64 protein-coding genes (1 of these 64 cut by a window edge) are annotated in these 54922 nt (G+C 66.8%); 33 read left to right on the top strand and 31 right to left on the bottom strand.

All coding sequences use genetic code 11. The features are described from left to right. The 6 genes in view from ggt to KDG50_13635 are tightly spaced (at most 2 nt apart) and all read right to left on the bottom strand, a layout consistent with a single transcriptional unit that may run on beyond the window. Positions 1 to 214, bottom strand: the start of a protein-coding gene (ggt, locus tag KDG50_13660) for a gamma-glutamyltransferase (protein MCB1866460.1). It extends 1472 nt beyond the left edge of the window; 214 of the gene's 1686 nt are visible here — the first part of the coding sequence; the start codon lies at positions 212 to 214; its stop codon lies beyond the left edge, outside the window. Continuing rightward, the gene (locus KDG50_13655) at positions 214 to 474 is read right to left on the bottom strand and encodes a YfhL family 4Fe-4S dicluster ferredoxin (GenBank protein ID MCB1866459.1); all 261 of its coding nucleotides are present in this window, start codon (positions 472 to 474) and stop codon (positions 214 to 216) included. The genes ggt and KDG50_13655 overlap by 1 nt, the downstream gene beginning before the upstream one ends. 2 nt (positions 475 to 476) lie before the next feature. After that, complete coding sequence (coaD, locus tag KDG50_13650; GenBank protein ID MCB1866458.1) at positions 477 to 956, bottom strand: pantetheine-phosphate adenylyltransferase; 480 nt, start codon at positions 954 to 956, stop codon at positions 477 to 479. Then, complete coding sequence (gene rsmD, locus KDG50_13645) at positions 953 to 1540, bottom strand: 16S rRNA (guanine(966)-N(2))-methyltransferase RsmD (GenBank protein ID MCB1866457.1); 588 nt, start codon at positions 1538 to 1540, stop codon at positions 953 to 955. Before rsmD ends, coaD begins: the two co-directional genes overlap by 4 nt. Beyond that, entirely contained in the window at positions 1537 to 2856 is a 1320-nt protein-coding gene (locus tag KDG50_13640; GenBank protein ID MCB1866456.1) for an insulinase family protein, read from the bottom strand. Before KDG50_13640 ends, rsmD begins: the two co-directional genes overlap by 4 nt. Continuing rightward, on the bottom strand, positions 2849 to 4234 hold the full coding sequence (locus KDG50_13635; GenBank protein MCB1866455.1) for an insulinase family protein: 1386 nt from the start codon (positions 4232 to 4234) through the stop codon (positions 2849 to 2851). The genes KDG50_13640 and KDG50_13635 overlap by 8 nt, the downstream gene beginning before the upstream one ends. Before the next feature lie 73 nt (positions 4235 to 4307). Here KDG50_13635 and ftsY point away from each other — a divergent pair, with 73 nt between their 5' ends. From ftsY to rpoH, 4 genes are all read left to right on the top strand, one after another. Further along, the gene (gene ftsY / locus KDG50_13630) at positions 4308 to 5297 is read left to right on the top strand and encodes a signal recognition particle-docking protein FtsY (GenBank protein MCB1866454.1); all 990 of its coding nucleotides are present in this window, start codon (positions 4308 to 4310) and stop codon (positions 5295 to 5297) included. An 8-nt stretch (positions 5298 to 5305) separates the two neighbouring features. After that, on the top strand, positions 5306 to 5968 hold the full coding sequence (gene ftsE, locus KDG50_13625) for a cell division ATP-binding protein FtsE (GenBank protein MCB1866453.1): 663 nt from the start codon (positions 5306 to 5308) through the stop codon (positions 5966 to 5968). After that, positions 5965 to 6915: a permease-like cell division protein FtsX gene (gene ftsX, locus KDG50_13620; protein ID MCB1866452.1), complete on the top strand. Its 951-nt coding sequence runs from the start codon at positions 5965 to 5967 to the stop codon at positions 6913 to 6915. The genes ftsE and ftsX overlap by 4 nt, the downstream gene beginning before the upstream one ends. Positions 6916 to 7013: 98 nt before the next feature. Further along, positions 7014 to 7871 carry an RNA polymerase sigma factor RpoH gene (gene rpoH, locus KDG50_13615; GenBank protein MCB1866451.1) on the top strand — a complete coding sequence of 286 codons (858 nt, stop codon included), beginning with the start codon at positions 7014 to 7016 and terminating at the stop codon, positions 7869 to 7871. 84 nt (positions 7872 to 7955) lie between these two features. Here rpoH and KDG50_13610 read toward each other — a convergent pair whose 3' ends face one another. Next, entirely contained in the window at positions 7956 to 9302 is a 1347-nt protein-coding gene (locus KDG50_13610; protein MCB1866450.1) for a DUF1501 domain-containing protein, read from the bottom strand. Positions 9303 to 9325: 23 nt separating this feature from the next. Then, complete coding sequence (locus KDG50_13605) at positions 9326 to 11611, bottom strand: DUF1800 domain-containing protein (protein MCB1866449.1); 2286 nt, start codon at positions 11609 to 11611, stop codon at positions 9326 to 9328. A 56-nt stretch (positions 11612 to 11667) separates the two neighbouring features. Between KDG50_13605 and KDG50_13600 the strand changes: the two genes are divergently transcribed. Beyond that, positions 11668 to 11991, top strand: a complete 324-nt coding sequence (locus tag KDG50_13600) for a hypothetical protein (GenBank protein MCB1866448.1) — start codon at positions 11668 to 11670, stop codon at positions 11989 to 11991. 56 nt (positions 11992 to 12047) lie between these two features. Here KDG50_13600 and KDG50_13595 read toward each other — a convergent pair whose 3' ends face one another. Genes KDG50_13595 through KDG50_13580 form a run of 4 tightly spaced genes read right to left on the bottom strand, consistent with a single transcriptional unit; the run spans position 12048 to position 15201 of the window. Further along, positions 12048 to 12941, bottom strand: a complete 894-nt coding sequence (locus tag KDG50_13595; protein MCB1866447.1) for a heme o synthase — start codon at positions 12939 to 12941, stop codon at positions 12048 to 12050. Next, complete coding sequence (locus KDG50_13590; protein ID MCB1866446.1) at positions 12922 to 13893, bottom strand: COX15/CtaA family protein; 972 nt, start codon at positions 13891 to 13893, stop codon at positions 12922 to 12924. Before KDG50_13590 ends, KDG50_13595 begins: the two co-directional genes overlap by 20 nt. 19 nt (positions 13894 to 13912) lie before the next feature. Further along, positions 13913 to 14527, bottom strand: coding sequence for a hypothetical protein (locus tag KDG50_13585; GenBank protein ID MCB1866445.1), 615 nt, complete (start codon positions 14525 to 14527; stop codon positions 13913 to 13915). Further along, on the bottom strand, positions 14524 to 15201 hold the full coding sequence (locus KDG50_13580; GenBank protein ID MCB1866444.1) for an SURF1 family protein: 678 nt from the start codon (positions 15199 to 15201) through the stop codon (positions 14524 to 14526). Before KDG50_13580 ends, KDG50_13585 begins: the two co-directional genes overlap by 4 nt. A 99-nt stretch (positions 15202 to 15300) precedes the next feature. Here KDG50_13580 and KDG50_13575 point away from each other — a divergent pair, with 99 nt between their 5' ends. Continuing rightward, positions 15301 to 15513: a twin transmembrane helix small protein gene (locus KDG50_13575; protein ID MCB1866443.1), complete on the top strand. Its 213-nt coding sequence runs from the start codon at positions 15301 to 15303 to the stop codon at positions 15511 to 15513. Between the two features lie 152 nt (positions 15514 to 15665). Here KDG50_13575 and KDG50_13570 read toward each other — a convergent pair whose 3' ends face one another. The 12 genes from KDG50_13570 to KDG50_13515 form a co-directional block, all read right to left on the bottom strand. Then, on the bottom strand, positions 15666 to 16529 hold the full coding sequence (locus KDG50_13570) for a cytochrome c oxidase subunit 3 (protein MCB1866442.1): 864 nt from the start codon (positions 16527 to 16529) through the stop codon (positions 15666 to 15668). Positions 16530 to 16576: 47 nt separating this feature from the next. Beyond that, positions 16577 to 17131, bottom strand: coding sequence for a cytochrome c oxidase assembly protein (locus tag KDG50_13565; GenBank protein MCB1866441.1), 555 nt, complete (start codon positions 17129 to 17131; stop codon positions 16577 to 16579). Further along, positions 17128 to 17244 carry a cytochrome oxidase small assembly protein gene (locus KDG50_13560; GenBank protein MCB1866440.1) on the bottom strand — a complete coding sequence of 39 codons (117 nt, stop codon included), beginning with the start codon at positions 17242 to 17244 and terminating at the stop codon, positions 17128 to 17130. Before KDG50_13560 ends, KDG50_13565 begins: the two co-directional genes overlap by 4 nt. Before the next feature lie 68 nt (positions 17245 to 17312). Beyond that, positions 17313 to 18896 carry a cytochrome c oxidase subunit I gene (gene ctaD, locus KDG50_13555; GenBank protein ID MCB1866439.1) on the bottom strand — a complete coding sequence of 528 codons (1584 nt, stop codon included), beginning with the start codon at positions 18894 to 18896 and terminating at the stop codon, positions 17313 to 17315. Between the two features lie 23 nt (positions 18897 to 18919). Then, positions 18920 to 19705 (bottom strand): cytochrome c oxidase subunit II, encoded by a 786-nt coding sequence (gene coxB / locus KDG50_13550; protein MCB1866438.1) that lies wholly within the window; start codon positions 19703 to 19705, stop codon positions 18920 to 18922. A gap of 75 nt (positions 19706 to 19780) precedes the next feature. Continuing rightward, a complete protein-coding gene (locus KDG50_13545) occupies positions 19781 to 20287 on the bottom strand; it encodes a DUF2244 domain-containing protein (protein ID MCB1866437.1) in 507 nt (168 codons plus the stop codon). A 137-nt stretch (positions 20288 to 20424) separates the two neighbouring features. Next, positions 20425 to 20862 carry a prepilin-type N-terminal cleavage/methylation domain-containing protein gene (locus KDG50_13540; protein MCB1866436.1) on the bottom strand — a complete coding sequence of 146 codons (438 nt, stop codon included), beginning with the start codon at positions 20860 to 20862 and terminating at the stop codon, positions 20425 to 20427. Next, the gene (locus KDG50_13535) at positions 20837 to 21295 is read right to left on the bottom strand and encodes a GspH/FimT family protein (GenBank protein ID MCB1866435.1); all 459 of its coding nucleotides are present in this window, start codon (positions 21293 to 21295) and stop codon (positions 20837 to 20839) included. The genes KDG50_13540 and KDG50_13535 overlap by 26 nt, the downstream gene beginning before the upstream one ends. Positions 21296 to 21302: 7 nt before the next feature. After that, complete coding sequence (gene gspG, locus KDG50_13530; protein ID MCB1866434.1) at positions 21303 to 21740, bottom strand: type II secretion system major pseudopilin GspG; 438 nt, start codon at positions 21738 to 21740, stop codon at positions 21303 to 21305. A 34-nt stretch (positions 21741 to 21774) separates the two neighbouring features. Beyond that, on the bottom strand, positions 21775 to 23001 hold the full coding sequence (gene gspF, locus KDG50_13525) for a type II secretion system inner membrane protein GspF (protein MCB1866433.1): 1227 nt from the start codon (positions 22999 to 23001) through the stop codon (positions 21775 to 21777). Positions 23002 to 23023: 22 nt separating this feature from the next. Beyond that, positions 23024 to 24865: a type II secretion system ATPase GspE gene (gspE, locus tag KDG50_13520; GenBank protein ID MCB1866432.1), complete on the bottom strand. Its 1842-nt coding sequence runs from the start codon at positions 24863 to 24865 to the stop codon at positions 23024 to 23026. Further along, positions 24780 to 25973: a tyrosine--tRNA ligase gene (locus tag KDG50_13515; protein MCB1866431.1), complete on the bottom strand. Its 1194-nt coding sequence runs from the start codon at positions 25971 to 25973 to the stop codon at positions 24780 to 24782. The genes gspE and KDG50_13515 overlap by 86 nt, the downstream gene beginning before the upstream one ends. 158 nt (positions 25974 to 26131) lie before the next feature. Between KDG50_13515 and KDG50_13510 the strand changes: the two genes are divergently transcribed. Continuing rightward, positions 26132 to 27466, top strand: a complete 1335-nt coding sequence (locus KDG50_13510) for a peptidoglycan DD-metalloendopeptidase family protein (protein MCB1866430.1) — start codon at positions 26132 to 26134, stop codon at positions 27464 to 27466. Positions 27467 to 27514: 48 nt separating this feature from the next. Beyond that, positions 27515 to 28624, top strand: a complete 1110-nt coding sequence (locus KDG50_13505; protein MCB1866429.1) for an anhydro-N-acetylmuramic acid kinase — start codon at positions 27515 to 27517, stop codon at positions 28622 to 28624. 5 nt (positions 28625 to 28629) lie between these two features. Here the strand turns inward: KDG50_13505 and KDG50_13500 are convergent, their stop codons facing one another. Beyond that, complete coding sequence (locus KDG50_13500) at positions 28630 to 28830, bottom strand: hypothetical protein (GenBank protein MCB1866428.1); 201 nt, start codon at positions 28828 to 28830, stop codon at positions 28630 to 28632. A 59-nt stretch (positions 28831 to 28889) separates the two neighbouring features. Here KDG50_13500 and ubiG point away from each other — a divergent pair, with 59 nt between their 5' ends. The 10 genes from ubiG to KDG50_13450 all read left to right on the top strand — a co-directional run bounded on the left by ubiG (position 28890) and on the right by KDG50_13450 (position 37857). Continuing rightward, the gene (gene ubiG / locus KDG50_13495; GenBank protein MCB1866427.1) at positions 28890 to 29603 is read left to right on the top strand and encodes a bifunctional 2-polyprenyl-6-hydroxyphenol methylase/3-demethylubiquinol 3-O-methyltransferase UbiG; all 714 of its coding nucleotides are present in this window, start codon (positions 28890 to 28892) and stop codon (positions 29601 to 29603) included. 26 nt (positions 29604 to 29629) lie between these two features. Then, on the top strand, positions 29630 to 30265 hold the full coding sequence (locus KDG50_13490; protein MCB1866426.1) for an HAD-IA family hydrolase: 636 nt from the start codon (positions 29630 to 29632) through the stop codon (positions 30263 to 30265). Continuing rightward, positions 30256 to 31602, top strand: coding sequence for a DNA recombination protein RmuC (gene rmuC / locus KDG50_13485; protein MCB1866425.1), 1347 nt, complete (start codon positions 30256 to 30258; stop codon positions 31600 to 31602). Before KDG50_13490 ends, rmuC begins: the two co-directional genes overlap by 10 nt. Next, positions 31599 to 32345: an SDR family NAD(P)-dependent oxidoreductase gene (locus tag KDG50_13480; GenBank protein ID MCB1866424.1), complete on the top strand. Its 747-nt coding sequence runs from the start codon at positions 31599 to 31601 to the stop codon at positions 32343 to 32345. Before rmuC ends, KDG50_13480 begins: the two co-directional genes overlap by 4 nt. A gap of 19 nt (positions 32346 to 32364) precedes the next feature. Continuing rightward, the gene (locus KDG50_13475; protein MCB1866423.1) at positions 32365 to 32895 is read left to right on the top strand and encodes a metallophosphoesterase family protein; all 531 of its coding nucleotides are present in this window, start codon (positions 32365 to 32367) and stop codon (positions 32893 to 32895) included. After that, a complete protein-coding gene (locus KDG50_13470) occupies positions 32892 to 33824 on the top strand; it encodes a hypothetical protein (GenBank protein ID MCB1866422.1) in 933 nt (310 codons plus the stop codon). Before KDG50_13475 ends, KDG50_13470 begins: the two co-directional genes overlap by 4 nt. Before the next feature lie 145 nt (positions 33825 to 33969). Next, entirely contained in the window at positions 33970 to 35592 is a 1623-nt protein-coding gene (locus tag KDG50_13465; protein ID MCB1866421.1) for a hypothetical protein, read from the top strand. Next, complete coding sequence (locus KDG50_13460) at positions 35592 to 36323, top strand: hypothetical protein (protein MCB1866420.1); 732 nt, start codon at positions 35592 to 35594, stop codon at positions 36321 to 36323. The genes KDG50_13465 and KDG50_13460 overlap by 1 nt, the downstream gene beginning before the upstream one ends. A 114-nt stretch (positions 36324 to 36437) precedes the next feature. Further along, positions 36438 to 36842, top strand: coding sequence for a large-conductance mechanosensitive channel protein MscL (gene mscL / locus KDG50_13455; GenBank protein ID MCB1866419.1), 405 nt, complete (start codon positions 36438 to 36440; stop codon positions 36840 to 36842). Positions 36843 to 37125: 283 nt separating this feature from the next. Next, positions 37126 to 37857: a class I SAM-dependent methyltransferase gene (locus tag KDG50_13450; GenBank protein MCB1866418.1), complete on the top strand. Its 732-nt coding sequence runs from the start codon at positions 37126 to 37128 to the stop codon at positions 37855 to 37857. Positions 37858 to 37911: 54 nt separating this feature from the next. On the opposite strand, the gene KDG50_13445 is transcribed toward KDG50_13450, so the two are convergent. Beyond that, positions 37912 to 39624, bottom strand: coding sequence for a LysM peptidoglycan-binding domain-containing protein (locus tag KDG50_13445; protein MCB1866417.1), 1713 nt, complete (start codon positions 39622 to 39624; stop codon positions 37912 to 37914). A gap of 45 nt (positions 39625 to 39669) precedes the next feature. Between KDG50_13445 and KDG50_13440 the strand changes: the two genes are divergently transcribed. From KDG50_13440 to KDG50_13390, 11 genes are all read left to right on the top strand, one after another. Further along, the gene (locus KDG50_13440) at positions 39670 to 40440 is read left to right on the top strand and encodes a methyltransferase domain-containing protein (GenBank protein MCB1866416.1); all 771 of its coding nucleotides are present in this window, start codon (positions 39670 to 39672) and stop codon (positions 40438 to 40440) included. Then, positions 40437 to 40904 (top strand): ribonuclease HI, encoded by a 468-nt coding sequence (gene rnhA / locus KDG50_13435; protein ID MCB1866415.1) that lies wholly within the window; start codon positions 40437 to 40439, stop codon positions 40902 to 40904. Before KDG50_13440 ends, rnhA begins: the two co-directional genes overlap by 4 nt. Next, positions 40901 to 41710: an aminodeoxychorismate lyase gene (pabC, locus tag KDG50_13430; GenBank protein MCB1866414.1), complete on the top strand. Its 810-nt coding sequence runs from the start codon at positions 40901 to 40903 to the stop codon at positions 41708 to 41710. The genes rnhA and pabC overlap by 4 nt, the downstream gene beginning before the upstream one ends. After that, positions 41707 to 41862 carry a hypothetical protein gene (locus KDG50_13425; GenBank protein MCB1866413.1) on the top strand — a complete coding sequence of 52 codons (156 nt, stop codon included), beginning with the start codon at positions 41707 to 41709 and terminating at the stop codon, positions 41860 to 41862. The genes pabC and KDG50_13425 overlap by 4 nt, the downstream gene beginning before the upstream one ends. Next, on the top strand, positions 41862 to 42869 hold the full coding sequence (gene mltG / locus KDG50_13420; GenBank protein MCB1866412.1) for an endolytic transglycosylase MltG: 1008 nt from the start codon (positions 41862 to 41864) through the stop codon (positions 42867 to 42869). Before KDG50_13425 ends, mltG begins: the two co-directional genes overlap by 1 nt. Then, entirely contained in the window at positions 42869 to 43498 is a 630-nt protein-coding gene (locus KDG50_13415) for a dTMP kinase (GenBank protein ID MCB1866411.1), read from the top strand. The genes mltG and KDG50_13415 overlap by 1 nt, the downstream gene beginning before the upstream one ends. Beyond that, the gene (gene holB / locus KDG50_13410) at positions 43495 to 44496 is read left to right on the top strand and encodes a DNA polymerase III subunit delta' (GenBank protein MCB1866410.1); all 1002 of its coding nucleotides are present in this window, start codon (positions 43495 to 43497) and stop codon (positions 44494 to 44496) included. Before KDG50_13415 ends, holB begins: the two co-directional genes overlap by 4 nt. 9 nt (positions 44497 to 44505) lie before the next feature. Then, a complete protein-coding gene (locus tag KDG50_13405; GenBank protein ID MCB1866409.1) occupies positions 44506 to 44871 on the top strand; it encodes a PilZ domain-containing protein in 366 nt (121 codons plus the stop codon). A gap of 31 nt (positions 44872 to 44902) precedes the next feature. Further along, positions 44903 to 45688: a TatD family hydrolase gene (locus KDG50_13400; protein ID MCB1866408.1), complete on the top strand. Its 786-nt coding sequence runs from the start codon at positions 44903 to 44905 to the stop codon at positions 45686 to 45688. Then, a complete protein-coding gene (locus KDG50_13395) occupies positions 45685 to 46386 on the top strand; it encodes a DUF599 family protein (protein ID MCB1866407.1) in 702 nt (233 codons plus the stop codon). The genes KDG50_13400 and KDG50_13395 overlap by 4 nt, the downstream gene beginning before the upstream one ends. Before the next feature lie 218 nt (positions 46387 to 46604). Further along, the gene (locus tag KDG50_13390) at positions 46605 to 47921 is read left to right on the top strand and encodes a TRZ/ATZ family hydrolase (protein MCB1866406.1); all 1317 of its coding nucleotides are present in this window, start codon (positions 46605 to 46607) and stop codon (positions 47919 to 47921) included. Positions 47922 to 48008: 87 nt separating this feature from the next. On the opposite strand, the gene KDG50_13385 is transcribed toward KDG50_13390, so the two are convergent. Then, the gene (locus KDG50_13385) at positions 48009 to 48233 is read right to left on the bottom strand and encodes a hypothetical protein (protein ID MCB1866405.1); all 225 of its coding nucleotides are present in this window, start codon (positions 48231 to 48233) and stop codon (positions 48009 to 48011) included. Positions 48234 to 48707: 474 nt separating this feature from the next. Continuing rightward, entirely contained in the window at positions 48708 to 49859 is a 1152-nt protein-coding gene (rnd, locus tag KDG50_13380; GenBank protein ID MCB1866404.1) for a ribonuclease D, read from the bottom strand. Between the two features lie 42 nt (positions 49860 to 49901). Between rnd and KDG50_13375 the strand changes: the two genes are divergently transcribed. Beyond that, positions 49902 to 50264, top strand: coding sequence for a hypothetical protein (locus tag KDG50_13375; GenBank protein ID MCB1866403.1), 363 nt, complete (start codon positions 49902 to 49904; stop codon positions 50262 to 50264). 15 nt (positions 50265 to 50279) lie between these two features. Here KDG50_13375 and parC read toward each other — a convergent pair whose 3' ends face one another. Beyond that, positions 50280 to 52532: a DNA topoisomerase IV subunit A gene (gene parC, locus KDG50_13370; protein MCB1866402.1), complete on the bottom strand. Its 2253-nt coding sequence runs from the start codon at positions 52530 to 52532 to the stop codon at positions 50280 to 50282. 123 nt (positions 52533 to 52655) lie between these two features. On the opposite strand from parC, the gene KDG50_13365 reads away from it, so the two are divergent. After that, entirely contained in the window at positions 52656 to 53096 is a 441-nt protein-coding gene (locus KDG50_13365; protein MCB1866401.1) for a hypothetical protein, read from the top strand. Between the two features lie 148 nt (positions 53097 to 53244). Beyond that, a complete protein-coding gene (locus KDG50_13360; GenBank protein MCB1866400.1) occupies positions 53245 to 53700 on the top strand; it encodes a hemerythrin family protein in 456 nt (151 codons plus the stop codon). Between the two features lie 43 nt (positions 53701 to 53743). Here the strand turns inward: KDG50_13360 and fur are convergent, their stop codons facing one another. Then, the gene (fur, locus tag KDG50_13355) at positions 53744 to 54166 is read right to left on the bottom strand and encodes a ferric iron uptake transcriptional regulator (protein ID MCB1866399.1); all 423 of its coding nucleotides are present in this window, start codon (positions 54164 to 54166) and stop codon (positions 53744 to 53746) included. 110 nt (positions 54167 to 54276) lie between these two features. Between fur and KDG50_13350 the strand changes: the two genes are divergently transcribed. Continuing rightward, positions 54277 to 54747, top strand: coding sequence for an outer membrane protein assembly factor BamE (locus KDG50_13350; GenBank protein ID MCB1866398.1), 471 nt, complete (start codon positions 54277 to 54279; stop codon positions 54745 to 54747). An 81-nt stretch (positions 54748 to 54828) separates the two neighbouring features. On the opposite strand, the gene KDG50_13345 is transcribed toward KDG50_13350, so the two are convergent. Next, a partial coding sequence (locus tag KDG50_13345) for an IS3 family transposase (protein ID MCB1866397.1) occupies positions 54829 to 54922 on the bottom strand: 94 nt, incomplete at its 5' end.

Below are 54922 nucleotides of genomic sequence, written 5' to 3'. Positions count from 1 at the left end.
CAAGGCCGCTGGAATACGGTTCAACCACCGCCAGAACCGCGGCGATCGTGACCGCCGCATCGAACGCATTGCCGCCCCGTTCGAGTACGGCGCGCCCGGCGGCCGTGGCGGCCGGATGGGCCGTGGCGATGCCGGCCTCGCGCGGACCCGCTGCCTGACCAACGGCAAGCCAGCCGAACGCCAGCAGAAAAACGATCGCGCGCAACCCGGCCATCAGCCGGCCGATTCGTTGCCCGTCAGGCGCCGGTAGCGCTCGAGCAGCACCTCGGGGGACTCCTCGTGCGCGGGGTCCGGCACGATGCAGTCGACGGGACAGATTTCGACGCACTGCGGTTCGTCGTGATGGCCGACACATTCGGTACACAGGGCCGGATCGATCTCGTAGATCTCCGCCCCCATCGTGATCGCCGTGTTTGGACAGACCGGCTCGCAGACATCGCAGTTGATGCATTCCGGTTCAATCAGCAGTGCCATGTTCAGCTCGCACGCAGACGGCGCAAGGCCTCGTTGACTCTCGGGTGCACGAATTCGGCGACATCGCCGCCGAGTGCCGCGACCTCGCGCACCAGCGACGAGGACAGGAACGCATAGCGTTCCGCCGGGGCCAGAAACAGGGTCTCGATCGTCGGTTCGAGCTTGCGGTTCATCGCCGCAAGCTGGAACTCGAATTCGAAATCCGCGACTGCGCGCAGCCCGCGCAGGATTGCACTGGCGCCGACCGAACGCGCGAACTCCACGAGCAGGGTGCTGAATGAATGCACCTCCACATTCGCGATTCCAGCAAGCGCGGTGCGCGCGAGCTGCACGCGCTCGGCCAGCTCGAACCGTGGCCGCTTGCCGGGGTTTTCGGACACCGCGACGATGACCCGGTCGAAGAAGCGCGCCGCGCGCGCAACGAGATCGGTATGGCCGTTGGTGATCGGATCAAAGGTGCCGGGATAAACCGCGGTTTTCATGCCGGATCGCCGGGCGGGGTGATCCACAGATCATACGCGACGTCGCCGGCGTGCTGCGAACGATGGCGTCGCCAGCCGGCCGGACAATCCGGCGCGGGGCCGGTTAGCGGATATTCGATATAGACATGCGCGCCGGGCGCAAGCACGCAGGTACTGGCGAGCCGCTCCACGGTCCGCGCATGCAGCCGATCGGCAAACGGCGGATCGACGAAGGCGATGTCGATCGATCCCGGCGCGGCCGCATCGAGCCACGCGAGCGCGTCGGCATGGACGACGCGCAGACGATCGACATCGAACTGCGCACAGGTTGCGGTCAGCGCGCCGGCGCGCCGGCGGTCGGATTCAATCAGCAGCGAGCTTGAGGCGCCGCGCGAGACCGCTTCGATGCCAAGCGCGCCGGTGCCCGCGTAGAGGTCAACACAGCGCGCCCCGGTGACGACCGGCACGAGCCAGTTGAACAGGGTTTCGCGCACTCGATCGGGAGTCGGCCGCAGCCCCGGTCCCGGCTCGAACGGAACGCGCCGGCTGCGAAAGCGCCCGCCGACGATACGGACCGACGATGCCGGTGCGCGGGGCTGGCTCAACCGCCGCCCGCCGCCCCGCCGACCACGACGGTCGCGAACCGGTCGGGATCCACACGGCGGCGGAAGGCATCGCGAATCTGTTCGGCCGTCACCGCGTCCACGCGCTCGTTGAACCGGTCGAGCCAATCGAGCGGTAGCCGGTAGAAGCCGATCATCGCGAGGTACTGGACCTTCTTGGCATTGCTGTCGATGCGCAACGGAAATCCGCCCGTGATGTTTTTCTTCGAACGCTCCAGCATCGCGGCGGACGGCCCGTTCGCAATGAACGCGCGGATGGTTTCGCGCGCGACCTGCTCGGCCTCGCCGATCTGCTCGTTCTTGGTCTGCAACACGGTCTCGAACGGCCCTTCGACCTGCATCGGCGAAAAATCGCTCGACACGCTGTAGGAAAGTCCGCGCTTTTCACGCACTTCCTCGGCGAGCAATGACACGAGCCCACTGCCGCCAAGCACATGGTTACCGACGAACAGCGCGAAATAGTCGGGATCGCCGCGACGCATACCGGTCTGCCCGAGATACAGGTGGCTCTGGGTGGACGGATGCGAGATCTCGGTGCGCCCTGCCGCCGCAGCAGGCACCGGCGCGATCTCCGGCGCGGGTTCGCCCGCCGGAAGACCGGCAATCATGCGCTCGGCGAGTGCCTCGGCCTGGCTGCGGTCGAGCGCACCGACGATGGCGATCACGGCATTGCGGGCCACGTAGTAGCGACTGTGGAAGTCCTTGATGTCATCACGGGTGATGGCCGCGAGCGACTGCTCGGTGCCGTTCGACGGCGAACCGTAGGGATGGTCGCCGTAGACCACGTGATAGAACGCCTTTTCGGCGATCTTCCCCGGCGACTGCGCCTCGGATTTCAGCACGCTGAGCATGCGATTGCGATCGCGCTCGACCGCCGCTGCCTCAAAACGCGGCGCGCTCAGTACCGCTGAGACATTCTCGACGGCCACGTCGAGATAGCGCGGCTCGGCCAGCGAACGAATCGACACCCAGGCCATGTCGCGCAGTGAACCGCTGGAGAACTGCGCACCGACGCGATCGAGGCGTTCCGCCAGTTCATCGGCGCTCCAGGAAGCCGCGCCCTCGCTCAGCAGACCGTTGGTCAGCGCCGCGAGGCCGGCCAGCGTACTGTCGCGCGAACTGCCGGCAGAGAACACCACGCGGGCATCGATCATCGGGAGGTCCGGCGCCGGACTGAACAGCACGCGTGCGCCATTGACGGTCGTCCACGACTCGATCGGAGTGCCCGCGTGCGCAAGCCCGGCAATCAGCAGAACCAGCGCGCCGGCCGGCGCACGCAGGGTGGCGAGATCAAACATCATTGCGCGCCCCCTTCAGGTTCAGCGGCTTGCGCGTCTGGGCGGCATCGATCGGTAGCGGGTCTAGCACGCCGACGGTCAGCCGATCATCGACCAGATACTTGCGCGCGACGGCCTGCACCTGCTCGGGGGTCACCGCGCGCAGCCGGTCCGGGAGCTCATCGAGCACGCGCCAGTCCACACCGACGACATCGGCCGAACCCACGCGCATGGCCTGATAGAACACCGAGTCGCGTTCGAAGATGTTCGCGGCCACGGCGCGGGCAACGACGCGATCCAGTTCGTCCCGGGTGACCGGTTCGTCGCGCAGCTGACGCACCTGCTCGCGCAGGGCGGCTTCGAGGATGGCGACATCGCTGCCGGGCGCCGGTACGCCGTCGAGCAGGAACAGCCCCGGCAGGCGATCCATGTAGTCGTAATCGGCATCCACGGAGGCCGCGATCTCGCGCCCGCGCACGAGATCACGCTGTAGCCGCGAACCCGAAGTGCCACCGAGCACCTCGGCGGCGACCATCAGGGCGTACGGCTCCCAGTCGGCTTCCGCCGTTCCCAGAATCGGCGCCTTGTAGCCCATGAGCAGGTACGGCAGCTTGGCCGGCGCCTTGACGACGACCCGCCGTTCGCCCGCCTGGGCAATCTCCGCGCGCGGCTTGGGCGGCGTAATCTCAGCGCGCGGCAGCACCCCGTAGTAATTGCGCGCGAGCGCGAGAATTTCCTGCGGGTCGACATCCCCGGCGACCACGAGTGTGGCGTTGTTCGGTGCGTACCAGCGCGCGTACCAGTCGCGCAGATCATCGACCGTCATGTGATCGAGGTCGTCCATCCAGCCGATCACCGGCGTGCGGTACGGGCTGGAGAGAAACGCCACGGCGTTGAAGCGTTCATAGGTCAGCGACGTGGGCCGGTCCTCGGTGCGCAGGCGCCGCTCTTCCTTGACGACTTCGAGTTCCTTGGCGAACTCCTCCGGCGGCAGGGTCAGGTTGCGCATGCGGTCGGATTCGAGCCGGAACGCGGTTTCCAGGCGATCGGCCGAAAGCGTCTGAAAATAGGCCGTGTAGTCACGGCTCGTGAACGCGTTCTCGGTGCCGCCGTTCTCCGAGATGATGCGCGAGAACTCGCCGGGCGGAACCGACTCGGTGCCCTTGAACATCATGTGCTCGAGCGCGTGCGACACGCCGGTCACGCCATCGATTTCGTAGGAGGAACCCACGCGGTACCAGACCTGCGCGGTCGCAACGGGCGCCCGGTGGTCTTCGACGACAACGACCTTCATTCCGTTGTCGAGCATGAATTCACTGGTGCGGGCATGTGCGGTGACCCCGCAGCCCAGCGTGACGGCGGCCACGAGCGCCAGCGCGCCCGAGTCAGTTGATCGCATCGGGAAGTTCCTTACCGTGATTGCAATTGGGAGGTGCTAGGATGCGCCGTACCCTGAACGGCCATGCTATAGCATGTTTGGATTTGGCAAAAAGACGCCGGTTTCTGACCCGGCGGACAGCGCATCGGTTCCCGAAGATGCGCCGCGCGGCTGGTTTGCGCGGCTGCGCACCGGCCTCGGCAAGACCCGCGCGCGGCTCGGCGACGGGCTCGCGGCGCTGTTCGCGGGTCGACGCGAACTCGACGCGGCGTTGCTCGACGAGATCGAAACCGTGCTGCTCGGCGCCGATGTCGGCGTCGAGGCCAGCGAACGCATCATCGGGACGCTGAAGGCACGCGTCGCGCGGCAACGCCCGGGCGAACCCGAACAGCTATGGAATGCGCTGCGCGAGGCGATGATCGAGTTGCTTGAACCGGTCAGCGCGCCTCTGGAAATCGACCCGGCCCGACGCCCCTATGTGATTCTGACCGTCGGCGTGAACGGCGCCGGCAAGACCACCACGATCGGCAAGCTCGCCGCGCGTTTCCGGCACGCGGGTCACTCGGTACTGCTCGCCGCCGGTGACACCTTCCGCGCCGCCGCGATCGACCAGCTGCAACGCTGGGGCGAGCGTGTCGGCGCCGCGGTCGTCGCGCAGGCACACGGTGCGGACTCGGCTGCGGTGATCTACGACGCCCTGGAGCGCGCCCGGGCGCGTGACGTCGACGTGCTGATCGCCGACACGGCCGGACGGCTGCACACCCAGTCGAACCTCATCGACGAACTCAAGAAGGTCCGGCGCGTGCTCACCAAGCTCGACCCGGAGGCACCCCACGAGGTGCTGCTGGTCATCGACGCCGGCACCGGACAGAACGCCATCGCCCAGGCCGAGCAGTTCCGCGCGGCGGTCGGCGTCACGGGCCTTGCGCTGACCAAGCTCGACGGCACGGCGCGCGGCGGTGTGGCGTTCGCGATCGCCGGGCGACTCGGGCTGCCGATCCGCCTGATCGGTGTCGGCGAGGGCGAGGACGACCTGCGCGACTTCGACGCCGCGGCGTTTGTCGACGCACTGCTGGGACGCTAGCGCCGCCCGTGATCCACTTCGAGGGCGTTTCCAAACGCTACCCGGGCCCGCACGACGCGCTGGTCGACATTGACCTGCATGTCGATCCCGGCGAGATGTGTTTTCTGACCGGGCACTCCGGCGCCGGCAAGAGCACCCTGCTGAAACTGTTGGCGTTGATCGAACGCCCGACCCGTGGTCAGCTGCATGTCAACGGCCGGCACCTGAACCGCACGCCCTACCGGCGCATCGCCGACCACCGCCGGCAGCTCGGCATCGTGTTTCAGGACCATCACCTGCTGTTCGACCGCACAGTGTTCGACAACGTCGCGCTGCCGCTCGTGGTACGCGGCATTGCGCATCGCGACATTCTCAAACGCACGCATGCGGCGCTCGACAAGGTCGGCCTGCTGAGCCACCGCGAACGCTTCCCGATCGAGCTGTCCGGCGGCGAACAGCAGCGCGTCGGCATCGCACGAGCAATCGTGCATCGTCCGGCGCTGGTGCTCGCCGACGAGCCCACCGGAAACCTGGACCCGGAACTCTCCGCCGAGATCATGCGGCTGTTCGAACTGTTCAACCACGTCGGCGTGACGGTGCTGATCGCGACCCACGATCTGGCGCTGGTCGAGCGCATGGGGCATCGGCGCCTGACGCTGCGCGGCGGACGGCTGGTCGGGGACTCCGGATGAGCCCGCGAACGGGCGCGCGCCGCGCGCGATCCCGCGGCTGGCGCATCAGCGCTTGGGCCACACGGCATGGCGAGGCGGCGGTCTCGAGCCTCGGCCGGCTGCTGCGCGCGCCACTCGCCAGCGTGTTGACGATGGGGGTGATTGCCGTCGCGCTGGCTCTGCCGGCCGCGCTGGTGGAACTCGCCAGCGGCGCGCAGGCCGTCACCGCGAAGGCCTATACGGAGGCGGATATCTCGCTGTTTTTGGCCGCGGCCGTCGACGACACCGCCGGCCAGGCACTCGCCACGGAACTGGCCACGCGCCCGGAAATCAGTTCCGCGCACTACGTCGACAAGGCGGCGGCAACCGCCGAGTTCCGCGAGTACAGCGGGCTCGGCGATGCGCTCGACCTGCTCGAGGTTTCGCCGCTGCCGGCGACGATCCTGCTGACCCTGCCGGCCAGTGTCGACGCCCCCGCGCTCGCGGCGACCCTGCGGACCGACGCGCGGGTGGACGCGCTGAGCCTCGATCGTGGCTGGATCGAGCGCGCCGACGCCCTGCTCGCCGCCGGACGGCGCGGGGCCATCGTGATCGGGGTGCTGCTGGCGTTGGCCGTGGTGATGATCGTCGGCAACACCATCCGGCTGGAGATCCAGCACCGCCGGCGGGAAATCGAGGTCGAAAAGCTCATCGGCGCGGACGATGCGTTCATTCGCCGGCCGTTTCTCTACGCCGGGCTCTGGTACGGCCTGCTCGGTGCCCTGCTCGGCTGGATTTTGTGCAGCGCCGCATTGCTGGCCCTGGCCGGCCCGGTGCAACGTCTGGCGACCCTGTACGAGGGCAGTGTCACAGTCGGCTTTCCGGGGCTCCAGACCACGGCCGCGGTACTCGGCGTCGGCGTGGCACTGGGACTGGGCGGGGCCTGGCTGTCGGTCGCCCGGCATCTGCGGCGCATCCAGCCGGCCTGAGCCGAAATTTCCGACCGTGGCAGTTGAGAATATCGTTGAACTCTTATACGCTTTGGCACTCCAACTGACCGAGTGCTAATCCACGAGGGGTCAACCAAATGCGTACCGATCTCATGCTCGCGCCCGTTCGGCTGCCGGTCGGCAGCCTGGATGCCTACATCCACGCCGTGAACGAAGTGCCGATGCTGACCGAGGAAGAGGAGCGCGATCTCGCGCTGCGTCTGCGCGACGACGATGATCTCGCGGCGGCGCAGCGGCTCGTGCTCTCGCATCTGCGCTTCGTCGTGAAGGTCGCGCGGGGCTATCTGGGCTACGGCCTGGCGTTCGCCGACCTCATTCAGGAAGGCAACATCGGCTTGATGAAGGCCGTGCGCCGCTTCGATCCGGAGGTCGGCGTACGGCTGGTGTCGTTCGCCGTGCACTGGGTCAAGGCCGAGATCCACGAATTCATCCTGCGCAACTGGCGCATCGTCAAGGTCGCCACGACCAAGGCGCAGCGCAAGCTGTTCTTCAACCTGCGGCGCTCGAAAAAGCGCCTGGGATGGTTCACGGATCAAGAGATCAGCGAGGTCGCCGACGAACTCGGCGTCAAGCGCGAGACCGTGCTGGAGATGGAAAAACGCATGTCCGGCTACGACATGGCGTTCGATCCGCCGGCCGACGCCGATGACGACGAACTGTTCTCGCCGGCTGCGTATCTGAGCGACAACCGCCCAGATCCTTCCATGCTGATCGAGCGTGACGACAGCGAGCAATATCAGGAAGAACGACTCGCCGATGCGCTCGAGGCACTGGACGATCGTTCGCGCGACATCGTGCGTTCACGCTGGCTCGACGACAACAAACGCACGCTGCAGGACCTCGCCGATCAGTACGGCGTGTCCGCCGAGCGCATTCGGCAGATCGAGGCCGCTGCGATGAAGAAAATGCGCACCGCGATCGCCGAAGCCGCCTGATCGAACCGGAATCAGACCTCAACAAGAAGGGGCCGGCAGGCCCCTTTCTTTTCGGCAATCCCCGCACGCGTTCGCCGGCCTCTCCTATCCCATGAATCCGACATCAGTACCGTAGGTGCTGGCATGGAACGCTGACAGATTCGGAAACACCGATTCCAGAGCCAGATCGCTGGCGCCGAACCAGCGGCCCAGCGTCGCACCGTACTGCGCGGTGCCGATCGTCGGTATCCATACGCCGCGGTTGTTGGCATCGTCCGGGCCACCCAGCGCGAAGGTCGGCATCTGGCCGTAGATTCCGCCCTGTACCGCATCACCGACCACGAAATGATGGCTGCCCCAGCCGTGATCACAGCCCGATCCGCTGGGCTGCAGGGTGCGACCGAACTCCGATTGCGTAAACAGTACGACCTGGTCGGACAGCCCCGCCTCCACCGTTGATTCATGGAAGGCCGCAACCGCCTGTGACAGCTGCGAAAGCAGCGACCAGTGCTGCCAGTCCTGCCCGCCATGGGTATCGAAACCTTCCAAGGTACAGTAGAACACTTGGCGGCCCGGCCCGGCCGCCGAGCGCGAGCGGATCAGCCGCAGAACCTCCTTCAGCTGATTACCGATCGACGTTGCCGGCAAGTCCGTCGACAGGGCCGGCAGCGCAGCGCCTGAGGTCAGGGTATCGGAAAGCGCAACGCCGTCTGCCAGCGTTGCGTTCGCGCGCGCCACGATGGGGTCAGACGAGCCCATCGAGGCGATCTGTTCGAGCGCGCTGCGTCGTGCCGCGGCCGCGGACTGCGGCCACAAGCCCATGCCCCAGATGCCAAGGTCCGAACCGGGCGGCACGATGTTCGGGGCGATATTGGCCCCCTGCAACAGCAGGCTGGGCGAGGAGACCGAGACCGCCGCGAGACTGTCGCCGACCGCAAACAGGTCCAGCAGCCTACCGCCCCAGCCCCTGCCGTCGGGGACCGGCGTGCCGGTCTGGATCTGCACGGTCTGATCGGAGTGCGAGAACAGGTTGCTTGGCGAATTCTGTCCCGCGAGATACTGGGCGCGCGTCAGCGGCCCGTGCAGCATTCCGGTATTCAGGACAAACGCCACGCGGCCGCTCTCGTAGAGATCGTGGATTTCGGTCAGCCCGTAGTGCAGCGCATATGGATTGCCGAGCGCGTCGGCAATCGGATCGAGCAACTCGCTGCCCGACAGCGTCAATCCGCCGCGCATCGCCTGATACGCACTGTATCGACCGGAGTCCACCGGCACGATGACGTTGTTGCCGTCATTGCCGCCGAGCAGCTGCACGCACACGAGTGCCTTGTAGTCACTCACGGCGGCGCGGGCCGCGCGCGGAAACCCACCCCATCCGAATCCCGCCGCGGCGGCGCCGAGACCCGCGCAGCGGGACAGGAACATCCGACGTGAGCGATTGGTCTTGCGCATGGCTGACTTCCTCCCTTGACCGCTCATTGCTGCACCTGATATTCGCCGGAAACGGCCGTCAGATAGAGCGCGCCGATCACGCGCTGGGTGTCGTCGTATGCGGCGTTCGTCGCCGTCTCGATGATGGTCCGCAACTCGGTCGACATCCGGCCCTGCAACAGATCCGCGTTGATCTTGTCGAGCAGATCCGACACGTTCCCGCCCAGGGCGAGATAGGGTGAAAGGTCTACTTGCAGCGCGGAGCCGAACTGATTGGTCAGCAGTTGATAGACCAGGTTCGCGCGCTGAATCGCAAGCGAGGGCGGATAGATCTGGAACTCCGGGCCAAACTGCTGGGCATCACCGGGCAACGTCGCCATCAGTGAGTAGAAGCTGAAAACCGACGGCGGCGTCAGCAGATGCTCGGACAGATTCGCGAAGACGTACTGATAGCCGGATGGATCATTGAAGGTCGCGGACAGTGCCCGAGCCAGACCGATGAAGTACACGATCGGGTCCTTGAGTCGCGCACGTCCGGCAACCTCCGCATCGGTGGCCTCGACGTCGGTCAGCACCGCGCGAATAACCGCCTTCAGATCTCCGCGCACGCCAGTTCCGTTGTCATCGAACGCATCCGCGACGCGCGCGATGTACTCCGGCGAGGGGTTGCTCGTAACCAGCAGGCGGATCAGGCGCGTGGCGACGAACGGCGCGACGTTCTGATGATGGAACAGAAAGTCGAGGACACTGTCGAGATCCTGATCCGGCGTCTGCCCGGCGGGAATCACGTAGCCGCCCGGCAGGGTCTTGGCCCCCGCGTCATGATTGGCGACCCGCGGTTCCATATCACCGACGAAATACTCCCAGTTGGTATTGCCCGGCTGCGCCCCCGGTGCGGTCGGATAGGTCCATCCGGTCAGGGCCCGGGCGACTTCGCGCAGCTCGTTCTGGGTATAGGTCGGGATCGGCTGATCTGTGCCGTCCAGCTCCTGGCTGCCGTCCTGCTTCAGCTGCCACAGCCCGATGCTGAACAGCTGCATGAGCTCGCGCGGGTAGTTCTCGTTTGGCGCCGTCGTGGCCGAGGCCTTGCGGCTGTTGGCGTGATCAAGGTACTTGCCCATTGATGGGCTGATCGACACCTGACGCAGCAGGGTTCGGTAGTTCCCGAAGGCGTTGTCCGACAGCAACTGCACCCATGGCGCCATCTCGTAGGCGTTGACGTTCTTGTTAGCGGACACGACGAGAATCTGCCCCAGCGCGAAGATCACGCGCTGGCGCAGCTGACCCTCACCGGTCGCCATGTTCGCGAAGACCTGCGCGCGCAAGCCGTTCATGTCACCGGTGTTCGGGATCAGGCTCGCCGGCATGGCGAACTGCGCATCCAGCCACGCGTCTGCACCCAGATCGACAAAATCATTGAGTGATTCGGGGTCGGGCCCGAAGCTTGCGTATGACAGCATCCGCGCCGCCTCGGCATACCCGGTCGGGCTGGGCTCATAGTCGCTGCCGGGCGAACCGCCGGCATCACCGCCACCGCTGCCGCTGTCTGCGCCACCGTCGCCAATCGTGGGTTCGGAGCCGCCGGGTGATGGAGTGCCACCGCCATCGTCGACCGGCAGATCGGGCGGCAGACCTTCGGACGCCTTGTACACCGTGTAACGGCCGACCTCGGTCCAGTTCGAGTAGACGACGATGCTCAGTTTGGGGTGGCCGTCGCAGACCCATGCGCTGACGGTGCTGCCGCTCGTGGTGGGATTGCCCTGCACCTGGAGTTGATGCTGCGGATTGGCGAGCGTCGCCTTGACCTGCACCGAACAGCTCGGAGGGTCCGGCATCGTGTAGTGGTGCGTCGCGCCGGAGAATGCCGGGCTCAGGCCGGCAACGACAAGGGAAGCCAGTGCGCCACCGCTGCCCGCGGCGGTCTCCTCCGGCTCGTCCGGCGGCGTTGGTTCGGGGGGTGGCGTTACCGGCAGCGACGCGGTATCACCCTTGGTGATGCTGAGACGCTCGACCTCGCTCCAGTTCCTGTAGACAACGACCGACAGCGTGCTGTGGCTCCCGCAGACCCACGCGTTGGCGGTCGCGCCGCTCACCGTCGGATTGCTCTGCACGTAAAGACTGAGCGAGAGATCGTTCAGCGTGGCCGTGACGGGGATCGAGCATGTTCCGTCGTCCGGAATGGTGTAGCTGGTGACGCCGGGGGCGTATGCCGGCACCATCCCGGGGATCTGCAGCGACAGCAGCCCGCCGGAGGCGGCAAGTACCTGTCCCGATGCGAACAGCCCGACCGCACCGAAGCAGACGATTATGCGTCCAATGCCTCGCCCCAACCGCGCGCCCAGCGCGCACAAACCCCCTTGACTGACATCCATCGTCGCCCGCCCCCATGACCGAGTGGTTGATTGCCTTTGCCGTTCGCCACGCCCGCCAGGCGTTGCGCACGCCCGGAACCGGAATCACACTTTGCATCCAGCAAACCGCCATGGACCCGTCGGCGGCATTGTTTTTCGATGGGCGAAAAATATCAGCGGGACTGATCAACCGTCCGAGAACGTCGTCAAACAAGCTCGCGCAAAAGCCTACCGCGGGCCGCCGCGCGTCCGCCGAGTCCGACCAACTCAACACCAATGCCAGTCGCGCATTCCATCGATCAGGCACGCCACGACCGGCGTCGGACCAGCGTCCGACGCGTCAGATCACCCGATATTGATTGGATCGATCGAAGCGCGACCCGGCCGAAAGCTTCGGCTACGGATCAAGTCCCGGCTAGTGGGCCAAGTAGTGATCGATCAGCAGGTATGCAAAAAGGGCCGTGAGATAGATGATCGAGTAGCCGAAGGTCTGCATCGGCAGTTTCGGATCGGAATCGAACTTGAGCTTCCAGGCGTAGTAGAGGAAACCGGCATTGAGCGCCAGCGCACCGCCGAGATAGAACCCGCCGGACATGCCGGTCGCAAACGGCAGCAGGGTCGCGGCCAGCAGCAGCAGCGTATAGAGCAGCACGTGCGTGCGGGTGAACGCGTCACCATGGGTGACGGGGAGCATCGGCACGCGCGCGTTCGCATAGTCGTCCTTCCGGGCGATGGCCAGCGCCCAGAAATGCGGTGGCGTCCAGATGAAGATGATCAGGAACAGCATCAGGGCGCCCGGATCGACCGAGCCGGTTGCTGCCGTCCAGCCGAGCAGCGGCGGCGCGGCGCCCGCGGCACCGCCGATCACAATGTTCTGTGGCGTCGCATGCTTGAGGTACATCGTGTAGATGACCGCGTAGCCGATCAGCGACACGAAAGTCAGCACCGCGGTCAGCACGTTGATGAACACCACCAGCACGAGCATCGACGCGGCCGACAGCCCGAACGCAAACATCAGGGCGTCGCGCGACTCGATCTGCCCGGTCGGCACCGGCCGAGCATGGGTACGCGCCATGACGGCATCGATCCGCCGGTCGACCACATGGTTGATCGCCGCGGCCCCGGCGGCGGCGAGCGCAATGCCCAGGTTGCCGTAGAACAGCACGCGAAACGGCACGGCGCCGGGAACGGCCAGCAGCATCCCGACCAGGGCCGTGAACACGAGCAGCGCGACGACCCGGGGCTTGGTCAGCTCCAGATACTCGCGCCACAGGGGCGTTTCGCCGGTGTCACTCAGGTGCGCGGACATAGACGTAGTTTAGCCAGATCAGCGACAGCAGCAACGCGGCTGCAACGGCATTGTGGGCGACGGCGACACTGAGCGGCAGATCGAGCAGGACGTTGCCGATGCCAAGCGCAATCTGCGCGCCCAGCGCGACTCCCACCAGCACGCCCAGACCGCGCACCGCGGCACTGCGTGCGCGCAGCGCGCCGACCGCGGCGAGTCCGGCGAACAGCAGGGTGACGAGCGCGCCGATCCGGTGGGTCATCTGCACGGCGACGCGCGCGTCGTTGCCGAGCACCCCGCCCTCGTAGTCGATCCCCAGCCCGCGCCAGATATGAAAGGCGTCGGCGAAGTCCATCGGCGGCCACCACCGGCCCTGACAGGTCGGGAAGTCATCACAGATGATCGCCGCATAGTTCGTGCTGACCCAGCCGCCGAGCGTGATCTGCGCGATGACAACGACCAGTGCGGCGCGCGCCAGCCAGCGCGTGCCGGCACTCACTTCCAACCGCGCTGGGCGACCGACCCGCAGCGCCAGCCACGCGAGCAGCCCGAGTGTCGCCATGCCGCCGATCAGGTGGGCGGTCACAACGGCCGGTTTCAGCAGCCAGGTCACGGTCCACATGCCGAGCGCGGCCTGAAAGATGACAAGCAGGAGCAGAAACACCGGCAGTGCGACCGGCTGATCCGGCAGCCGGCGCCGAACGATCGCCACGATCGCGGCGACGAGGATCAGCAGTCCCAGCGCCCCAGCGAAGTAGCGATGGATCATTTCCTTCCACGCCTTCGCGGCCTCGACCGGGCGTTCGGGATAGGCGAGATTCGCCTGTTCGATGTGATGGGCCGCTTCCGGAACACCAATCTGTCCATAACAGCCCGGCCAGTCCGGACAGCCCAGCCCCGCGTCGGACAGACGCACATACGCACCGAGCGGTACGACGATGGCCGCGAGCGCCAGCGCCGCAAACACGATCAGCGCAAACCGGCGTCCCCCGTCAGCCAACGGTCGAGACCTTCAGCAGGCGAGCCAGATCCTTGCGCATGGCGCTTGGATCACGGTCGACGTAATACATCATGAAGTTGCCGATTGGGTCGACCAGGAACATGCGCGCACCGGTCGCCGACTCGAACTGTCCACGGAAGGCGACCGCATCGCCCGAAAGCGACACGATCATGAGATCGGGATGCGCCGCGAGCAGCTGCGAGCGCAGGCCCGCAACCGCACTGCCGGACGCAACCAGGACCCTGCGCACGCGCTGTATATCCTTGCCGGTGGTCAGGCGCACTTGGCGCGTGGCGACGAGGTCATTCGCGCAGTCGTCGTCGCAGCCGCCATCGACGAAATGCACATAGGTCCAGTGTCCGCGCAGAAATTCGATGCCGTGCGGCTTGCCATCGGCATCGACGATCTTCTCAACGGAAAGCGGCCGGGCCGGCGACACCAGCGTGCCGTGGTTGATGGTCGAACGCGGTATCCAGTCCGGAAAAAAATAGAACAGCAGGTACGCGCCGACGACCGGCGCCGCGCCGAGCAGAAACACGAGCACGAGCGTACGCCGCCCGCTCCCGGACGCGGCGGGGCGCTGTGAAGCAGATTGCGATGTGTTCATTTGCCTTCTCCACGACGTGCACAGCGCGCGAGCGTGAATACGATGACGTACACGACCGCGAGCAGGGCCCACTGAACAGAGTACGCGCGATGCTTGTCCGGACCGAATGGGTCCGCACTGACCCGCCTGCGCTCGAATGCGCCCGGTGCGTCCGCATCGAGTTCCAGCACCAGCGGCAGCAGCGGCCTTCCAAGTCGCGCCGAAACGGCATCGATATCCAGGTACTGCACGATGCCGGGAACGGCCATTTCCGCCGCGCTACCCAGTCGCAGACCGACATCCGGCGCATCGACGAGCCGGCCGCGTATCCGGCTGGATGCACCCGGGCCATCCAGCCCGTCCGCGACTCCCGCCGCATCGGCCGGAATCCAGCCCCGATCGACGATCAGTGCAAGTTCGCTGTCGCTGGTCCGAAACAGGCTCAGCACCGAGTAGCCGAGCCGTCCGTCGCGCACCTGATTGTCGATCAACCAGTTCGCCCCGGCGAGATACCGTCCGTCCGCATCGAACTGCCAGTACCGGAATCGGCCCGGATCAGCGCGAATCGACTCCGGGGTGGCGAACTGTCCATGCGCCTCGGCGGCCACACGTTCATCGATCAGCCGCTGCTTCTCGCCGGAGCGCGACCATTGCCACAGGCTCAGCCCCGCGAGGACTGCGGTACCGCAAAGCAACAGTACAACGGCCGCGGGCGACCACCGACAGCGCCCGGGGCTCAACGGGACAACCCCCGGGCGATGCTACAATTCCTGCCCGCTTCAAGGCCCGCGAACATGAATTTCACGAAGATTGTCATCGTCATCGTGCTGATCGCCATCGTCGCGAGCCTGGCCTCGGCGATGCGCTTCATGCTGACCGACCGCGGCCAGGGCAACCGCACCGTAAGGGCACTGACCGTGCGGATCGGGCTGTCCGTAGCGCTGTTCCTGCTTTTGTTCGTGGCCTGGGGACTGGGCTGGATTCAGCCGCACGGACTGCGCCAGTAATGCCCGCTACCGACTGAGCCCAGTCGGCGGGCGCCGGTTCGGTGGCGGCAGATCCATCCGGACAGTGCCCCCGCGCACGCGCAACACCCCCGAATCAATACGCGAACCGGGGCATGCACCGCTCGGCGCATGCCCCGGTTCGTTGGTCTGTGTTACAGCCAGTAAACGAAGATGAACAGACCGAGCCAGACGACGTCGACGAAGTGCCAGTACCACGCCGCGGCTTCGAACGCGAAGTGCCGATCCGGCGTGAAATGGCCGCGCATCGCGCGCAGCAGCACGACCGTCAGGATGATCGCGCCGATGGTCACATGCATGCCGTGGAAACCGGTCAGCATGAAGAACGTCGAACCGTAGATACCGCTGCCCAGCGTCAGGCCGAGTTCGCTGTAGGCGTGGTGGTATTCAAACGCCTGCAAGGCAACGAACAGGAAGCCCAGCGCAACCGTGGCCAGCAGACCCAGCACGAGCTGACCGCGCTTGTCGGCCTTCAGCGCATGATGCGCCCAAGTCACGGTAACGCCAGAGGTCAACAGGATCAGCGTGTTGAGCGCCGGAAGGCCCCACGCCCCCATCGGCTCGAAGGTGCCGCCGATGTTCGCCGGACCGTTGGTCGGCCACATGGCCTGGAAGGCGCCCCACAGGGTCTGATGGGTGACTGCATCATCGCCGCCCAGCCACGGCACAGACAATACGCGCGCGTAAAACAGCGCGCCGAAAAATGCCGCGAAGAACATGACTTCGGAGAAAATGAACCAGCCCATGCCCATGCGGAACGAACGGTCCACGTGCATGTTGTAGATGCCGCCTTCGCTTTCGCGGATCACCGTGCCGAACCAGCCAAACAGCATGATCAGTACGATGACGGCGCCAACGCCCAGCACAACCGGGCCACTGCCATAGCCATTCATCAGGATGGCCGCGCCCGAAACAAGCGCGGTCAGTCCAATTGAGCCCAGGATCGGCCAGTGACTGCCGTGGGGCACGTAATAGTGTCCGGTATCGTGATGTGCCATCTCTCAGATCCTCACCTGAAAATCAGTTTGTCATGTAGTCGACCCACTCAGCCTTTCGTGGCCTTGTCGGTCATGTCGAAAAATGTGTAATGCAGGGTCAGTCGCTTGACGTTCTTCGGCAGCCGCGGGTCGATCACAAAGCGCAGCGGCATGGTCTTTTCCTCGCCGGCCGCGAGCGGCTGGTTCGTGAAGCAGAAACACTCCGTCTTCACGAAATAGGTCGCGGCCTCGGAAGGCGCCACGCTCGGCGTCGCCTGACCGACCATCGCGCGGTCCGTGCGATTGCGCGCGATGAACGCGGCGTCGTAGATCTCGCCCGGATGCACCTGCATGGTCGTGTGCGTCGGGCGGAACTCCCACGGCATGTACTCGTTCAGCGAGCCGGCGAATTCGACCGTGATCGTGCGGCTCGGGTCCGGCTCGAAGCTCGGTGGCAGCTGCGCGGCCTGCAGGGTCGCCGACTTGCCGTTCAGTCCCGTGACTTCGCAGATCACGTCGTAGAGCGGAATCAGCGCGAATCCGAACGCGAAACTCAGCACGACCACCGCCCAGCTGCGGGTGACCAGCCGACGGTTACGACGCTTGAGCTCGTTGTCGCTCACGCCGTCCCCGTGTACGCGATGAAGCCGACAAACACCACAAGCGCGACCGCAGCCAGAATGATGGCGAGCCGCACATTGGATCGACGCAGTGCCGGATCGGCTGGGTCTTTCATCGTCAGTTGCATGTCGCTTTAGCTAACCGCGCCGCACGCCCCGGAAAGGGGCGTACGGGCCGAACGGGTTACTTGACCTCGGGGGCTTCCGTGAAGCTGTGGTAGGGCGGCGGCGACGGGAGCGTCCACTCCAGACCATGCGCCCCATCCCAGACCTGGCCGGTCGCTTTCGTACCGCCGCGGATCGCCTTGATGACGATCCAAAGGAACAGCAGCTGGCTGAGACCGAAGGCGAAACCACCGATCGACGAGATCACGTTCCACTCGGTGAACTGCACGGCATAGTCCGGAATGCGGCGCGGCATGCCGGCGAGACCAAGGAAGTGCTGCGGGAAGAACAGCACGTTCATTGAAATCATCGACAACCAGAAGTGGATCTTGCCGAGCTTTTCGTCGTACATGTTGCCGGTCCACTTCGGCAGCCAGTAATACGTCGCGGCGATGAGAGAGAAGATGGCGCCGGACACCAGCACATAGTGGAAGTGAGCCACGACGAAATAGGTGTCGTGGTACTGGAAGTCCACCGGCGCCACGCCGAGCATGAGCCCGGAGAAACCGCCGATCGTGAACAGCACCACGAAACCGAGCGCGAACAGCATCGGGGTCTCGAAGGTCATCGCGCCTTTCCACATGGTCGCGACCCAGTTGAACACCTTCACACCGGTCGGCACGGCGATCAGCACCGTCGCATACATGAAGAACAGCTCGCCGATCAGCGGCATGCCGACCGTGAACATGTGGTGCGCCCAGACGATGAACGACAGGAACGCGATCGATGCCATGGCGTAGACCATGGAGCTGTAGCCGAACAGCGTCTTGCGCGCGAACGTCGGGATGATCTGCGAGACCACGCCGAACGCCGGCAGAATCAGGATGTAGACCTCGGGATGCCCGAAGAACCAGAAGATGTGCTGGAACATCACCGGGTCACCGCCACCGCCGGCCGTGAAGAAGCTGGTCTCGAAGAAGCGGTCGGTCAGGAGCATCGTCACGGCACCGGCCAGTACCGGCATCACCGCGATCAGCAGGTAGGCGGTAATCAGCCAGGCCCAGACGAAAAGCGGCATCTTCATCAGCGACATGCCGGGCGCGCGCATGTTCAGGATCGTGACGATGATGTTGATCGCACCCATAATCGACGACATGCCGGCCAGGTGAATCGCGAACACCATGAAGGGGAATCCGTCACCACCCTGCAGCACCAGCGGCGGGTACATAGTCCAGCCGGCAGCCGGCCCACCGCCATTCATGAACAGCGTCAGCAGCAGCAGGCTGAACGCAAACGGCAGCAGCCAGAAGCTCCAGTTGTTCATGCGCGGCAGCGCCATGTCCGGCGCGCCGATCATCATCGGAATCTGCCAGTTGGCAAGCCCGGTGAAACCCGGCATGACCACGCCGAAGATCATGACCAGCGCATGCAGCGTGGTCATCTGGTTGAAGAAATGCGGATCGACGACCTGCAGTCCGGGCTGGAACAGCTCGGCGCGGATCACCATCGCCATCGCGCCACCGATGAAGAACATCACCATGGCGAAGATCAGGTACAGCGTACCGATGTCCTTGTGGTTGGTCGTCGTGACCCAGCGCCACAGCCCCGAGGCCGGGCCGTGATCATGATGCGCGTCGTCGTGCGTTGCAGTCGCAGTGCTCATCGTTCGGTTCTCCAGTCTCGTAATCAGTTGGCAACGGCGACGCGGGTGTTCGCGCCCTCGCCCTGCTGGGCGGCCAGCCAAGTGTGGTATTCAGCCTCGGGTTTGACCTCCACGACGACCGGCATGAAGCCGTGATCCTTGCCGCAGAGTTCAGCGCACTGGCCGCGATAGGTGCCGGGCTGGTCGACCTTCGTCCACATCTCGTTGACGAAGCCTGGAACCGCGTCGATCTTCCAGCCGATCGCAGGCACCCACCAGGCGTGGATCACGTCATTCGCGGTGACCAGGAAACGCACTTTCTTGCCGGCCGGGATGACCAGCGGCTTGTCGACATTCAGCAGGTAGTTTTCAACCGTTTTCGGGTCGATGCCCGAACCCAGCTGGCGTGCGGCATTGCTCGCGCTGTCGAGCTGGCTGTAGAAGGCCACGTTGCCATCGAGGTATTCGTAATGCCACTTCCACTGGTAGCCGGTGACCTTGATGGTCATGTCGGCGTCATCGCTGTTGTAGAGGTTGACCAGGGTCTTGGTCGCGGGGATGGCAATCGCAATCAGGATCACGAACGGGATCACGGTCCAGGCCACCTCGACCGCCGTGCTCTCGTGGAAGTGCGCCGGAACCACGCCCTTGGACTTGCGGTGCTTGGCAATGCTGTAAAACATCACGCCGAACACGCCGATGCCGATCACCACACAGATCCACATCACGATCATGTGCAGGTCGTAGACCTCGTGGCTGATCTGCGTCACGCCTTTCGGCAGATTCAGCGCCCATTCGGCACGCGCCGTGCCGACCATGGTCAGCGCCATGGCGACCAGCGTGCGCAATACGATTTTGCTCGAAATCACGGCCTTGGGTCTCCCAATTTCAGGAATCATTCGTCTTTATGTTCGTTGCGCGCCATCACGCAGTGCCGGTCGCAACATCGCAGTTCGCAGCACGCCGGCAAGTTCCTCACGCTCGGCGTTGGTCAGAAACGCGCCGAGTTCGGTGCTGCGTCCCGACGCCCGCAGCAGCAGGCGATGCGAGCGCGACGCATTGACCCGCGGCTCGAGTTCCAGCCGGGTCCAGGCCCGCGGAAATTCCAGGTGCACCCGTGGCGCCGTGCGCCCGCGCTCGACGACGATGCTCTGCGGCCCGACGCTGACGACCTCGCACTCGTGGGTGCGACAGGCCACCCAGTACAGCGCCACACCGAGCGCCAGCAGTTCCGCGCCGGCGAACGGCAGGATCATCCATATCCCCTGGACCGCGAAGACCAGCGCGATGCCGATCGACACCACGCACATCCACGCGTAGAACCGCATGGTCTGACGCCAGTTCAGCGAACAGTTCGGGCGCGAAATGACCCGGGCAAAGCCGTCGCCGGCCTCTGGATCGCTGAGCACCATCGACGCGTTCGCCCAGACACAACGAAACCGGGAATATTACGGAAAGCTGAAATACCACGCAAGCCGGTCGCTGCTGCCTGCGGACCAGCGTACCCGCGGCCCTTTCGGCACGGACCGGATCGGTCTGAACACCGGCGCTACGGCTCGACGTTCGCGAGCCGGAGTGTCTCGAGCCGCACCTCGCGCGGTTTGCCGCCGGCCTCCCAGCGGGCGGTCACTACGACGCGATACATCTGCTGCAGCTCCACGCCGGCGAGTCCGTCGGGTTCCTCGATCTCGACCGCCTCGATACTCCGCTCCAGCCGAAAGGCCTCATCGGGAGACTCCAGCTCCAGATCGCCCTCGACGAGCGGCTCCTCGATGCCCGTCTGCGCCAGTGCGGCCTCGGCCAGCATGGCGGCGCGGGTGTACTCTTCGGCCATCGCGGTGGCGCGCAGCCCGCTGGCGTAGATCTGGTAGATGATGCCGATCGAAAGGGCCGCGACCGCGAACGCGACGACCACCTCGAGCAGCGTGAATCCGCCCTCGCGCGCGCCGCGCAGCGAGCGCTCAGGACTCGTCGAGGATCCGCACACGGCCGCCCATCCAGTCCACGTCCACATGACGCTTGCGCTCGCCGACGACGAGTGACACCCGTCCGCCGGTCGAACTGCCGTCGGGAAAGAAGCGGATCGCGCCGCCGACCTCGCCGTCGCGTTCGGATTCGACGGTGACGAGTTCCATATCCAGATTCTCCGGAACACCGTGGCGCCGATCCGAACCGGGCAGACGGAACCAGCGGTCCTCGAGGTTCAGATAGAAGACCGCCTCGTCGTGCTCGGACACGGCGTGGCTGCGGGTGTATTTGAGCCCCGCGAGCAGCTCGCGGGCCGTGGAATCGAGCGCCGCGGCCTGGATGCCGCGGGCGAAGCGCGGTGCCGCGAGCGCCACGACCAGAGCCAGCACGGCCAGCACGACCACGAGTTCGAGGATTGTGAACCCGCCCGCCGGCGTCCGGCGCCCGGCCATGGCGGCGCTACTCCCAGCTGCGGATATCGCGCGCGTCGCCGTCGCCGCCTTCGTTGCCGTCCGAACCGAGCGAGACGATCTCGTAGTCGCCGTGGTCGCTCGGCGAGCGGTACTGATACTCACGACCCCAGGGATCGTTCGGCACCTTCTGTTTGCGCAGGTACGGCCCGTTCCAGTTCGGCGCATCGCCCGGCGCCTCGATCAGCGCGCCCAGACCCTGCGCGGTCGTCGGATAACGCCCGTTCTCCAGTCGGTACAGATCCAGCGAGGCGGCCAGATCCTCGATCTGCAGGCGCGCCGCATCGGATTCGGCCTTGCCGAGCTTCTTCATGACGGCCGGACCGACCAGCCCGGCGAGCAGCGCGAGGATGGCAATGACCACCATCAACTCGATGAGCGTGAAACCGCGCGCCCGGCGTGGCGCATTGCAGGATCGATGTTGCATGACAGATCTCCGGTTCGTTCCGCCGCTACGCGGTTCAAAAAGCCAAGTCGTTGATGCTCAGGATCGCCACCATGATCGAGACGATGATGCCGAGCACCAGCAGTCCGAGCACGATGATGATCACGGGCTCGAGCAGCGCAACGGCCCGCGTTACGGCGTTGCGAACCTCGACATCATACGTTTCGGCGACCTGTTCGAGCATGCCTTCCATCTGCCCGGTCTCCTCGCCGACCTTCAGCATCTGGATCGCCAGCGGCGGAAACAGTCCGGTCGCAAGCAGCGGATCGGCGATGCGCTGGCCTTCGCGCAACCCCTTGGTGATGTCGGCGATTGCGACGACCAGCACGCGGTTGCCGATGGTCTCGCGCACGATCTCAAGCGCAGACAGCAAAGGCACGCCGTTGTTCAGCAGCGTTGCGAGCGTCCTGGCGAAGCGCGCGGTCTCGACCTTGCGGATGAGGTCGCCAATCACCCAGCGCCTGAGCCAGAACGCGTCCCAACTGCGCCGGAATTCCGGATTTGCGAGCTGCGTGCGCAACGCCGCCCAGCCCAGTACGATCGCGAGCAGCAGCGCCCACCACCATTCCCGCAGGATCCGGCCCGCGGCGATCACAATCTCGGTCGCAAACGGCAGGGCCTTGCCCGCGTCCTGAAACAGCTGTTCGAACTTCGGCACGACGAAGGTCAGCAGAAACACGACCGACAGCCCCGCGACGACCGCAAGAATCGTCGGGTAGATCAGCGCATTGGTCACCGTCGCGCGCAGCTCGCGGGCGCGTTCGAGATATTTCGACAGCCGGTCGAGAATGGTCTCCAGCGCACCGCCGGCCTCGCCGGCGCGCACCATGCTCACATAGAGCCGCGAAAACACGCCGCTCTGTGCCTCGAGGGCATCGGCGAGTCCAGTGCCGCCGCGCACCTGTTTCTGAATGCGCTGGAGCAGTTCGACGACACGCGGCGTGTCGCTGATCTCGATGAGGATCGTCAGCGCACGATCCAGCGGCAGACCGGCGCGCAACAGCGTTGCGAGTTCGCTGGTGATGAGCGTGATTTCCTTCGCCGACACCCGCCGACCACCCTCGCCGAGCCGCAGCGACAGCAGACGTCCGCTGGTGGACTGCGCGCGGACTTCGTCGATACGGATCGGGATGTAGCCCTGCGACTGCAACTGTGCGACCGCACGCGCACGCGAGTCGGCATCGATCTCGCCGTCTACGGTTTCACCACCCGCGGTCGCGGCCTTGTAGCGGAAGTTCGGCACGAACTGCTGCTGGCGCGGCCGCTCAGCCCGTGGCCTGCGTCACGCGCAGGACTTCTTCGACGGTGGTCAGTCCGTCGAGGGCCTTGAGCAGACCGTCTTCATACATCGTCAGCATGCCTTCACTGCGTGCCTGCCCTTCGATGTCGCCGGCGCCGGCGCGCTGAATGACCAGCCGCCGGATCGCGTCACTCATGGGCAGGAATTCCATGATCGCGCTGCGGCCCTGATAGCCGATCTGGTTGCAGGCATCGCAACCGCGCGCGTGGTAGAGCACCGGATCGTGGACATCCGGCGCAACACGATGAATGCCCATCTCCTTGAGCACTTCGGGCAGCGGCCGATACGGTTCACGACATTGCATGCACAGGCGCCGCACCAGGCGTTGTGCCAGCATGCCTGTGATGGTCGAGGTCAGCAGGTAGTCTTCGACCCCCATGTCGAGCAGGCGCGTGATGCCGCTTGCGGCGTCATTCGTATGCAGGGTCGACAGCACGAGGTGGCCGGTCAGTGCCGACTGCACGGCAATGCCCGCGGTCTCCCGGTCGCGCATCTCGCCGATCATGATCACGTCCGGGTCCTGGCGAACGATGGACCGCAGCGCGTTTGCAAACGTGAGGTTGATCTGCGGTTTGACCTGAATCTGGTTGATCCCTTCGAGCTGATATTCGACCGGGTCTTCGACGGTCAGAATCTTGCGGTCCGGCGTATTGAGCGTTTGCAGTGCCGTATACAGTGTCGTGGTCTTGCCCGAACCGGTCGGTCCGGTCGCGATGATGATGCCGTGGGGCAGATTCAGCGCCGCGCGAAAGCGTTTTTCGGTCAGCGGACGAAAGCCGGCCGAAGCGAAATCCAGCACCACGCTGCCGCGGTCGAGGATGCGCATCACGACGCTTTCGCCGTACAGCGTCGGTACGGTCGAGACACGCAGGTCGATCTCCTTGCCCTGCACACGCACCTGAATGCGGCCGTCCTGCGGCAGACGCCGCTCGGCAATGTTGAGTTTCGCCATGAGTTTCACACGCGAGATCACGGCCGACGCAAGTCGGACCGGCGGCGACTCGACCTCGCGCATCACGCCATCGATGCGATAGCGCACGCGCAGCCGGTTTTCGAACGGTTCGATGTGAATGTCGGACGCGCGCGAGTCCACGGCCCGCGTCAGCGTCAGGTTCACGAGCCGGATGACCGGCGCCTCGCTCGCCATGTCGCGCAGATGCGCGATGTCATCGTCGCCGTCGCCGTCTTCGCCGCTGCCGATCGACTCGACGATCTGGCCCATCGCGCTGCGGCCGCCGCCATACAGCCGCTCGAAGGCGGATTCGATGTCCGAGGCCAGCCCCACGCGCAGGGCAACGGGTCGCCCGAGCGCGAGTTCCAGTGCGCGGACCGTGTAATGGTCCGAGGGATCCGCGAGCGCCACGACCAGTGCGTTGTCGGTTTCGCCGATCGGCAGCGCACGGGCCTCGCGCAGAAAGGCCGGCGATACTTCGATATCGTCCAGCGGCTCGGCCGGGTAGTCCGCCGCGCGCAGTACTGGGGAGCCGATTTCGGCCGCGGCCGCCTCGGCGAGATCGCGCTCGGCGACCAGGCCGAGCTTCTGCAGAATGCGCGAGAGCGCCTCGCCGGTCTCGGCATGCAACCGCTCGGCCTTGCCCAGATCCGACGACGACAGCTTGCCGGCCTCGACCAGTCGCGCGCAGATCGGGCGCCGCAGTTCGCCTGTTTCGAGTACGGGTTCCGTTCTCACACGCCCTCCGACCTCGGCCTCGTTCTGACGTTCAGCGTAGCGCAACGCGCGCGAAACGGCGCTTGCCGACCTGATAGACGTGCTCGCTGCCGCGCGCGAGCCTGAGCTGAGGGTCATCGACGCGCTCGCCGTCGATGCGCACCGCCCCCTGGCGAATCATGCGCAGCGCCTCCGAGGTGCTCGCGACAAGCCCCGCGCGCTGCAGCAGATTCGCGATCGGCAGATCGGATTCGTTGAACTCCATGCGCTCGATGTCGTCGGGCATCGCGCCCTCGCGAAAGCGTGCAATGAATGCATCGCGTGCCGCGTTGCCGGCACCGGCACCGTGAAAGCGGTCGACGAGTTCGACGCCGAGTTCGAACTTCACGTCGCGCGGGTTGCGCCCTTCGGCAATGCCCTGGCGCAGACCGGCGATCTCGCCGAGCGGACGGAAGCTCAGCAGCTCGAAATAACGCCACATCAACTCGTCGGAGATTGACATCAGCTTGCCGAACATCTCCTCGGCCGGATCGCTGATGCCGATGTAGTTGCCCAGCGATTTGGACATCTTCTGCACGCCGTCCAGGCCCTCGAGGATCGGCATCGTCAGGATGATCTGCGGCGGCTGACCGGCGGCCTCCTGCAGATGTCGGCCCATCAAAAGATTGAACTTCTGGTCGGTGCCGCCGAGTTCGACATCCGCGCGCATCGCGACCGAGTCATAGCCCTGCACGAGCGGATAAAGGAACTCGTGAATCGCGATCGGCTGCTCGGCGCGATAGCGCTTGGAGAAGTCGTCGCGCTCGAGCATGCGGGCAACGGTGTACTTGCCGGCCAGCTGGATCAGGCCCGCCGCGCCGAGTTCGTCGAGCCAGCTCGAATTGAACAGGACCTCGGTACGCGCGGGGTCGAGAATCCTGAACACCTGCGCCTTGTAGGTCTCGGCGTTCTGCGCGACCTCCCCGCGGGTCAGCGGCCTGCGCGTCACGTTCTTGCCGGTCGGGTCGCCGATCATGCCGGTGAAGTCGCCGATCAGGAACAGCACCTCGTGACCGAGATCCTGGAACTGGCGCAGCTTGTTGATCAGCACGGTGTGGCCGAGATGCAGATCCGGCGCGGTCGGGTCGAAACCCGCCTTGATGCGCAGCGGCCGACCCGCCTTCAGGCGTTCGACGAGGTCCGACTCGGGCAGAATTTCGTCCGCGCCACGGCGGATCGCTTCAAGCTGGGTTTCGATTGTGGACATGGATCGCCGGGGTCGTGCGCGGGCGCAGCGACTCTACCGCAACGCGGCCACGCCGTCATGCCGCTTGCGGGTGCGCGGGCGAATCAGGTACCGTGCCCGCCCAGAACGGCCGCGGTCGTAAAAACCTTTTTCGTCCAGCAGCTTGCGACGATCTGATCATGCGAGACTACAGCGCCCGACTGGACCCGACACCCCCCAAGCGCTCACGCGGCGGCCTGATCGCCGCGCTGGTTGTGGTCGTGGCCCTCGGTGCGGCCGGCTGGTATCTGATCGGCGGCGACGACTCCGGCACAACGGCCCCGGCAACCGGGCGCATCGTCATCCCGCTGCAACTGCCGCCGGCCACCAGCAGCGCCGCGCCCGGCGATCCCGCCCCGGTTGCCGATGCCCGGCAATGGACCGAATTCACGGTCGCCAGCGGTGACAACCTTGCCGCATTGTTCCAGCGCGCCGGGGTCAGCGCCCGGACCCTGCACGAGATCATGGAACTGGGCCGCGAAACCCGCGAGATGGCCAATCTGCACCCGGGCCAGACCGTGCGGCTGGGGACGGTCGAGGACGGCCGGCTGGAGCGTCTGGAAGTCCTCCCGGATCCGATCATCACGCTCGCCGCCCAGCGTGCCGACGACGGCTGGCGCTTCGAGCGCATCGAGCAGGACGTGGAGCGCCGCCGGACCTGGGTGTCCGAGACCATCGACTCCTCGCTGTTCGACGCCGGCCAGCGCGCGGGACTCAGCGACGGCCTGATCATGCAGCTCGCCGATGTGTTCGGCTGGGATATCGACTTCGCGCAGGAGCTGCGCGCCGGCGACACCTTCACGGTCGTCTACGACGAACTCTACATGGACGGCGAACGGCTGCGCGAAGGCGACCTGATCGCCGCGGAGTTCGTCAATCAGGGCCGCGTCCTGCGCGCCCTGCGCTTTACCGACTCACGCGGACGCAGCAGCTACTACCAGCCCGACGGCAAGCGCATGCAGAAGGCCTTCCTGCGCAACCCGATCGACATCGTGCGCATCACCTCGGGCTTCAGCCTCGGGCGCAAGCATCCGATCCTCAACAAGATCCGTGCGCACAAGGGCGTCGACTACGCGGCCGCAACCGGCACCCCGGTGCGCGCCGCGGGCGATGGCACGATCGAGTTCCGCGGCACCAAGGGCGGTTACGGTCGCACGGTCGAGATCAAGCATGCGAACGGCCGCTCGACGCTGTATGCGCACCTGTCGCGTTACGGCAAGGGTTCAGCTAAAGGCGAGCGGGTCCGCCAGGGTCAGATCATCGGCCATGTCGGCCAATCCGGGCTCGCCACCGGGCCACACCTGCATTACGAGTTCCGCGTCAACGGCAGTCACGTCAATCCGCAGCGCGTGAAACTGCCGAGCGCCGAGCCGATCGCGCCGGAATACCGCGAGGCGTTCGAGGCCGAGTCCGCACCGCTGCTGGCCCAGCTCGATCTGCTCGGCCGCACCCTGTTCGCGAGCGCCGCGCCCTAGTCCGTCTGCGCGCCGCCCGGGGTACTGCTCCGCTACTCGCGCCACCCCATGTCCGACCTCTTCCTCGGCCTGATCACCGGCACCAGCGTCGACGCGATCGACTGCGCGCTGCTCGACTGCGCCGGCACTCGGCCCGCGCTGGTCGGGACCCACAGCCATGCGCTGCCGCCCGAATTGCAGGCCGACATCCGTCGGCTGCAACAGCCAGGCGAGGACGGACTCGACCTGCTCGGCGCGACCGATCACTGGCTCGGCGAGGAACTCGCCGCGGCCGCGCTGGGGCTGCTCGCAGCGCTGCGAATCGAACCGCGCCGGATTGCCGCCATCGGCAGCCACGGCCAGACCGTTCGCCACCGCCCGGACGGCGCGCGACCATTCACGCTCCAGATCGGCGATCCGCATCGCCTCGCGCAGCGCACCGGCATCACGGTGGTCGCCGACTTCCGTCGCCGCGACATGGCCGCCGGCGGCCAGGGCGCGCCGTTCGCGCCGGCCTTCCACCAGCGCATGTTCGCGCACCGCTCGCAGTCACGCGCCATCGTGAATCTGGGCGGCATCGCGAACGTCACGCTGCTGCCGATCGGCGAAAACACCCTGCCGACGGGTTCGGACTGCGGCCCCGCCAACACGCTGCTGGACCTCTGGTTTCGCGCCCACCACGCCGGGCTCGCCTATGACGACCAGGGCGCGTGGGCGGCCAGCGGCCGGCTCAGCGAGGAACTGCTGGCACGGCTGCTCGACGAGCCCTACTTCGCGCGGCGCGCGCCGAAAAGCACGGGTCCGGAACTGTTCAGTCGCGGCTGGCTCAATGCACGCACGGCCGGGCTGGAACTGCCGCCGGCCGACATCCAGCGCACGCTGGCGGAACTGACCGCCATTACGGTCGCGCGTGCCTGCGCGCCGGCGCAGACGATCCATGCCTGTGGCGGCGGTGCGCACAACCGCTTCGTGCTCGAACGCATCGCGAGCCGTTCAGGATGCGCCGTGGACACGACCTTGGCGCTCGGCATCGGGCCGGACTGGGTCGAGGCTGCGGCATTCGCGTGGTTCGCCCGCGAGCGCCTGGCCGGACGACCGCTGGCGCTGGCATCGATCACGGGCGCGAGCGAAAACACCATCAGCGGAGCGATCTATCCGGGCCGGCTTCTGGAACTCTGATCGCGTCACCGGCCACGGCGCACCCACCAGGCCGCGATGATCAACAGCGGCCACAGGTACATCCGGATCAGGATGTCGATCGGCGCCGGCGGCGGACCAACCAGTTCGCAACCATGCCGTCGCCGGTAGAACTGATTGACCAGGGCGGTCACGACAACGCCCGCCAGTGGCCAGAGCGCAAAGGCGGCGACCCAGCCGGCATTCATCTCGCGGCGTTCCCACGTGGCCGGTACACTGACATGCAGACATGGGGCAGCAAACGAACATGACCGCGACGCCATTGAACGCCGACGCCGCCGAACTCGCCAAATTCGAGGCGCTCGCCAGTCGCTGGTGGGACCCGGACTCCGAATTCAAACCCCTGCATGACATCAACCCGCTGCGGCTGAACTTCATCGACGCACGCGTCGATCTCGACGGCCTGCGGGTCGTCGACATCGGCTGCGGCGGAGGCATTCTCGCCGAATCCATGGCCGCGCGTGGCGCCAGCGTCGTCGGCATTGATCTGGGCGAGGCGCCGCTGTCCGTTGCGCGCCTGCATGCAATCGAATCCGGCACCCGCGTCGACTATCGGCACACCAGCGCCGAGACCCTCGCGGCCGCGGAGCCGGCGGGATTCGACGTGGTGACCTGTCTGGAGATGCTCGAACACGTGCCGGACCCGGCCTCGGTCGTGCGCGCCTGCGCGACGCTCGTGCGTCCCGGCGGATCGGTGTTCTTCTCGACCATCAACCGCACGCCGAAGGCATGGCTGATGGCGATCGTCGGCGCCGAGTATGTCCTGAAGCTCCTGCCCCGCGGCACGCACGACTACGCGAAACTCCTGCGCCCGTCCGAACTCGATCAGGCGTCCCGCACGGCCGGCCTCACGCTGCGCGAAATCACCGGCATGCACTACAACCCGCTGACACGAAACTATCGGCTCGGACCCGGCGTCGACGTGAACTACCTCGCGTGGTATCGGCGCGAGGACGCGTGAGCGGCCCAAATGGACCCATCGGGCTGGTGTTGTTCGACCTCGACGGCACGCTGGTCGACACCGCACCGGACCTGCTGCGCGCCGTGAACCGGCTGCGCGCCGACCGCGACGAGCCGGCCCTGTCGCTCGCCGCGCTGCGACCGCACGTCTCGCACGGTGCCGGCGCAATGATCGAACATGGTCTCGGGGTCGGTCGCGACGACCCCGCCTTCGATGCCCTGCGCCTGCAACTGCTGGATCTGTACCGCGCGGACATCACATCCGAATCGACGCTGTTCGAAGGCATGCCCGAATTGCTGGAAACATTGGAACGGCGTGGCACCGGCTGGGGCGTGGTCACCAACAAGCCCGGCCGGCTGACCGATCCGCTGCTCGTGGCACTGGGCCTGCACACGCGCGCCTGCTGCGCGATCAGTGGCGACACCCTGCCGCGGGCCAAGCCGCATCCGGACCCGATCCTCGCCGCCTGCGCCCGGGCCGGCTGTGCGCCGCACACGAGCCTGTATGTGGGCGATGCCGAGCGCGACATCGAGGCCGGCCGGCGCGCCGGCGCGCGCACGCTGGTCGCGCGCTTCGGCTACATCGGCCCCGACGACCGGCCCGAGACCTGGGGTGCGGACGGCATCATCGATCACCCGCACGAGGTGCTGGCATGGGTGTAGAGACCTGGCAGCCCGATCTGCTGAGCTTCTGGATGGCCGTGGTCATCGCGCTTCTGGTCGGCGCGCTGGCCGTGTTCATCTTCGAGCAGCGGCGCATCGAACGCATGTCGCGCGAGCTGCGTGCGCTGGGCGAGGAAAAGCGCGCGCTCGAGGCGCGACTCGCCGCCGAGGAACAGGCCGAGCAGCAGAAAATGGCGCTGTTGCGCGGTACCCGCGAGGATCTGGCGCGCGCCTTTGCGCAGCTCTCCTCCAGTGCGCTGAAGGTCAACAACGAACTGTTCCTGCAACTGGCCGGCGAGCGCTTCGAACAGATCCAGGCCCGTGCGAAGTCCGACTTCGAGCGTCGTGACCAGGCCCTGCAGGGACTGGTGAAGCCGGTCGCCGAGGCGCTCTCGAAGACCGAGCGCGAACTCGCGCGCATCGAGAACGCCCGCCAGCAGGCCTACGGCGCGGTGACGCAGCACTTGAGCGCGATGGCCGAAACCCAGCGCGAGCTGCAGAGCGAGACCCGCAATCTCGTGCAGGCACTGCGCCGGCCGGAGGTGCGCGGGCGCTGGGGCGAGCTGACGCTCAAACGCCTAGTCGAGCTCGCTGGCATGGTGCAGCACTGTGACTTCGTGGAACAGGAAACTGCCAACGTCGACGGCCGACAGTCCCGTCCGGACATGATCGTCCGGCTACCGAACCGACGCGAAGTCATCGTCGACGCGAAAACGCCGCTGGACGCGTATCTGAGTGCGATCGAGTCGCCGCCGGAAGAGACGGCCCAGCACCTTACCCGGCATGCCCGCGGCATGCGCGCGCGGGTGCGCGAACTGGCCGCCAAGAGTTACTGGGCGCAGTTCGAGCGCTCGCCGGAATTCGTCGTGCTGTTCGTGCCCGGCGACCAGTTCCTGAGCGCAGCGCTGGATCATGACGCGAGCCTGCTCGAGGACGCGATGGCGCAGCGCGTCGTGCTCGCCACACCGACCAGCCTGATCGGGCTGCTGCGCGCGATCGCCTACGGCTGGCAGCAGCAGGCCATCAGTGAAAACGCCGAACAGATCCGCGATCTGGGCCAGGAACTCTACAAGCGCGTGGCGACCCTGACCGAACATCTCGGTCGTCTCGGCAAGAGCCTCAACGGCTCGGTCGAACAGTTCAACCGTGCGGTCGGTTCGCTGAACCGGCAGGTATTGCCGAGCCTGCGGCGCTTTCCGGAGATGGGCATCCAGGCGACGCGCGAACTCGAGGAACCCGAGCCGATCGATGCGCGCACGCGCACCCTGGATCCGGGTGGGGAAACCGCTGCCGATGCCCCGCTGCCCGCCGACGGTTCCGAGGCCGACGGCGAATGAACACCAACGATTCGCAGCCACGGGCCGATGTGCTGACCGGCCAGACGATTCTGGTCACCGGCGCCGGTGACGGCCTCGGCCGCGCCGTGGCACTGGCCTGCGCCGCGCATGGCGCCACCGTGGTCCTGGTCGGGCGGGTGCTGCGCAAGCTCGAAGACACCTACGACGCAATCACGGCTGGCAACGGCGCCGAACCGGCATTGCTGCCGCTGGATCTGGCCACCGCCACCGAAGCGGATTTCGAACGTGCCGCCGCCGTCGTGCGCGAGCAGATCGGCCGCCTCGACGGGCTGGTGCTGTGTGCCGCCCAACTCGGCATGCTCTCGCCAGTGCGGCATTTCGATGCGGGCGTGTGGGAACGCACCGTTCAGCTGAATCTGACCGCGGAATTTCTGCTCGTGCGTGCCTGCCTGCCACTGCTGCTCGAACGCGATACGGCCACGATCGTGTTCACCGAGGACGAGCCGGCGCGCACGCACCGCGCGTACTGGGGCGCCTACGCCGCAGCGAACGCCGGTCGCATCGCCCTGCGCGAGGTGCTGACCGATGAAATGAACGACACGCCGGTGCGCGTGGCGGCCGTCGTGCCGCCGCCGATGCGCACGCGCCTGCGCCTGCAGGCGTTCCCGGCCGAGCCAGCCGACGCGACGACCGACCCCGCCATGATCGCACCGGCGTTCATCCAGCTGCTGGAACCGGCCACGGCGAGTCATGGTCTGCGGCTCGCCCCGTCCGCTGGCTGAACCACACGCAGGCACCCCCATGCCGCCCGTTCGCGTGGCGATCGTTTCCGACACCCACGCCATGCTCGACCCGCGCATCGCGGCGCTGGTCGCTGACTGCGACATTGCGGTCCACGCCGGCGACATCGGCGCGCTCGAGGTGCTGCGCGAACTCCGTCCGCGCAGCGGAAACGTCATCGCGGTGCGCGGCAACAATGACGAACCGCGCGGCTGGCCCGCAATCGATCACACGGCGCTTGCGACCCTGCCATGGGAAACCGACATCGAGCTGCCGGGCGGGCGACTCGCCGTTGAACACGGCCACCGTGCCGGCACGGTCGCGCAGCGTCACGCAAGACTGCGCGACAAGCACGCGGGCGCACGTGCCGTGGTCTACGGACACAGCCACCGGCTGGTCATCGACCGCGATGCACGGCCGTGGATTCTGAACCCGGGCGCGGCCGGTCGCGCGCGGACCCATGGCGGGCCATCCTGTCTGGTGCTCACGGCATCCGCCCGCGCCTGGCGGATCGAGGCGAAGCGATTCGAGCCACTGCGAGCGCGGGCGTGATCCCGTACCTCTACATCAGCGCCTCCTCATATTCGGGCTCGACGCTGCTCGCGTTCCTGCTGAATACCCACCCGCGGATCGCAACGATCAGCGAGGCGGAGGGCTGGTCATGGAACGACGGCGAGGACTATCGCTGCTCGTGCGGGGCGCGCGTGCCGGACTGCGTGTTTTTTCGTGAACTCGCCGCGGCGTTCGCGGTGGCGAAGCTGCCATTTGACTTCCGCAACTTCGGCACCCGCTTTGCGCTCAGTGCCGACGGCCGGCGCAATCGCCTGCTGACCGGGCCGCTGCCGGGGGCACTGGGCAAGGTCGAACCGCTGCGTGACGCCCTGCTGTGGCGCCTGCCCGGAACCAGTGGAGAGCTGCGCCGTGCGCTGGCCGCAAACCGCGTGCTGGTCGACACGGCCCTGGCCCATTTCGGCGCCCAGGCATTTGTCGATGCCGCCAAGTCGCCGCATCGACTGAATCACCTGGCGCGCGACCCGCGTCTGCAGCTGACGGCCGTGCATCTCGTGCGCGACCCGCGCGCGTTCGCGGCATCGGTGCGGCGCAAATGGGGCATGCCGCTGGAGGCGTCCGTCGCCCGCTGGGCGCGCGAACAGGCGCAGATCGAGCGCGTACTCCGTCGTTTCGAGCGGCGCTCGGTGCTGCACTACGAAACGCTCTGCAGCCAGCCACAAACGGCCGTTGACCGGCTCACCGATGCGCTGGGACTCGAGCGTCACACGCTGCCCGCCGATTTTCGCGGTGTGGAACACCACATCCTCGGCAATGCCATGCGGCTGGGCGGCGCGGGTGATGTGCGCTGCGACGAACGCTGGCGCGACGAACTCGATGACCAAGCGCGCGAGCGCATCGACGGAGCGATCATGCGCAGTGCATCCAGGTATCGCCTGCCGGTCGAGCTTCTGCCCGCGGACGCGTTCTGACCCACCCCGGCCGGCACGGCGTTGCCTTGGCCATGCACTCTCGCGCCGTGCTGCTAAAATCGCCGGACAGCCCGTCAGAAGCAGCGGGCCACGGTCGGCACCCCCGTGACGGCCATCGTGACGCATAACAACCCGGAACCCGCGTATGACCCCCAGCGAAGAAGTCGCTGCCATCCAGGCACGCGAACGCACCAGGCTGAACCTGCTGTGGTTCGCATTCGTCGTGCTGGTCGTCGTGAGCGTGCTCTGGGCGATCCCGCGCGAACAGCGCGATCTCAACGAGCGCACCAGCGCGGCCCTCGACCATGCGGGTCTGCGCGAACTCGTCGATGAGATCACTTTCGACGGCCGTGACGGCACCCTGCGCGGCCCGTCGCTGTCGCCGGACCGCCGCTGGACGATCGAGCAGGTCGCCGAGGCTGTCGACGGCGTGCGCGTCGCGCGATTCATCGCATCGCGCCCGGCCGACGCGCCGGTGATCGCAACGCCGGCCCCGACTGCCGCACCGCCCGCGGCAGCGCCCGTGCCGGTTGCGCCAGCACCCGTGGCTGCCGCGAAACCCGAGCCCGCCCCTGCGACCGTCAAACCGACCCCGGCTCCGGCTCCGGCTCCGGCAGTCAGCACCGAGACCACGAGGCCTGCAGCACAGTCGCCCGCACCGCCGGCAAAGGCCGGGACACAGAACACCGACTCGACGACGCTGCCCGCCGACGCTGCGCTCGCGATGCGCTGGGACGGCGACCGCCTGGCCCTGCGTGCGACTTTGGCGCACCCGGCGCTGGCCAACCGCGTGCTGAGCCCCGCGCGCGCGATCTTCGGCACGGACGCCGTGGACCCGAGCATCAGCGTGTCGGACTCCGCCGCGAGCGGCTGGGAGGGCGCGATTTCCGTGCTGCTCCGCGCGCTGCGCGAACTGCATACCGGTTCGCTGGTACTGCGCGGCGATACGGTCGAGCTGCGTGGCCGTGCAGCGGAAACGGCCGCCCGCGAGGCCGCGCTGGCGCGCCTCGGCCGACTGGCCCGCGGCTTTCTGATCACGACCGACATCTCGGTCAAACCACTGCTGCCCGCGCAGATCGCAGCGACCGTCGCAGGCGGACAACTCACGCTGAACGGCACGGTCGGCAGCCAGCGTGATCGACAGGTGACCGAAACCGTCGCGCGTGCCGTGCTGGGCGCCACAAGGGTGCAGTCGCAGGTCGATGTCGATCGCGACATCGCGGCGCTGGACGCCAACGTGCGGTTCGCCGCCGCGCTGTCACGTTTGCAGTTCCTGTCGGACTTCGCGCTGTACATGATCGGCGATGAGACCCTCGTCGAAGGCAGCGTGGACACGCTGGCGGAGGCCGACTCGCTGAGCCGCCTGCTGACCCAGGTGCTCGCGCCGGGGACCACGCGCGTCGACCTGAAGCCGCGCGCTCGTAGTGCCGAAGAGGTGCAGAGCCTGATCGACGAACGCATCGGCTCGGTGCTGCTGTTCCCCGAGTACTCGACCGAGATCGGCGCCGGCATGGGCCATCAGATCGAGTGGATCACCGACATCCTCGCGAGCTACCCGGGCCTGACGGTGACGCTGGAATACATCGACGCACCGAGCGCCGACGGCGCCCGGCGCGCGCGCGCCCGCGCCGAGGCCGTGCAGACGGCACTGACCGCGACCGGGATCGACGGCACGCGCATCGGCCTCAGGGCCACGGCCGCGCCCGAACCGGTCGCCGCGCGCCACGCCGAACGTTACGTACAACTGCTGGTATCGGAGACGCCCTGATGCTCTACGCCATCACCGAGATCGTCGTATTCCTGCTGATCGCACTGGCCATCGGCATCGGCATTGGCTGGTTCAGCCGCGGCCGCGGCGTGCGCAGCGCGCTGGTCGCCGAATGGGGGCCGCGGTTCGAGGATGAACGCGACCGCAACGAGGCCCTGCGCAAAGGCCTGGCCGATGAAACCGCCCAAGCGAACACGGCCCGCGCCGCACTCGCGAAGGCCGAGAAGGACAGCGCGAAGCTCCGCGCGGATCACACTGCCGCGACCGCCGCGCTGCAGGCCGCCGAACAACGCGCGGACGACTGCGAAGCAAGAGCCGGGGATCTGGACAAGCAGCTGAAAGCGGCCCGGTCCGCGGCCGCGAATCCCGCCCCGAAACCAAAGCGTGCCGCCCCGCGTCCAAAGGCCGCCGCGAAACCCGCCGCAGCCCCGGCATCAAAACCACCGGCGTCCGCCGCGGAGGCGCGCAAGCGCGTTGCGGAAATCGCCACACGCACGGCCGGCGACGCGCCGACCAGCAACGACGACCTGAAACTCATCAACGGCATCGGGCCCAAGATCGAGGCCATGCTCAAGGAGATGGGCATCACGAGCTACCGGCAGATCGCGGCGTTCACCGCCGATGATCTCGACACGGTTGCCGCCGCGCTCAAGGCCTTTCCGGATCGCATGCAGCGCGACGACTGGAAGGGCCAGGCCGGCAGGCTGCAGAAAGAAAAACACAAAGACTGATCAGGGCTGTCGCGCAGTCTCGAACTGCCGGAACAATGATCACTTCATGGGGCTGACTGGAAACGGTGGAGACTTCTCCACTTCCACGGTATTGAATCATTCACTGGAGGCAGCATGAGTCTGATCAAGGAATTCCGCGAGTTCGCGGTCAAGGGCAACATGGTCGACATGGCGGTCGGCATCATCATCGGTGCGGCGTTCGGCAAGATCGTCTCGTCGCTGGTCGGCGACGTGATCATGCCGCCGCTCGGCATCCTGATCGGCGGCGTGGACTTCTCGGACCTCGCCGTGACGCTGAAGGCCGCGGCCGACGGCCAGGCCGCCGTCACGCTGGGCTACGGCAAGTTCGTACAGACCGTCATCGACTTCACGATCATCGCGTTCGCGATCTTCATGGTCATCAAGTTCATGAACCGCCTGAAACAGAAGGAAGAAGCCGCTCCACCGCCAGCGCCGCCGAAACCCTCGCGCGAAGAGGAACTGCTCGCCGAAATCCGCGACCTGCTGAAAAATCGCTGAGCCGGTCACCCGCGCGCCTGCATTTTCGTGCACGCGGGTGCCCTTCGAATGATCGCGGCTTCCACCGCATGTTGCGGCTGCCTTAACAGGCTGTTGAAATTCTCATTTCAACAGCCTGATAACGCGAGACAGGGACGTATCGCCCGAAAATCGAACACACAAGTGCTTGATTTTCGTGAGCAACCGAAAACCGCGCTTTTCGGTTGCGACGTTGAAAATGGCCATGGATGGGCCTTTTTCAACAACCTGTCAAGCGCGGCGCGATGAATGAATCGACGGATCGATGAACCCGAATAGCGACGCCCCCGATTCCGGCGAGTATTTCGGGCGCGATCTGGAGGCCATGTCGTTCGCGGTGAATTATCACCACTGGATCATGGACCGGTTCAGACCTTACGTCGGACGACACCTGCTCGAAATCGGTGCGGGCACCGGCAATTTTTCAGAGTTTCTGTTGCAGTCGCAGCCGCAGAGCCTTACGGCGCTGGAGCCCTCCAGCAACATGTTCCCATTGCTACACGACCGGCTCGCGTCCCACCCGGGCGCCGTCGCGATCAATGATTTTTTTGGCGCTCGGCATAGCGACCTCCCCACGACCCCGGACACGGTGTTTTACGTCAATGTGCTCGAACACATAGAAGACGATGCCGCAGAGCTTGCATACGTGCACGAAAGCCTTCGCACGGGAGGGCACCTTTGCATCTTCGTGCCGGCGCTGCCATGGTTGTACGGCACGGCCGACGCCGCCGTCGGACACTTCCGTCGCTATCGACGCGGCGAGCTTCTGAACCGCGTGCAGGATGCCGGATTCGAAGTGCTTCATTGCCGGTACTTCGACATTGCGGGCGTTCTACCGTGGTGGCTGTTGTTCCGCGTGCTCCGGCGTGAGGCCGTGAGCGCTGGTCAGGTGGACCTCTACGACCGCTGGATCGTACCCGTGATGCGGCGCATAGAGGGCTGGATTCCACCGCCGATCGGGAAGAATCTGATTCTCGTAGCCCGTAAGAACGACTGAACACCCAAAACCGGGAGCTCAGAGTTCCCTCTGTTACCGTTCCCGTTAGCCGGACTACAGTGCCGCGGTCACGTCCACATAGACGTGCAGGCTCTGGCCTGGTCGTAGCACGCCGTCGCCCAGACCGTTCCAGCTTTGGAGTTCCGCAACCCGCACGTTGAAGCGCCGCGCGATGGACCACAGCGAATCGCCCTCGCGAACCCGATAGGTCACCTTCTGGGTGCGGCCCGGCAGATTCACGCCCGCCGGTGGCACGAGCGCGCTCGCCGTCGTTGCCGTCGGCTCGACCGGCATCACCGTGCCGCCGCCCGGAATCAGGATGCGCTCGCCCTCGCGCAGGGTATCGCCCGGCGCGCGGCCGTTCGCCTTCGCGAGCGCGATGGTGCCGAGCCCGTGGCGGCGTGCGATGGACCACCAGGAATCCCCGGCAGCCACCACATACGAACCCGCGCCATTAGCCTCGACGTTCGCAATGCGCTCGGCGCGGCGCGATTCGACGCTGCCAGCGTATTGCGCGAGCGGCTGCGTGGCGCTGGGGATCAGCAGATACTGGCCGGCACGAATCTGGTTGCCGCGGAGCTGGTTGATCTCCCGGAGCAGCGCGACGGTCACGCGGTGGCGCCGCGCGATGGTGCTGAGTGTGTCGCCCTCCTCGATCCGGTAGCGGTTCCACTGCACGCGCTCGTCGGCCGGCAACCCGGCCAGCCCCTCGCGCAGCGACCGCGCGCCGTCCAGCGGCACCGCGAGCAGGTGCGGGCCGTCCGGATCGGTGGCCCAGCGGTTGAAGCCGGGATTGAGCTGGTAGAGCGTCTCGACTTCCACGCCGGCCAAGTCCGCGGCGCGCGCCAGATCGATCTGGCCGTCGGTCTCGAGCACGGTGAAATACGGCTCGTCAGGGATCGCGGCGAGGTCCACCCCATAGGCGTCCGGGTGCCGGACGACGCGCGCAAGCGCCAGCAGCTTCGGCACGTAGCGCTCGGTCTCGCGCGGCAGGTCCAGCGAGAAAAAGTCCGTCGGTCCGCCCCGCGCGGCGGCCTTGCGGATCGCCCGGTCGACGGTGCCCGGGCCGGCGTTATACGCGGCGATCGCGAGCAGCCAGTCGCCGTTGAAGCGGTTGTTCAGGTTCTCCAGAAAATCCAGCGCGGCGTCGGTCGCCGCGACTACATCGCGCCGGCCGTCGTACCACCAGGTCTTCTTGAGTCCGTGCAGCCGCGCGGTGCCCGGAATGAACTGCCACAGCCCTGCCGCACGCCCGTGCGAGTAGGCGTACGGCCGGTAGCCGCTCTCGATGGCCGGCAGCAGCGCCAGTTCGCCGGGCAGACCACGTGCCTCGACCGCCTCGACGATGTGATGCAGGTACGGCGTGCCGGCGGCCGTCAGACGGTACAGAAGCTCGGGGTTCGCAGCGTATTCGCTGACCTGGCGCGCGACGCGCGCGTCCTCGGCATCGCCCAGCGCGTACAGGCCGCGCATGCGGGCCCACAGATCATCGTGATCGGCGAAACCTTCCGGTGGATCGACCTCGGCGACGGGCGCCGGCCAACAGCGTTGCTCGTCGGTGGGCGCCGACGCGAGCGTCCGCGGGGCCTCGACAGGCTTTGCCGGAAGCGACGGCTTCGCGCCTGGTGTGTGTGTATCGACCAGCGTCGGCGCCGCGGCCGACGACTGCCCGGCGGCCTCGGGCGGTGGGGAATCCACGCCGGCGCAGCCGCCGATCGCGACGAACAGGATCGGCGCTGCGAGCCATGCAGTCGCGGTGCGGAACATGCGTCGGCATGGTAGGTTTGCGCTCCCGAACGGTCAACCCAGCCCATGTCGCCAAACCCGCCCGCGGTCGCTTCCGATTCTCGCCCTGCGGTAGCCGGCCTGCGTGACTGGTTCGCGACGCCGACCGGTCGTCGGCTCGCGCGACACGAGCGCGCGGCGGTGCGCGAGCTGCTCGGCAACGTATTCGGTTACTACCTGGTGCAGGTGGGTGATCCCGGCTGGCGCGACGCGGCGCTGCGTGACTGTCGGGTGCGACGCAAGTTCGTGCTCGACACGACCGACACCGCTCCTGCGGCCGGCGCGGATTACGAACGCGCCGCGGTCCGCGACAGCGAATGGCCGCTGCGGGCGGACTCCATCGACGCCGTGGTGCTGCCGCACACACTGGACTTCAGTGACTCCCCGCATCAGGTCCTGCGCGAGGCCGAACGCGTGCTGATCGGCGAAGGCCGGCTGGTGGTCGTGGGGTTCTCGCCCTGGGGCCGCTACGGCCTGCGGCGCTGGCTCACGACCCGCCGGCAGGCGCCTTACAACGCGGCCTTCATCCGGCTCGGCCGGCTCGCTGACTGGCTCGAGCTGCTCGGCATGAAGATCGACACCGTGCGTCCCGTGCACATACGCCCCTCGCGCGAACCGGCCCGTTCGCGCTGGCCCGGCGCGGGTCTCGCCGCCGCCTACGCGGTGCTGGCCGTGCGCAGGCGCGCAACGCTGACGCCATTGCGGCCGCGCGCGGCCCGCTTCAGTATTGCCGCGCGCCCGGAGATCGCCGATCAGGGCCGCGTGCCCACACCCAGGTCGGGCCCCCCGCACTCATGACCAGCAGTGTGATCGAGATCGCCACCGACGGCGCCTGTCGCGGCAATCCCGGCCCCGGCGGCTGGGGTGCGCTGCTGCGCGCCGGGGGCCATGAACGCGAGCTGTACGGCGGTGAAAGGCTGACCACCAACAACCGCATGGAAATGCTCGCGGCAATCCACGCGTTGGAGGCGCTCAAAAAGCCCTCGCGCGTGAAGCTCACCACCGACTCGCAGTACGTCATGAAGGGCGTGACCGAGTGGCTCGACGGCTGGAAGCGCCGGGGCTGGCGCACCGCGGCGAAGGCCCCGGTCAAGAACGTGGATCTCTGGCAGCGCCTGGACAAGGCGGTGCAGCGTCACGAGATCGACTGGCACTGGGTGCGCGGCCATACCGGACATCCCGACAATGAACGCGCCGACCAGCTCGCGAACCGGGCGATCGACGAACTAGGGTCTGTTAACACTAACAGGCGGGCAACATGACGCTGATCAACGGCACCCCCGAAGAGCGCATTCCGGCCAACGATCGCGGCATGCTGTACGGCGACGGCCTGTTCGAGACCATCGCCGTCATCGACGGCGAGGCGCTGTTCTGGCGCTGGCACATGGACCGCCTCGCACGCGGCTGCGCGCGGCTCGGCATCAAGACCCCGACCTCGAAACGCCTGCATGACGAGGTCCTCGCCGAGGCCGGCGGCCACGATTCCGCCGTGCGCATCACGCTGACGCGCGGCAGCGCGCCGCGCGGCTACCGCATCCCGCCCGGTACACGGGCGCGCCGGATCATCTCGGCCCATGCCTACCGGTCGTCGCGCAACCAGTCGGCCAGGGGCATCCGCGTGCGCCGCTGCGAGACCCGGCTCGCGCTCCAGCCCCTGCTCGCCGGCATGAAACACCTCAACCGCCTGGAACAGGTGCTCGCCCGCGCCGAATGGCGCGACAAGGACATCACCGAAGGCCTGATGTACGACGCCGCGGGCCATGTCATCGGCGGCACCATGACGAACCTGTTCTTCGCCCGCGACGGGCGCTGGCACACGCCGGCGATCACCAACTGCGGCATCGCCGGCGTCATGCGTCAGTGGCTGATTGAACGCCTGCAAGCGCTCGGAACCCCGGCGGTCGTCGGCGAGTTCACGGACGCGGACCTCGCGAAATGCACCGAGCTGTTCGTCTGCAACAGCGTGCATGGCATCTGGCCCATAGTGGATCTGGCGGGCCGACGGCTGGCGGTCGGCCCGCTGACCCGTGCCTTGCAGGGCGAACTGCCCGAGGTGCTGCGGCCATGATGCCCAATGCCTTCGAAGCCCACGGCATGCAGCGCGCGATCGCAACGATCAAAGCCAGCGGTAGGGTGCACATCGCGCACCAAGGAGATTTGCTACGCATCAGCGGTGCGCAGTGCGCACCCTACCCGGCGCTTGAGGGTCTGCGGTCGTGATGCGCTGGCTGGCCCGCCTCTTCATGGGACTGACCGTGCTCGGCGCGGCGGCCGCGGTCTTTGTGTACGCGGAGTACCAGCGCTTCTCGACCACACCGCTGGCGCTTCCCGAGGCCGGTTTCACGCTGCAAGTCGAACGCGGCCAGACGCTGCGCGACGTGGCGCAGACGCTGGCCGTCGCAAACGCGCTCGGCGACCCGCGCTACCTGGTCTGGTTCGGCCGCTGGCGCGACCAGTCGCAGCGCATCCGCGCCGGCGAATACCGAATCGCGGCCGACAGCACGCCCGGCGCGTTGCTCGACCAGCTGGTCGCCGGTGCGGTGGTGCAGCACTCGATCACCTTCATCGAGGGCTGGACCTTCCGTCAGCTGCGCGCGGCGCTGAACGCCCACGAGGTGCTGAACCACGCGACGACGGAACTCGATGACGCCGCGATCATGGCCCGCCTGGGTCGGGCAGGCGTGCATCCGGAGGGTCGCTTCCTGCCGGACACCTACCAGTTCCCGCGCGGCGAGTCCGACCTGGCCGTGCTCGAACGCGCCGCGACCGCGATGGATCAGGCGCTCGCCGGGACCTGGGCCACGCGCGAGACCGGGCTGCCGCTCGAAACCGCGGACCAGGCGCTGGTGCTGGCATCCATCGTCGAAAAAGAAACTGGCGTCGCCGCCGAGCGCGCCGAGATCGCCGGCGTGTTCATCCGCCGCCTGCGCCGGGGCATGCGCCTGCAGACCGACCCGACCGTGATCTATGGGCTGGGCGAGACCTTCGACGGCAACCTGCGCCGGCGCGACCTCGAGGCCGACACGCCGTACAACACCTACACCCGTGCCGGTCTGCCGCCGACCCCGATCGCGATGCCGGGTCGCGCGGCACTGCACGCGGCCGTGCACCCGGCAGCCGGGACCGCGCTGTATTTCGTCGCGGACGGCAGCGGCGGACACGTGTTCTCCGACACGCTGGAGGACCACAACCGCGCGGTCGCGCGCCACCAGCTCGGCCGCCCGTGATGCGCGGCCGGTTCATCACCTTCGAGGGCGGCGAAGGTGCGGGCAAAAGCACGCAGATCGAACGGCTCGGCAAGCACCTGCGCGGTCGCGGGCTGGACGTCGTCGTCACGCGCGAGCCAGGCGGCACCCCGCTCGCCGAGGCCGTACGTGACATCCTGCTGGATCCCGCCCACGCCGGCATGCCGCCACTCGGCGAACTGCTGCTGATGTTCGCCGCTCGCTGCGATCATCTCGAACGGCAGATCCGCCCGGCCCTGGCGCGCGGGGCCTGGGTGCTCTGCGACCGCTTCACCGACGCGAGCTTCGCCTACCAGGGCGCGGCGCGCGGGCTGGGCGACGCACCCGTCGCGGCACTGGCCGAGCTCGTGCACGGCGACCTGTGGCCGGACCGCACCCTGCTGTTCGACCTGCCCGTGGATACCGGCCTCGCGCGCGCCGCCGGACGCGGCGAGCCGGACCGCTTCGAGCGCGAACGGGCCAGCTTCTTCGAGCGCGTGGCCGAGGCCTACCGCGCCCGCGCGGCGGCCGATCCGCAGCGCATGCGCGTGATCGACGCCAGTGGTTCGATTGATGCGGTGACGACCGCCGTGCTCGCGGCGGTGGGCGATCTTCTGGCCACGTCCGCATGAACACGGAACTTCCGCCGTGGCTCGTCGAGCCCTGGCAGGCGCTGTGGGCCAGTGAACGCGCCGACCGACTGCACCACGCGCTGATGATCACGGGCGCGGCCGGCACCGGCCGGCGGCTGCTCGCCGAACGCCTCGCGGCGGCCCTGCTGTGCACCCGGCCCGACGCCCAAGGCGCCCCCTGCGGTCACTGCGCCGAATGCCATCTGCTGGCGGCCGGCAGCCATCCGAACCGCTTCAGCGTGCAGCCCGAGGAAGGCCGCGCGCTCGGCATCGACGCGATCCGCGACCTCGGCGACGCGCTGCTCTTGAGCGGCAGCCGCGGCCGCCGGCGCATCGGCATCGTCCACGCCGCGGACAGCATGACCATCGCCGCCGCCAACGCGCTGCTGAAGACGCTGGAGGAACCTCCGGCAGGTGTCGTGCTGATCCTCGTCGCCGAGCGGCCGGGCCGCCTGCCGGCGACGGTGCGCAGCCGCTGCCACCGGCTCGGCGTGCGGGCGCCTTCGGCCGCAATCGCGCGCGCGTGGCTGGGCGCGCAGATCGCCGAACCGCAGCGCGCACCGGCACTGCTCGATGCCGCCGGTGGCGCGCCATTCGCCGCGCTGGCACTGGCCGACGGCGACGCGGACCGATCGCGACCGCGGGTGCTTGCCGATGTCGTGGACCTGATCCGCGGCCGCGCCAGCCCGCTGCGACTCGCGCAGACCTGGTTTGAAGGCGACGGCGCGCTGTTGCTGCGCTGGCTGCATGGCTGGCTCATCGATGCGCTGCGGATTCAGGCCGGCGGCGCTGGTGCGGCTTCGGCCGATCTGCCGGAACTGGCGCGCGGCTTGCGCGCGCTGGCCGATTCGCTATCCTTGCAGGGACTGTTCGAGGCCGCCGACGCCGTGAGCACGGTGCGCGCCGAATGGGACGCGCCGCTGGCGAAACGGCTGGTTTTTGAAGCGCTGTTCACGCGCCTGAGCGCTCTGGCGCCGGCCACCAACGCACGCACCTGACGAGATCACATGGCAGAGAACCCATCGGTACCGTTCGCAAAGCCCGGCGCGGGCATCTTGAACGTCAGCATCCGCGACGAGAACGCCCTGTACTCGGCGTGGATGCCGTTCGTGCGCGGCGGCGCGCTGTTCATCCCGACCGAAAAGCCCTACAAGCTCGGCGACGAGGTGTTCATGCTGCTTTCGCTGATGGACGACCGCGACAAGCTGCCGGTCGCGGGGCGCGTCGTGTGGATCACCCCGCGCGGCGCCGATGGCTATCGCCAGCCCGGCATCGGCGTGCAGTTCACAACCCCTGACGGCAAGGCCCGCATGCGCATCGAGAACTACCTTGCCCACCGACTGAACTCGGACGCGCCGACCCACACGATGTGACCCCGCGCGCGGCCCGCCGCGCGCGTTCCCCATGCTCATCGATTCGCACTGCCACCTCGACTGCCTGGATCTGGACCGCTTTGACGGCGGCCTGGACGGCGTGCTCGCGAACGCGCGCGAGCTGGGCGTCGGACACTTTCTGTGCGTGTCCATTGATCTCGAGGCCTACCCCAAGATGCTCGCCCTGGTCGAGGGCCGACCCGAGGTGTCGATCTCCGTCGGCGTGCACCCGAACCATCGCGAGTGCCACGAACCGACGGTGGACGAACTCGTCGCGCTGGCGACACATCAGCAGAACGTCGCAATCGGCGAGACCGGACTCGACTACTTCCGCAGCGACGGCGACCTGGACTGGCAGCGCGAGCGTTTTCGCACGCACATCCGCGCCGCGCGCGAATGCGGCAAGCCGCTGATCATCCACATGCGGGAGGCCACCGCGGACACGCTGGACATCCTGGAAAACGAACACGCCGATGAAGCCGGTGGCGTCATGCACTGCTTCGCCGAGGACTGGGCCGCGGCCGAACGCGCACTGGCGCTGGGATTCTACATCTCGTTTTCCGGCATCGTCACGTTTCGCAACGCCGAAGCACTCAAGGATGTCGCGCGCCGCATGCCCGCCGAGCGCATGCTGGTCGAAACCGACTCGCCGTATCTCGCGCCCGTACCCAAACGCGGCAAGCCGAACCAGCCGGGCTGGACGCGCTACGTCGCCGAACACATCGCCGAACTGCGCGGCACCGACTACGCCGAAATCGAACGGCAGACCACGGCCAATTACGCCCGCCTGTTCGGGCTGCCCGCCCAGTCTGCGTGAGCATCCCCGGCGTCAGTGCGCTCGACTGGCTGGCGCTGCTCTGGTTCGCCGCGTGCTGGATCGGCTACAACCAGTTCTCGCAGCGACGATCCAAACGCCGCGACCGCCTACAGGACGCCCTGCACCGCCACTGCCAGCGCTGGGTGCGTGTGCTGCAAAAGCGCGAGGTGCGCATCGTCGATACCGCGGCGATTTCGAACATCGAACGTCCCGCGGCATTTCTGGCCTCGAGCAGTCTGCTGATCATCGCCGGCCTTCTGACGGCGGCCGGCTCGTCGGACCAGGCGGTGACGTTTCTCTCCAAACTGCCGTTCCTGCAAAGCGTCAGTCACGAGGCCTGGGAACTCGGCATGCTGCTGCTGGTGCTGATCTACGCGTACGCGTTTTTCACGTTCACCTGGTGCATGCGTCAGTGGGGATTCGCGTCCATCCTGGTCGGCAGCGCGCCGCTGTTCGACGACGCAGGCGTTTCGCAGGCCGAGCGCGACAAGCACGGCCAGTCGCTGTCGGAAGTGGTCTGGTATGCGATCACGAGCTTCAACCGCGGCCTGCGCGCGTATTACTTCAGTCTCGCCCTGCTGACGTGGTTCGTGCATCCGGTCGCCTTCATGCTGGCCTCGGCCTGGGTCGTCGCCGTGCTGTACCGGCGGGAGTTCCGCTCGCGCACGCTTGACGCCCTGCTGGCCGGACTGGGCTGATCGCCTCGGACGCGTCCGGGCCTCCTGACAGGTTGTTGAAGAATGCCCATCCACGGTCCTTTCAAGGTCGCAACCGAAAAGCGCGGTTCTCGGTTGCTCACGAAAATCAGACACTTGTGTGTTCGATTTTCGGGCGAGACGTCCCTTTCTCGCGCTAACCGGCCGTTGAAATGAAAATTTCAACAGCCTGCTAACGCATCACGTTCGCGAGTGCCCGCATGCAGGTAGAGACACTGATCGTTCCACGCTGGGTCGTGCCGGTCGAACCGGCCGGCACGCTGGATCAGCACTGCGTCGCGGTCGACGAGGGCCGCATCGTCGCGGTGGTGCCGGCGGCCGAGGCCCCGCAGTTCGAGGCGCGCGAACGCGTCGCACTGCCCGGCCATGCGCTGTTGCCCGGCTTCGTGAATGCGCACACCCATGCCGCAATGAGCCTGCTGCGCGGGCTGGCCGACGACCTGCCGCTCAAGGCGTGGCTGGAACAGCACATCTGGCCGGCCGAGGCACGCTGGATCGGCGAGGGCTTCGTGCGCGACGGCGTGCGACTCGCCGCCGCCGAGATGCTGCGCGGCGGCACTACCTGTTTCAACGACATGTACTTCTTCGGCGACATCGCCGCGCACGAGGCGCAGGCACTCGGCATCCGCGCGGTGATGGGGCTGATCGTGATCGAGTTCCCGTCCGCATGGGCGGCCGATGTCGACGGCTATTTCACGCGTGCCGCCCAGATGCACGACGCCTGCCGCGGCTACCCGCTGGTGACGACGGCGTTTGCGCCGCATGCGCCCTATTCCGTTCCCGATGACGCGCTGCGGCGCGTGAAGGTGCAGGCCGACGAACTCGACATCCCCGTGCACATGCACTTGCACGAGGCCGCGAGCGAGATCGCCGGTTCGCTGGAACACTTCGGACTACGCCCGCTCGCGCGTCTGGACGCACTGGGCCTGCTCGGCCCGCCGCTGCTCGCCGTGCACATGACCCAGCTCGAAGCCGGCGAGATCGAACGCGTCGCCGCCGCCGGCGTGCACGTGGTCCACTGCCCGGAGTCCAACCTGAAGCTCGCGAGCGGACTGTGCCCAGTCGCCGCGCTGCTCGATGCCGGCGTGAACGTCGCGCTCGGTACCGACGGCGCCGCGAGCAACAACGACCTCGACATGCTCGGCGAACTGCGTACCGCGGCCCTGCTCGCCAAGGGCGTGGCCGGCGACCCGGCCGTGCTGCCGGCGGCGGCGGCCCTGCACATGGCGACGCTGGCCGGCGCGCGCGCGCTGGGACTCGGCGAGGAGATCGGGTCGATTGTCGCGGGCAAACAGGCCGACCTGCTTGCCATCGATCTGGGTGGCGTGGCGACAAGCCCGGTCTACGACCCGGTCTCGCAGATCGTCTACGCGGCCTCGCGCGATCAGGTCACCGATGTCTGGGTCGCCGGCCGCCGGCGGCTCGCCGCCGGTCAGTTCGTGGACATCGACGCCGATACCTTCGTAAGCGCCGCAGAGCACTGGCGCGAACGCATCGCCGCCGCCGACCGGGGCTGAAACCTGGCGCGGGCGTGAACAGCCCAAAACCGCGCTTTTCGGTTGCGACGTTGAAAAGGCCATGGATGGGCCTTTTTCAACGACCTGCTAGCGCTGCGGATTGCGCTCCAGCCCAAGTTCCTCGAGCCGCTTGCGCTCCAGTGCCTCGTTCTCCTGCGTGAAGCGAACGACCTCGCGCGCCTGATCGACATGCTCGCGCGTATAGCGCAGCAGGCGGTCATCGCCCTTCTCCGCCGCGGTGCGCTTGTCCGTGGAATCACCGCAGCCAGCCAGAAACGCCAGCGTGAGCAGCAGGGCAATTCGTGTTTTCATGCGGTAAAGCGTAGGCCAGCCCCGACACGCCCGCCAGCGATTGCGTTACGCATCGCCAACCGCACACCACACAACCGAGTATTCATTCGCCGCGAACGGTCCGTAGTGCGCACCGTTGTGAACCGCCATGGCGCCAAGTGGTGTCAAGCGCAAGCTCGGTGCGCAACCAGCACCGGAGCCAGCGGTCTTTGAACCGCAGAGACGCAAAGGGCGCAGAGTTTGTCGGTCCGGCAGCATGAGTGTGCGCGGCGCGCCGCGAGAAGATGTCCCGCGCCGATGTGCACAGAGAGGTTCCACACACCAAAGAATATTCTCCGCGACCTTTGCCCCTTTGCGGTTCGAGATTAGGCGAAGCCGGCACGCAATGCGCCTCCGCAATGAAATTCCTTGGCGTGCTTGGCGCCTTGGCGGTTCATGAAGGAACCGGATCAGCGGGTGCACACTGCGCACCGTTGGCGGAGCCTTCGGGCGAGATCAGGGTGTTTCCAGCACGATGCCACCGTCATCCGCGCGCAGGGCCGTTTCGCCAGCCGCGACGCGCAGCAGTTCATCGCCGACCATGCGCCGGCGCCAGCCCTTCAGAACCGGCAGGTCGCGTTCGCCGGCCGCGAGCTGGCGCAGTTCATCGCGACCGGTCACGACCGGCAGTGCAATGCCTTCGGCCAGCGCCCGGCTACGGGCCGTGGCAACCAGCAGGTCCACGACGGGTTCCAGTTTCGGATCTGGCCGCGCCGGGGCGGATTCCTGCGGCCACTGATCGGGCGGCAACGCGCCCGCTGCGCCAATGAGATCGAGCAGAGCCTTGCCACTGCGTTCGATCCAGCCCTCGGGCAGGCCGCGGATCTCGGCCAGTTCGTCGGACTTGCGGGGCGCGCGCCGGGCAAGATCGACGAGCACTTCGTCCTTGAGCACCCAGGATCGCGGCAGATCGCGCGTGCGCGCCTCGTGCTCGCGCCAGGCGGCGAGTTCACGCAGCACCGCCAGCGCGCGCGGCTTGAGCTTCGTGCGCGCCTTGATGCGGCGCCACTGCGCGCGATCGTCGATTTCATAGGTCGCGCGGTCGAGCAGGCCGTCGAGCTCCGCGTCCAGCCACGACCGTCGACCGCGCATAGTGAGTTCGGCATCCAGCTTGCGCCAGACCTGCAACAGATAACGCACGTCGTCGGCCGCATAGGCGAGCTGGGCTTCGCTCAACGGCCGGCGGCACCAGTCGGTGCGCGCGTGGCCTTTTTCCAGCACGACGCCGCAGATCGGTTCCACCAGACCCGCGTAGGCGATCTGGTCGCCGCGACCGGTCAGCATGGCCGCGACCTGCGTATCCACGACCGCGGCCGGCAGCCGGCCGGTCACCTGCAGCAGCAGCTCGAGGTCCTGACGGCCGGCGTGCACGACGGTCACGAGCCCGGCGCGAGCCAGCGCGTCGGCCAGCGGCGCGAGATCGCCGAGCGCGGGCACGTCGACCAGCCAGATGCCTTCGTCGGTCGCGAGCTGGATTAGGCACAGGCGCCCGAAGTAGGTGCGCTCGCGCACGAACTCGGTATCGAGCGCCACTTCGGACGCGCGACCGAGCGCCTCAAGCGCCGGTCGCAGGGCAGCGTGATCGGCAATCAGCGGAAAACCGGTCATGGTTGGTGGCCCGCCGCAGCGCCCGCGCCTAGAATCAGGGCCATGCCCAGACGTGACGATCCGAACATTCCGGTCCTCGACGAGGTCGTCGACCCGGACGCGCTCGGCGATGCCGCGGATCTGTTCGCGGACAGCGCGCCGGGAAGCGGCATCGCCTCGGAGCTGCTGCCGTCGAGCAGCCTGTACGAGCTGCCCGAGCAGGAGCCCTGGGATGCGCGTACCCGCTCGCGCTTCAAGCGCGAACTGGTCGCCGAACTCACCCGCGCGCTGGACGAGCGCGTCAACCGCGCGACGGATTCGGTGTTTGAGGCGATCCGGCCAAAGCTTGTCACCACGGTGCGGCGCCGGGCGCTGCGCGAACTAAACGAGCTGATCGAGGCGCGACTGCCACCGGCCGAGGACTGAAGCCGGCGCATCGACTCAGACATCGGTCTCGGCTCGATCGACGCGCTGGAAACCACGCGGCAGTTTTGATCCGCGGCGACCACGCTCGCCGACATAGGCGTCGAGATCGGCGGGCTTCAGCGTGAAATGCCGCTGGCCGGCGTGGATGGTCAGGCGCCCATCGGCCGCCACCACGGCCAGTGCGACGACGAACTCCTCTCGCGCAGTCACGCGTCGCGGCGGAATCTGCACGATCTTGTTGCCCTTGCCGCGCGCGAGTTCCGGCAGTTCGCTCAGCGGAAACACCAGCATGCGACCTTCGCTGGTGATCGCTGCAATGCGCGCGCCGTCGCCTTCGGGGACCGGAACCGGCGGGAGCACCTGCGCGCCGGACGGCAGATTCAGCACGAGCTTGCCGGCGCGGTTCTTGCCGCTCAGGTCGTCGGCACGCGCGACAAATCCGTACCCGGCATCGCTCGCGATGACGAATCGCGCGCCCGCGGTTTCGTCCACCACGCCGACGAACCCTGCGCCGGCCGGCGGGTTCAGCCGGCCACCGAGCGGTTCGCCCTGGCCGCGGGCCGAAGGCAGCGTGTGCGCGGCCACCGTGTAGCTGCGGCCGGTGGTGTCGAACACGATGACGTTCTGGTTCGAGCGCAGCCGGGTGTGCGCGCGGTAGGCGTCGCCGGCCTTGTATTGCAGTTCGCGCGGGTCGATCTCGTGGCCCTTCGCGGCGCGGATCCAGCCGTGTTCGGAAAGCACGACCGTCACCGGTTCGCTGGGCGCGAGTTCGGTCACGGTCATCGCGCTGGCCGCCTCGCGCAGCACCAGCGGCGAACGGCGCTCGTCGCCGAAGCGCCGGGCGTCGGCCTCAAGTTCCTCGCGGATCAGCGCGGCCAGCCGCGCATCGGAACCGAGCAGCCCCTTCAGGCGATCGCGCTCGGCGCCGAGTTCGTCCTGTTCGCCTCGGATGCGCATCTCCTCGAGTCTCGCGAGGTGGCGCAGGCGCAGGTCCAGGATCGCGTCGGCCTGACGCTCGCTGAGCCCGAAACGGGCCATCAGTTCAGCCTTCGGATCGTCGGCGGTGCGGATGATCGCGATGACCTCGTCGATGTTCAGGTACGCGATCAGGAGCCCGGCCAGCACGTGCAGCCGGTCCTCGACCTTGCTCAGTCGATGGTGCAGGCGCAGCCGGACCGTCGCGGTGCGGAATTCCAGCCACTCGCTGAGCAGACCCTTGAGGTCGCGCACCCCGGGCCGGCCGGCGAGCCCGATCACGTTCATGTTCACGCGATAGCTGCGTTCGAGATCGGTGGTCGCGAACAGGTGCGACATCAGCGGCTCGACATCCACGCGCCGGGACCGCGGGACGATCACCAGCCGCGTGGGATTCTCATGGTCGGACTCGTCGCGCAGGTCCTCGACCAGCGGCAGTTTCTTCGCCTGCATCTGCTCGGCGATCTGCGCGAGCACGCGCGCCGGCGAAACCTGGTAGGGCAACGCGGTGACAATGATGTCGCCATCGTCGACCTCGTAGACCGCGCGCATGCGCACCGAACCGATGCCGGTGCGATACATTTCGAGCAGTTCGGCGGCCGGGGTGATGATCTCCGCCGCGCTCGGGTAGTCGGGCCCGGGCAGGAAGCTGAACAGCTTCTCCAGGCTGGCGTCCGGATGCTCGAGCAGGTGCACGGTCGCACGCACGAGTTCGCGCAGGTTGTGTGGCGGAACGTCCGTGGCCATGCCCACCGCAATGCCGGTCGCACCGTTGAGCAGCACGTTGGGCACGCGCGCCGGCAGCAGGGCAGGTTCCGTCAGCGTGCCGTCGAAGTTCGGTACGAAATCGACCGTGCCCTGATCGAGTTCCGACAGCAGCAGTTCCGCGAACGGCGCGAGACGCGCCTCGGTGTAACGCATCGCGGCGAACGATTTCGGATCGTCGGGCGAACCCCAGTTGCCCTGGCCGTCGATCAGCGGATAGCGATACGAGAACGGCTGGGCCATGAGCACCATGGCCTCGTAACAGGCGCTGTCGCCATGCGGGTGATACTTGCCGAGCACGTCGCCCACGGTGCGCGCGGACTTCTTCGGCTTCGCGTTCGCGCCGAGGCTCAGCTCGGACATCGCATAGACGATGCGCCGCTGCACGGGCTTGAGCCCGTCGGCGAGATGCGGCAGGGCGCGGTCGAGGATGACGTACATCGAGTAATCGAGGTACGCCTTTTCGGTGAAGTCCTTGAGCGCGACGCGCTCCGGCGCGTCGTGCAGGTCGGTCGGGGGCTCAGCCATGGGCGCGATCGTGCAACGGGGTGTTCATGGATGGCGCGCATGGTAGCGCGCTTGCGCGCGTCTCGCGCAGACCGCGAAAATCGAACGCAGGAACTTCACCACGCCGCGCAGGGGGCAAACCGGATGACACTCGAACCCGCGGACCTCGCTCGATTTCACGCCAGTCTGGAACGCGCGACAGCCGACCCGCGGTTCTTGGACCTGTTCTACGACGGTTTCCTTTCGTCCTCGGAGGACATTCGCCGCATCTTTGCCCACTCGGACATGGACCGGCTCAAGCGCAAGCTGAAATCCTCGCTGGGCATGATGCAGCTCCTGATCGAGGGCGCGCCCGGCGTGGATATGTACTTCGGCTACCTCGGCACCCTGCACCGCGGGTTCCGAATTCCGTTCGGGCTGTACGCGCGCTGGGTGGATGCGCTCATCGATGCACTGGATCGGTGCGACCCCGATTTCAGTCCGGAACTCGAGCAGCTCTGGCGTCGCATCCTCGATTCCGCCCTGGAGGCCTTTCGCACGGCCTACGACGCCGAATCATCCGGCACGCCCGGGCATGAAGCGTAGGGCATCATCGGCACCTGACCCAGATCATGCCATACGAATTGAGAAGCCCTTCCGCGCGCATCATCATGATCGAACGCTATACTCGGACTTCGCGACCGGCCGTTGTTTTGGGCTGGTGCTTCCAAGGTCGGAATCTCCGGGGGAAAGCATGGCAAAGCTGATTGAATGGTCCGCCGAACTCAGCGTCGGCATCGACGAAATCGACGAACAGCACAAGGTGCTGGTCGGGCTTCTGAACGATCTGCACGAGGCAATCATGCAGCGGCACGGCAACGAGGTCTGTCGCGGCATTCTCGACCGGCTGCTTGAGTACACGCGCATCCATTTCACGGTCGAGGAAAGCCTGATGCGCATCCTGCATTACCCGGACTACGAGAACCACAAGCACGAGCACGATGAACTGTCGCGCCAGGCCACGGAACTCGTCGCAAAACTCGACGGCAAGAAGCACGCAATCAGCTTCGAACTGATCCACTTCCTGAAGCTGTGGCTCACCAAGCACATCATGGAGAGCGACAAGGCCTATGCGCCCTTCTTCTTCGAGCAGGGCATCAAGGGCCACGCGGCGAAGAAGTCCTGGATGACGCGGCTGTTCGGCGGCTGAGCCGGCGCCCCCCCCTGGCGGCCGCACCAAGCGGCTGCGGGTGCTATTTGCGGTTCGGGCAGTCGGTCGTCTGACAGTCGGCGTAGATGACCAGCGCATGGTCGCGAATCTTGAAACCATGTTCGCGCGCGACCGCCTTCTGGCGTTCCTCGATGACCTTGTCGAGGAACTCGATGATGCGCCCGCAGCCGTTGCACACGATATGGTCGTGGTGATCCGTATCGTCCAGCTCGAACACGGCATGGCCGCTTTCGAAGTGATGGCGCTTGACCAGACCGGCGGACTCGAACTGGGTCAGCACACGGTAGACGGTCGCCAGGCCGATCTCCTCGCCGCCCTCGAGCAGGAGCTTGTAGACGTCCTCCGCGCTCAGGTGACGCTGCTTGGTGCGCTCGAGCAGATCGAGGATTTTCACGCGCGGCAGCGTGACCTTGAGTCCGGCGTTGCGCAGATCCTGTGTTTCCATGGCGTCCAACGGTTGAGGTGGATTTCGTGCGGCCCGCCGGCGCAACCGACCCCGGGCTGCCAGCGGATCGGGTATCATGCCTGACCGCTTCAGGCAGTAATGATTCGCTAATGCAAAAGGGTCTCATCCACGGGGTACTGGCCGCAAGTCTGCTCGCCGGCGCGGCCGGCTGCGGGACGATCGACCGGCTCAGCGCCTCGCTGCCCGGCGTCTACCGCATCGACGTCAAGCAGGGCAACGAATTCGATCAGACCGCCATCGACCGGCTGCAGCCGGGTATGGCGAAGTCGCAGGTACGCTTCGTGCTCGGCACGCCGATGGTCGAGGACCCGTTCCATGTCGACCGATGGGATTACGTCTACCGATTCAAACCCGGCAGTGGCGAGGCCGAAAGCCACTGGGTTTCGGTCTACTTCGAAGACGAGCGACTGGTGCGGGTCGCCGGTGATTTCCGACCGAATCCTTCCGCCGAAACACTGCCGGTCCAGAAGGAGCAGGCCATCATCGTGCCTCCGAAGACCGACGACCGCAGCATTCTGCGAAAGACGCTGGACAGCATCGGCGGCACCGACGGGGTCTGAACGCGGCGCTGACCGCCCCTTCTCCCGCCACTAGTGGGCTGTTGAAATGGGAGTTCCTACGCAAAAGTGGACACCCGTTGGTTAGTTGCACTGGCGTTCAAACTCGATCGGTGAGCGGTAACCGAGCGCGGAGTGCAACCGCTCCCGGTTGTAGAACTCGATGTACGATCGCAGC

This window comes from Chromatiales bacterium (assembly GCA_020445605.1).
GTDB lineage: Bacteria > Pseudomonadota > Gammaproteobacteria > JAGRGH01 > JAGRGH01 > JAGRGH01.
This window is presented reverse-complemented; position numbering and strand designations above follow the sequence as displayed.

Bases quoted from the DNA above. Each gene is read 5' to 3' on its own strand.
- KDG50_13390 (MCB1866406.1), top strand. From the start codon at position 46,605: ATGCAGGTAGAGACACTGATCGTTCCACGCTGGGTCGTGCCGGTCGAA.
- KDG50_13360 (MCB1866400.1), top strand. From the start codon at position 53,245: ATGGCAAAGCTGATTGAATGGTCCGCCGAACTCAGCGTCGGCATCGAC.
- gspG (MCB1866434.1), bottom strand. From the start codon at position 21,740: ATGCAACATCGATCCTGCAATGCGCCACGCCGGGCGCGCGGTTTCACG.
- KDG50_13505 (MCB1866429.1), top strand. From the start codon at position 27,515: ATGTCCGACCTCTTCCTCGGCCTGATCACCGGCACCAGCGTCGACGCG.
- KDG50_13385 (MCB1866405.1), bottom strand. From the start codon at position 48,233: ATGAAAACACGAATTGCCCTGCTGCTCACGCTGGCGTTTCTGGCTGGC.
- coaD (MCB1866458.1), bottom strand. From the start codon at position 956: ATGAAAACCGCGGTTTATCCCGGCACCTTTGATCCGATCACCAACGGC.
- KDG50_13535 (MCB1866435.1), bottom strand. From the start codon at position 21,295: ATGGCCGGGCGCCGGACGCCGGCGGGCGGGTTCACAATCCTCGAACTC.
- pabC (MCB1866414.1), top strand. From the start codon at position 40,901: ATGACGCTGATCAACGGCACCCCCGAAGAGCGCATTCCGGCCAACGAT.
- KDG50_13560 (MCB1866440.1), bottom strand. From the start codon at position 17,244: ATGAAAGACCCAGCCGATCCGGCACTGCGTCGATCCAATGTGCGGCTC.
- KDG50_13510 (MCB1866430.1), top strand. From the start codon at position 26,132: ATGCGAGACTACAGCGCCCGACTGGACCCGACACCCCCCAAGCGCTCA.
- rmuC (MCB1866425.1), top strand. From the start codon at position 30,256: ATGGGTGTAGAGACCTGGCAGCCCGATCTGCTGAGCTTCTGGATGGCC.
- KDG50_13585 (MCB1866445.1), bottom strand. From the start codon at position 14,527: ATGAACACATCGCAATCTGCTTCACAGCGCCCCGCCGCGTCCGGGAGC.
- fur (MCB1866399.1), bottom strand. From the start codon at position 54,166: ATGGAAACACAGGATCTGCGCAACGCCGGACTCAAGGTCACGCTGCCG.
- KDG50_13445 (MCB1866417.1), bottom strand. From the start codon at position 39,624: ATGTTCCGCACCGCGACTGCATGGCTCGCAGCGCCGATCCTGTTCGTC.
- KDG50_13640 (MCB1866456.1), bottom strand. From the start codon at position 2,856: ATGTTTGATCTCGCCACCCTGCGTGCGCCGGCCGGCGCGCTGGTTCTG.
- KDG50_13450 (MCB1866418.1), top strand. From the start codon at position 37,126: ATGAACCCGAATAGCGACGCCCCCGATTCCGGCGAGTATTTCGGGCGC.
- KDG50_13655 (MCB1866459.1), bottom strand. From the start codon at position 474: ATGGCACTGCTGATTGAACCGGAATGCATCAACTGCGATGTCTGCGAG.
- KDG50_13635 (MCB1866455.1), bottom strand. From the start codon at position 4,234: ATGCGATCAACTGACTCGGGCGCGCTGGCGCTCGTGGCCGCCGTCACG.
- mscL (MCB1866419.1), top strand. From the start codon at position 36,438: ATGAGTCTGATCAAGGAATTCCGCGAGTTCGCGGTCAAGGGCAACATG.
- KDG50_13545 (MCB1866437.1), bottom strand. From the start codon at position 20,287: ATGGTGCTCAGCGATCCAGAGGCCGGCGACGGCTTTGCCCGGGTCATT.
- KDG50_13595 (MCB1866447.1), bottom strand. From the start codon at position 12,941: ATGTCCGCGCACCTGAGTGACACCGGCGAAACGCCCCTGTGGCGCGAG.
- KDG50_13460 (MCB1866420.1), top strand. From the start codon at position 35,592: ATGCTCTACGCCATCACCGAGATCGTCGTATTCCTGCTGATCGCACTG.
- KDG50_13400 (MCB1866408.1), top strand. From the start codon at position 44,903: ATGCTCATCGATTCGCACTGCCACCTCGACTGCCTGGATCTGGACCGC.
- KDG50_13375 (MCB1866403.1), top strand. From the start codon at position 49,902: ATGCCCAGACGTGACGATCCGAACATTCCGGTCCTCGACGAGGTCGTC.
- ftsX (MCB1866452.1), top strand. From the start codon at position 5,965: ATGAGCCCGCGAACGGGCGCGCGCCGCGCGCGATCCCGCGGCTGGCGC.
- KDG50_13350 (MCB1866398.1), top strand. From the start codon at position 54,277: ATGCAAAAGGGTCTCATCCACGGGGTACTGGCCGCAAGTCTGCTCGCC.
- coxB (MCB1866438.1), bottom strand. From the start codon at position 19,705: ATGGCGCTGACCATGGTCGGCACGGCGCGTGCCGAATGGGCGCTGAAT.
- KDG50_13465 (MCB1866421.1), top strand. From the start codon at position 33,970: ATGACCCCCAGCGAAGAAGTCGCTGCCATCCAGGCACGCGAACGCACC.
- rpoH (MCB1866451.1), top strand. From the start codon at position 7,014: ATGCGTACCGATCTCATGCTCGCGCCCGTTCGGCTGCCGGTCGGCAGC.
- rnhA (MCB1866415.1), top strand. From the start codon at position 40,437: ATGACCAGCAGTGTGATCGAGATCGCCACCGACGGCGCCTGTCGCGGC.
- KDG50_13500 (MCB1866428.1), bottom strand. From the start codon at position 28,830: ATGAATGCCGGCTGGGTCGCCGCCTTTGCGCTCTGGCCACTGGCGGGC.
- gspE (MCB1866432.1), bottom strand. From the start codon at position 24,865: ATGACCCTCAGCTCAGGCTCGCGCGCGGCAGCGAGCACGTCTATCAGG.
- KDG50_13515 (MCB1866431.1), bottom strand. From the start codon at position 25,973: ATGTCCACAATCGAAACCCAGCTTGAAGCGATCCGCCGTGGCGCGGAC.
- KDG50_13570 (MCB1866442.1), bottom strand. From the start codon at position 16,529: ATGGCACATCACGATACCGGACACTATTACGTGCCCCACGGCAGTCAC.
- KDG50_13475 (MCB1866423.1), top strand. From the start codon at position 32,365: ATGCCGCCCGTTCGCGTGGCGATCGTTTCCGACACCCACGCCATGCTC.
- KDG50_13480 (MCB1866424.1), top strand. From the start codon at position 31,599: ATGAACACCAACGATTCGCAGCCACGGGCCGATGTGCTGACCGGCCAG.
- KDG50_13365 (MCB1866401.1), top strand. From the start codon at position 52,656: ATGACACTCGAACCCGCGGACCTCGCTCGATTTCACGCCAGTCTGGAA.
- rnd (MCB1866404.1), bottom strand. From the start codon at position 49,859: ATGACCGGTTTTCCGCTGATTGCCGATCACGCTGCCCTGCGACCGGCG.
- ftsY (MCB1866454.1), top strand. From the start codon at position 4,308: ATGTTTGGATTTGGCAAAAAGACGCCGGTTTCTGACCCGGCGGACAGC.
- KDG50_13610 (MCB1866450.1), bottom strand. From the start codon at position 9,302: ATGCGCAAGACCAATCGCTCACGTCGGATGTTCCTGTCCCGCTGCGCG.
- KDG50_13425 (MCB1866413.1), top strand. From the start codon at position 41,707: ATGATGCCCAATGCCTTCGAAGCCCACGGCATGCAGCGCGCGATCGCA.
- parC (MCB1866402.1), bottom strand. From the start codon at position 52,532: ATGGCTGAGCCCCCGACCGACCTGCACGACGCGCCGGAGCGCGTCGCG.
- KDG50_13575 (MCB1866443.1), top strand. From the start codon at position 15,301: ATGAATTTCACGAAGATTGTCATCGTCATCGTGCTGATCGCCATCGTC.
- KDG50_13440 (MCB1866416.1), top strand. From the start codon at position 39,670: ATGTCGCCAAACCCGCCCGCGGTCGCTTCCGATTCTCGCCCTGCGGTA.
- KDG50_13405 (MCB1866409.1), top strand. From the start codon at position 44,506: ATGGCAGAGAACCCATCGGTACCGTTCGCAAAGCCCGGCGCGGGCATC.
- holB (MCB1866410.1), top strand. From the start codon at position 43,495: ATGAACACGGAACTTCCGCCGTGGCTCGTCGAGCCCTGGCAGGCGCTG.
- mltG (MCB1866412.1), top strand. From the start codon at position 41,862: ATGCGCTGGCTGGCCCGCCTCTTCATGGGACTGACCGTGCTCGGCGCG.
- ubiG (MCB1866427.1), top strand. From the start codon at position 28,890: ATGACCGCGACGCCATTGAACGCCGACGCCGCCGAACTCGCCAAATTC.
- ctaD (MCB1866439.1), bottom strand. From the start codon at position 18,896: ATGAGCACTGCGACTGCAACGCACGACGACGCGCATCATGATCACGGC.
- KDG50_13415 (MCB1866411.1), top strand. From the start codon at position 42,869: ATGCGCGGCCGGTTCATCACCTTCGAGGGCGGCGAAGGTGCGGGCAAA.
- KDG50_13600 (MCB1866448.1), top strand. From the start codon at position 11,668: ATGACCGAGTGGTTGATTGCCTTTGCCGTTCGCCACGCCCGCCAGGCG.